This is a genomic window from Klebsiella sp. P1CD1 (assembly GCF_003790505.1).
GTDB classification, from domain to species: domain Bacteria; phylum Pseudomonadota; class Gammaproteobacteria; order Enterobacterales; family Enterobacteriaceae; genus Klebsiella; species Klebsiella variicola.
Genome location: NZ_CP033631.1, coordinates 2,510,103 through 2,565,115, shown reverse-complemented (window position 1 = coordinate 2,565,115; position 55,013 = coordinate 2,510,103). Strand labels below are relative to the sequence as shown.

59 protein-coding genes and 1 pseudogene (2 of these 60 cut by a window edge) are annotated in these 55,013 nt (G+C 57.3%); 29 read left to right on the top strand and 31 right to left on the bottom strand.

Annotated elements, in window-relative coordinates:
- The 3 genes from DTA24_RS12785 to DTA24_RS12775 all read right to left on the bottom strand — a co-directional run.
- Positions 1–456 carry the beginning of an amidohydrolase family protein gene (locus DTA24_RS12785; protein WP_123836860.1) on the bottom strand. The gene continues 963 nt to the left of window position 1, outside the view, so only the first 456 of its 1,419 coding nucleotides appear in the window; it begins with the start codon at positions 454–456; the stop codon falls past the left edge of the window.
- Positions 457–467: 11 nt separating this feature from the next.
- Entirely contained in the window at positions 468–1,457 is a 990-nt protein-coding gene (locus DTA24_RS12780; protein WP_012541484.1) for an ABC transporter substrate-binding protein, read from the bottom strand.
- 296 nt (positions 1,458–1,753) lie between these two features.
- The gene (locus DTA24_RS12775) at positions 1,754–2,653 is read right to left on the bottom strand and encodes a LysR family transcriptional regulator (protein ID WP_004202952.1); all 900 of its coding nucleotides are present in this window, start codon (positions 2,651–2,653) and stop codon (positions 1,754–1,756) included.
- A 208-nt stretch (positions 2,654–2,861) separates the two neighbouring features.
- On the opposite strand from DTA24_RS12775, the gene DTA24_RS12765 reads away from it, so the two are divergent.
- The 11 genes from DTA24_RS12765 to DTA24_RS12715 all read left to right on the top strand — a co-directional run bounded on the left by DTA24_RS12765 (position 2,862) and on the right by DTA24_RS12715 (position 12,173).
- Complete coding sequence (locus tag DTA24_RS12765; protein WP_123836859.1) at positions 2,862–3,830, top strand: PDR/VanB family oxidoreductase; 969 nt, start codon at positions 2,862–2,864, stop codon at positions 3,828–3,830.
- 11 nt (positions 3,831–3,841) lie between these two features.
- Entirely contained in the window at positions 3,842–5,125 is a 1,284-nt protein-coding gene (locus DTA24_RS12760; protein ID WP_123836858.1) for an amidohydrolase family protein, read from the top strand.
- Complete coding sequence (locus DTA24_RS12755; protein ID WP_044613186.1) at positions 5,115–5,594, top strand: RidA family protein; 480 nt, start codon at positions 5,115–5,117, stop codon at positions 5,592–5,594. Before DTA24_RS12760 ends, DTA24_RS12755 begins: the two co-directional genes overlap by 11 nt.
- The gene (locus DTA24_RS12750) at positions 5,591–6,472 is read left to right on the top strand and encodes a creatininase family protein (protein ID WP_123836857.1); all 882 of its coding nucleotides are present in this window, start codon (positions 5,591–5,593) and stop codon (positions 6,470–6,472) included. Before DTA24_RS12755 ends, DTA24_RS12750 begins: the two co-directional genes overlap by 4 nt.
- Positions 6,472–7,455 (top strand): ABC transporter substrate-binding protein, encoded by a 984-nt coding sequence (locus tag DTA24_RS12745; RefSeq protein ID WP_016161232.1) that lies wholly within the window; start codon positions 6,472–6,474, stop codon positions 7,453–7,455. The genes DTA24_RS12750 and DTA24_RS12745 overlap by 1 nt, the downstream gene beginning before the upstream one ends.
- A complete protein-coding gene (locus DTA24_RS12740) occupies positions 7,452–8,282 on the top strand; it encodes an ABC transporter ATP-binding protein (protein ID WP_004175785.1) in 831 nt (276 codons plus the stop codon). The genes DTA24_RS12745 and DTA24_RS12740 overlap by 4 nt, the downstream gene beginning before the upstream one ends.
- Position 8,283: 1 nt before the next feature.
- A complete protein-coding gene (locus DTA24_RS12735; RefSeq protein ID WP_004175779.1) occupies positions 8,284–9,099 on the top strand; it encodes an ABC transporter permease in 816 nt (271 codons plus the stop codon).
- 26 nt (positions 9,100–9,125) lie between these two features.
- Positions 9,126–10,547 carry an FAD-binding oxidoreductase gene (locus DTA24_RS12730; protein WP_032733161.1) on the top strand — a complete coding sequence of 474 codons (1,422 nt, stop codon included), beginning with the start codon at positions 9,126–9,128 and terminating at the stop codon, positions 10,545–10,547.
- A gap of 384 nt (positions 10,548–10,931) precedes the next feature.
- Positions 10,932–11,408 carry a hypothetical protein gene (locus tag DTA24_RS12725; protein ID WP_123836856.1) on the top strand — a complete coding sequence of 159 codons (477 nt, stop codon included), beginning with the start codon at positions 10,932–10,934 and terminating at the stop codon, positions 11,406–11,408.
- Between the two features lies 1 nt (position 11,409).
- Positions 11,410–11,838: a hypothetical protein gene (locus tag DTA24_RS12720; protein ID WP_123836855.1), complete on the top strand. Its 429-nt coding sequence runs from the start codon at positions 11,410–11,412 to the stop codon at positions 11,836–11,838.
- A 32-nt stretch (positions 11,839–11,870) separates the two neighbouring features.
- Positions 11,871–12,173: a hypothetical protein gene (locus tag DTA24_RS12715; RefSeq protein ID WP_051975541.1), complete on the top strand. Its 303-nt coding sequence runs from the start codon at positions 11,871–11,873 to the stop codon at positions 12,171–12,173.
- Positions 12,174–12,263: 90 nt separating this feature from the next.
- Here the strand turns inward: DTA24_RS12715 and chrA are convergent, their stop codons facing one another.
- From chrA to DTA24_RS12695, 4 genes are all read right to left on the bottom strand, one after another.
- Positions 12,264–13,631, bottom strand: coding sequence for a chromate efflux transporter (gene chrA, locus DTA24_RS12710; protein WP_012967989.1), 1,368 nt, complete (start codon positions 13,629–13,631; stop codon positions 12,264–12,266).
- Positions 13,600–14,559 (bottom strand): chromate resistance protein ChrB domain-containing protein, encoded by a 960-nt coding sequence (locus DTA24_RS12705; RefSeq protein ID WP_077254917.1) that lies wholly within the window; start codon positions 14,557–14,559, stop codon positions 13,600–13,602. Before DTA24_RS12705 ends, chrA begins: the two co-directional genes overlap by 32 nt.
- A 128-nt stretch (positions 14,560–14,687) precedes the next feature.
- Positions 14,688–15,881 carry an MFS transporter gene (locus tag DTA24_RS12700; RefSeq protein ID WP_223168491.1) on the bottom strand — a complete coding sequence of 398 codons (1,194 nt, stop codon included), beginning with the start codon at positions 15,879–15,881 and terminating at the stop codon, positions 14,688–14,690.
- 186 nt (positions 15,882–16,067) lie between these two features.
- Positions 16,068–16,316: a tautomerase family protein gene (locus tag DTA24_RS12695; protein ID WP_004175772.1), complete on the bottom strand. Its 249-nt coding sequence runs from the start codon at positions 16,314–16,316 to the stop codon at positions 16,068–16,070.
- A 60-nt stretch (positions 16,317–16,376) separates the two neighbouring features.
- On the opposite strand from DTA24_RS12695, the gene DTA24_RS12690 reads away from it, so the two are divergent.
- Together DTA24_RS12690 and DTA24_RS12685 are read left to right on the top strand one after the other, a co-directional pair.
- Positions 16,377–16,838 carry a winged helix-turn-helix transcriptional regulator gene (locus DTA24_RS12690; RefSeq protein ID WP_115656007.1) on the top strand — a complete coding sequence of 154 codons (462 nt, stop codon included), beginning with the start codon at positions 16,377–16,379 and terminating at the stop codon, positions 16,836–16,838.
- Positions 16,839–17,015: 177 nt separating this feature from the next.
- The gene (locus tag DTA24_RS12685) at positions 17,016–18,233 is read left to right on the top strand and encodes an MFS transporter (protein WP_123836854.1); all 1,218 of its coding nucleotides are present in this window, start codon (positions 17,016–17,018) and stop codon (positions 18,231–18,233) included.
- An 82-nt stretch (positions 18,234–18,315) separates the two neighbouring features.
- On the opposite strand, the gene DTA24_RS12680 is transcribed toward DTA24_RS12685, so the two are convergent.
- Positions 18,316–19,224, bottom strand: a complete 909-nt coding sequence (locus tag DTA24_RS12680; RefSeq protein ID WP_016161239.1) for a DUF535 family protein — start codon at positions 19,222–19,224, stop codon at positions 18,316–18,318.
- 290 nt (positions 19,225–19,514) lie between these two features.
- Here DTA24_RS12680 and DTA24_RS12675 point away from each other — a divergent pair, with 290 nt between their 5' ends.
- Complete coding sequence (locus DTA24_RS12675; RefSeq protein WP_002908189.1) at positions 19,515–19,655, top strand: hypothetical protein; 141 nt, start codon at positions 19,515–19,517, stop codon at positions 19,653–19,655.
- A 48-nt stretch (positions 19,656–19,703) separates the two neighbouring features.
- On the opposite strand, the gene DTA24_RS12670 is transcribed toward DTA24_RS12675, so the two are convergent.
- Positions 19,704–20,594, bottom strand: a complete 891-nt coding sequence (locus DTA24_RS12670; RefSeq protein WP_012541468.1) for a LysR family transcriptional regulator — start codon at positions 20,592–20,594, stop codon at positions 19,704–19,706.
- Positions 20,595–20,734: 140 nt separating this feature from the next.
- On the opposite strand from DTA24_RS12670, the gene DTA24_RS12665 reads away from it, so the two are divergent.
- The 6 genes from DTA24_RS12665 to DTA24_RS12640 are packed head-to-tail and all read left to right on the top strand — an operon-like array spanning position 20,735 to position 26,459.
- Positions 20,735–21,442 carry a CoA transferase subunit A gene (locus DTA24_RS12665; protein ID WP_110196263.1) on the top strand — a complete coding sequence of 236 codons (708 nt, stop codon included), beginning with the start codon at positions 20,735–20,737 and terminating at the stop codon, positions 21,440–21,442.
- A 1-nt stretch (position 21,443) separates the two neighbouring features.
- Entirely contained in the window at positions 21,444–22,100 is a 657-nt protein-coding gene (locus tag DTA24_RS12660) for a CoA transferase subunit B (RefSeq protein WP_012541466.1), read from the top strand.
- Positions 22,101–22,109: 9 nt separating this feature from the next.
- Positions 22,110–23,291 (top strand): acetyl-CoA C-acetyltransferase, encoded by a 1,182-nt coding sequence (locus DTA24_RS12655; protein ID WP_123836853.1) that lies wholly within the window; start codon positions 22,110–22,112, stop codon positions 23,289–23,291.
- 11 nt (positions 23,292–23,302) lie between these two features.
- Complete coding sequence (locus tag DTA24_RS12650; RefSeq protein WP_012967978.1) at positions 23,303–24,226, top strand: 3-hydroxyacyl-CoA dehydrogenase family protein; 924 nt, start codon at positions 23,303–23,305, stop codon at positions 24,224–24,226.
- 44 nt (positions 24,227–24,270) lie between these two features.
- Positions 24,271–25,665: a GntP family permease gene (locus DTA24_RS12645; protein ID WP_008804551.1), complete on the top strand. Its 1,395-nt coding sequence runs from the start codon at positions 24,271–24,273 to the stop codon at positions 25,663–25,665.
- 23 nt (positions 25,666–25,688) lie between these two features.
- Positions 25,689–26,459, top strand: coding sequence for a 3-hydroxybutyrate dehydrogenase (locus DTA24_RS12640; RefSeq protein ID WP_110196264.1), 771 nt, complete (start codon positions 25,689–25,691; stop codon positions 26,457–26,459).
- Positions 26,460–27,064: 605 nt separating this feature from the next.
- On the opposite strand, the gene DTA24_RS12630 is transcribed toward DTA24_RS12640, so the two are convergent.
- Both DTA24_RS12630 and DTA24_RS12625 read right to left on the bottom strand, forming a co-directional pair.
- The gene (locus tag DTA24_RS12630; RefSeq protein ID WP_023322775.1) at positions 27,065–27,457 is read right to left on the bottom strand and encodes a cell envelope integrity TolA C-terminal domain-containing protein; all 393 of its coding nucleotides are present in this window, start codon (positions 27,455–27,457) and stop codon (positions 27,065–27,067) included.
- Positions 27,458–27,547: 90 nt separating this feature from the next.
- Positions 27,548–28,420, bottom strand: a complete 873-nt coding sequence (locus DTA24_RS12625; RefSeq protein WP_008804549.1) for a LysR family transcriptional regulator — start codon at positions 28,418–28,420, stop codon at positions 27,548–27,550.
- 106 nt (positions 28,421–28,526) lie between these two features.
- On the opposite strand from DTA24_RS12625, the gene budA reads away from it, so the two are divergent.
- From budA to DTA24_RS28835, 4 genes are all read left to right on the top strand, one after another.
- Positions 28,527–29,306: an acetolactate decarboxylase gene (gene budA, locus DTA24_RS12620; RefSeq protein ID WP_008804548.1), complete on the top strand. Its 780-nt coding sequence runs from the start codon at positions 28,527–28,529 to the stop codon at positions 29,304–29,306.
- A gap of 9 nt (positions 29,307–29,315) precedes the next feature.
- Complete coding sequence (gene alsS, locus DTA24_RS12615) at positions 29,316–30,995, top strand: acetolactate synthase AlsS (RefSeq protein ID WP_110196266.1); 1,680 nt, start codon at positions 29,316–29,318, stop codon at positions 30,993–30,995.
- 23 nt (positions 30,996–31,018) lie between these two features.
- Positions 31,019–31,789 carry a (S)-acetoin forming diacetyl reductase gene (locus tag DTA24_RS12610; protein WP_008804546.1) on the top strand — a complete coding sequence of 257 codons (771 nt, stop codon included), beginning with the start codon at positions 31,019–31,021 and terminating at the stop codon, positions 31,787–31,789.
- 398 nt (positions 31,790–32,187) lie between these two features.
- On the top strand, positions 32,188–32,829 hold the full coding sequence (locus DTA24_RS28835) for a hypothetical protein (RefSeq protein ID WP_023322776.1): 642 nt from the start codon (positions 32,188–32,190) through the stop codon (positions 32,827–32,829).
- A 128-nt stretch (positions 32,830–32,957) separates the two neighbouring features.
- On the opposite strand, the gene DTA24_RS12600 is transcribed toward DTA24_RS28835, so the two are convergent.
- The 4 genes from DTA24_RS12600 to DTA24_RS12580 all read right to left on the bottom strand — a co-directional run bounded on the left by DTA24_RS12600 (position 32,958) and on the right by DTA24_RS12580 (position 38,227).
- Positions 32,958–33,494: a GNAT family N-acetyltransferase gene (locus tag DTA24_RS12600; RefSeq protein ID WP_004151178.1), complete on the bottom strand. Its 537-nt coding sequence runs from the start codon at positions 33,492–33,494 to the stop codon at positions 32,958–32,960.
- Positions 33,495–33,569: 75 nt separating this feature from the next.
- Entirely contained in the window at positions 33,570–36,686 is a 3,117-nt protein-coding gene (gene kexD, locus DTA24_RS12595) for a multidrug efflux RND transporter permease subunit KexD (protein WP_110196701.1), read from the bottom strand.
- A 37-nt stretch (positions 36,687–36,723) separates the two neighbouring features.
- Positions 36,724–37,608, bottom strand: coding sequence for an ABC transporter six-transmembrane domain-containing protein (locus tag DTA24_RS12590; protein WP_110210776.1), 885 nt, complete (start codon positions 37,606–37,608; stop codon positions 36,724–36,726).
- A gap of 229 nt (positions 37,609–37,837) precedes the next feature.
- The gene (locus tag DTA24_RS12580) at positions 37,838–38,227 is read right to left on the bottom strand and encodes a hypothetical protein (RefSeq protein ID WP_046620353.1); all 390 of its coding nucleotides are present in this window, start codon (positions 38,225–38,227) and stop codon (positions 37,838–37,840) included.
- A 282-nt stretch (positions 38,228–38,509) separates the two neighbouring features.
- Between DTA24_RS12580 and DTA24_RS12575 the strand changes: the two genes are divergently transcribed.
- Together DTA24_RS12575 and ccrB are read left to right on the top strand one after the other, a co-directional pair.
- Positions 38,510–39,214: a response regulator gene (locus tag DTA24_RS12575; RefSeq protein WP_004151175.1), complete on the top strand. Its 705-nt coding sequence runs from the start codon at positions 38,510–38,512 to the stop codon at positions 39,212–39,214.
- A complete protein-coding gene (gene ccrB, locus DTA24_RS12570; protein WP_123836852.1) occupies positions 39,211–40,272 on the top strand; it encodes a HAMP domain-containing histidine kinase CrrB in 1,062 nt (353 codons plus the stop codon). The genes DTA24_RS12575 and ccrB overlap by 4 nt, the downstream gene beginning before the upstream one ends.
- Here the strand turns inward: ccrB and DTA24_RS12565 are convergent.
- The 5 genes and pseudogenes from DTA24_RS12565 to DTA24_RS12545 all read right to left on the bottom strand — a co-directional run bounded on the left by DTA24_RS12565 (position 40,269) and on the right by DTA24_RS12545 (position 44,458).
- A complete protein-coding gene (locus DTA24_RS12565) occupies positions 40,269–41,204 on the bottom strand; it encodes an ATP-grasp fold amidoligase family protein (protein ID WP_004148636.1) in 936 nt (311 codons plus the stop codon). The two genes, ccrB and DTA24_RS12565, sit on opposite strands and share 4 nt — an antisense overlap.
- Before the next feature lie 236 nt (positions 41,205–41,440).
- Positions 41,441–42,478 carry a S66 peptidase family protein gene (locus DTA24_RS12560; protein ID WP_123836851.1) on the bottom strand — a complete coding sequence of 346 codons (1,038 nt, stop codon included), beginning with the start codon at positions 42,476–42,478 and terminating at the stop codon, positions 41,441–41,443.
- A gap of 178 nt (positions 42,479–42,656) precedes the next feature.
- Positions 42,657–43,019, bottom strand: a complete 363-nt coding sequence (locus tag DTA24_RS12555) for a TonB family protein (RefSeq protein WP_038422683.1) — start codon at positions 43,017–43,019, stop codon at positions 42,657–42,659.
- A 195-nt stretch (positions 43,020–43,214) separates the two neighbouring features.
- Positions 43,215–43,715, bottom strand: a pseudogene (locus DTA24_RS12550) (dihydrodipicolinate synthase family protein); the annotation flags it as partial.
- A 47-nt stretch (positions 43,716–43,762) separates the two neighbouring features.
- Positions 43,763–44,458 carry a B3/4 domain-containing protein gene (locus DTA24_RS12545; RefSeq protein WP_012967971.1) on the bottom strand — a complete coding sequence of 232 codons (696 nt, stop codon included), beginning with the start codon at positions 44,456–44,458 and terminating at the stop codon, positions 43,763–43,765.
- 43 nt (positions 44,459–44,501) lie between these two features.
- Here DTA24_RS12545 and DTA24_RS12540 point away from each other — a divergent pair, with 43 nt between their 5' ends.
- The 3 genes from DTA24_RS12540 to DTA24_RS12530 all read left to right on the top strand — a co-directional run bounded on the left by DTA24_RS12540 (position 44,502) and on the right by DTA24_RS12530 (position 46,172).
- Positions 44,502–45,104, top strand: a complete 603-nt coding sequence (locus tag DTA24_RS12540; protein ID WP_022066437.1) for a helix-turn-helix domain-containing protein — start codon at positions 44,502–44,504, stop codon at positions 45,102–45,104.
- A 62-nt stretch (positions 45,105–45,166) separates the two neighbouring features.
- Entirely contained in the window at positions 45,167–45,628 is a 462-nt protein-coding gene (locus DTA24_RS12535) for a GNAT family N-acetyltransferase (RefSeq protein WP_023322784.1), read from the top strand.
- A gap of 25 nt (positions 45,629–45,653) precedes the next feature.
- Entirely contained in the window at positions 45,654–46,172 is a 519-nt protein-coding gene (locus DTA24_RS12530) for a GNAT family N-acetyltransferase (protein ID WP_023297784.1), read from the top strand.
- Between the two features lie 263 nt (positions 46,173–46,435).
- On the opposite strand, the gene ccmI is transcribed toward DTA24_RS12530, so the two are convergent.
- The 11 genes from ccmI to DTA24_RS12470 all read right to left on the bottom strand — a co-directional run.
- Positions 46,436–47,278 carry a c-type cytochrome biogenesis protein CcmI gene (ccmI, locus tag DTA24_RS28620; RefSeq protein WP_046879013.1) on the bottom strand — a complete coding sequence of 281 codons (843 nt, stop codon included), beginning with the start codon at positions 47,276–47,278 and terminating at the stop codon, positions 46,436–46,438.
- Positions 47,275–47,721, bottom strand: coding sequence for a cytochrome c-type biogenesis protein (locus tag DTA24_RS12515; RefSeq protein ID WP_014599186.1), 447 nt, complete (start codon positions 47,719–47,721; stop codon positions 47,275–47,277). The genes ccmI and DTA24_RS12515 overlap by 4 nt, the downstream gene beginning before the upstream one ends.
- 11 nt (positions 47,722–47,732) lie before the next feature.
- Complete coding sequence (locus tag DTA24_RS12510) at positions 47,733–48,287, bottom strand: DsbE family thiol:disulfide interchange protein (protein ID WP_008804532.1); 555 nt, start codon at positions 48,285–48,287, stop codon at positions 47,733–47,735.
- Complete coding sequence (locus DTA24_RS12505; protein WP_110196270.1) at positions 48,284–50,236, bottom strand: heme lyase CcmF/NrfE family subunit; 1,953 nt, start codon at positions 50,234–50,236, stop codon at positions 48,284–48,286. The genes DTA24_RS12510 and DTA24_RS12505 overlap by 4 nt, the downstream gene beginning before the upstream one ends.
- Positions 50,233–50,691: a cytochrome c maturation protein CcmE gene (gene ccmE, locus DTA24_RS12500; protein WP_008804530.1), complete on the bottom strand. Its 459-nt coding sequence runs from the start codon at positions 50,689–50,691 to the stop codon at positions 50,233–50,235. Before ccmE ends, DTA24_RS12505 begins: the two co-directional genes overlap by 4 nt.
- Positions 50,675–50,905, bottom strand: a complete 231-nt coding sequence (gene ccmD, locus DTA24_RS12495) for a heme exporter protein CcmD (protein ID WP_002908220.1) — start codon at positions 50,903–50,905, stop codon at positions 50,675–50,677. The genes ccmE and ccmD overlap by 17 nt, the downstream gene beginning before the upstream one ends.
- Entirely contained in the window at positions 50,902–51,639 is a 738-nt protein-coding gene (locus tag DTA24_RS12490) for a heme ABC transporter permease (protein WP_008804529.1), read from the bottom strand. The genes ccmD and DTA24_RS12490 overlap by 4 nt, the downstream gene beginning before the upstream one ends.
- Before the next feature lie 49 nt (positions 51,640–51,688).
- Positions 51,689–52,348, bottom strand: coding sequence for a heme exporter protein CcmB (gene ccmB, locus DTA24_RS12485; RefSeq protein WP_012967964.1), 660 nt, complete (start codon positions 52,346–52,348; stop codon positions 51,689–51,691).
- A complete protein-coding gene (ccmA, locus tag DTA24_RS12480) occupies positions 52,345–52,968 on the bottom strand; it encodes a cytochrome c biogenesis heme-transporting ATPase CcmA (protein WP_012967963.1) in 624 nt (207 codons plus the stop codon). The genes ccmB and ccmA overlap by 4 nt, the downstream gene beginning before the upstream one ends.
- An 83-nt stretch (positions 52,969–53,051) precedes the next feature.
- The gene (locus tag DTA24_RS12475; RefSeq protein ID WP_164481330.1) at positions 53,052–54,392 is read right to left on the bottom strand and encodes a c-type cytochrome; all 1,341 of its coding nucleotides are present in this window, start codon (positions 54,390–54,392) and stop codon (positions 53,052–53,054) included.
- 10 nt (positions 54,393–54,402) lie between these two features.
- Positions 54,403–55,013 carry the end of a GMC family oxidoreductase gene (locus tag DTA24_RS12470; RefSeq protein WP_002908285.1) on the bottom strand. 1,174 nt of this gene lie beyond the right edge of the window, so 611 of the gene's 1,785 nt are visible here — the last part of the coding sequence; the start codon falls outside the window, past its right edge; it ends in the stop codon at positions 54,403–54,405.

Genomic DNA, 55,013 nt, shown 5'->3' with positions numbered 1-55,013 from the left:
GATGCGCATCCCCAGCGCTTCCCCTTCGCTGAAGACAATCTCCGAGGTATCGAAAGGCATATCCGGCCAGTAAAGGTAGTTGTGATCCGCCACGCTGGCGCAGCCCGAGCGCAGAAGCTCCACCAGGCCGATGCGCACCGCCAGACGAAAGGTATGTTCATCGAAAGCCGCGCGAAAGCGGTACGGCGTAGCGCTCAGCCAGGCCGTCAGGCTCTGGTTCAGCCCCTGCGGCTCGCCCTTCAGCAGCGACTGAAAAAGATGGTGGTGTGTGTTCACCCATGCCGGATAGATCACGCAGTCGCGCGCATCGATCTGTCGCTCTTCCGGCAGCGGCGTCAGGCTGCCGATGGCGGCAATCTTGCCGTCGCGGATGCGAATATCCGGCCCGGCCAGCCGCGCCGCCTCTCCGGGCAGACCGCTGAGGATGGCATGGGCATTTTTAATCATTAATGACATGGCGTCGCTCCTCAGGGTTTAACCTGCATGGCCTGAACAAATTCGGTGGTGTAGGCCTGTTTCCAGTCGGTGGCCGCCGCCAGCAGACCGGCGCTGACCATAAAGTCGCGGGTCTTCTGCCAGCGCGCGTCGGTCATCGTCCCCCAGCCCTGGCTGGCGGCATCCCCGCCGTCGATCAGGTGATGCTCACGGATCTGGGTCACGCCCCAGGCGAGCAGATCGTCGGTCATTTTCGGGTTGTCCTGCTTAATCAACGCATTTCCCGGCGCCGGATCCTTGAGATAGCTCACCCAACCCTCCATTGAGGCGCGGACGAACTTCGCCATCGCCGCTTTCCGCTCGGCGATGGTGTCCGGGCGGGCGATAAGGATGCCGCCGTACGGGGGATAACCATGCTCAGAAAAGAGGAAGAAGTTCGCCTTCACCCCGGCCTTCTGCACCTGGAACACCTCGGAGCTGACATAGGCCTGCTGGGCGACAGCGTCATCGACGACAAAGGGTTGAATATTGAAGGTATAGGGGCGAACCTGAGCGTCGCTCAGCTGGTATTGCGCCTTCAGCCACGGCCACCACGTCGCCTGACCGGAGCTGGAGACCAGAAGCGTTTTGTCTTTCAGCCCCTGCAGGGAGGTGACATCGGCGTGGGTCAGCAGCCCCTGGGGATCGTACTGAAAGGGCGCGGCAATGGCCTTTGCCTGGAAGCCGCGCTGAATGCCTTCCAGCAGTTGCAGATCGTAGCCGATGATCACATCGGCCCGCTTCGACAACAGCAACTGCATGCCGTTGACCTGGGGTCCGCCGGAGCGGATCTCGACGTCGAGACCATATTTTTTGTACAGCCCAGTGGCCTGGGCCTGATAATAACCCCCCTGCTCAGCCTGAGCGTACCAGGAGGTCAGCAGAACGATTTTCTCCTCGGCCTGAACGGCCAGCGAGACACCGCCGAGAGCCATCAGGCCCAGCCAGCGAAAGCCCCGGGGAAGGCGTGCACGACTTTTCATTATCCCTCTCCTCTTCATGCCGGGAGAGGGGCGAGCAAACCACGGCTCAGCCTCCCATCCCGGTCAACATTGAACCGCGACATGGTGACTGAGCAATGTCCCGTATGGATAACCCGTACTGACCGCTTCTACTCACACTCAGCTATACAAAAACAATGCCAGATTTGATTGTCCCGCGAGCAGCCGCGATAAATCGCCTGCGCCGCCGCCCACGGGCATGCAACCTTTGATTCATGCACACAAAAAACGCACCATTATGGTGCACTAATGAATGATTTTAGTGCCTGCCCGGTCGCTCACAGCTGACTGAAGAGCATCTCCAGCTGGTTCAACATCATCGAGGCGGCGAGGGAAAGCTGGCGGGCGGGCGAGACGCACAGCGCCAGCGTGAAAGGCTTAAGCTGCGGATCGGTTAGCGGTACAAACGCCAGCTGGCCTGACTCGATCTCATCGAGAATATCCAGCCGGCACAGGATGCCGATGCCCATCTGCTCTTTGATCAGGGTGCGGATCATGTGAATGTTATTCGACACCGCCACCTCCTTCACCTCGTTGCCGCTGATATTCACCAGCGCCTCCACCGGCTCGCTGATCATCAACGGGGCGGACGGCAGGATAAACGGGTAGTCGATGCACTGACTAAAGCGCACCGCGCTGCGGCTGGCCAGCGGATGGCCGGTCGGCACCACGATACCCATATTCATCTCGGCAAACGCCCGCACCTGCAGTTCGCGGGAGGTCTGGGGATTGAGCATGATGCCGAAATCCGCCTCGCCAGAGATCAGCGCCTGCTGAATGTGGATATTGTTGATGGTGGTCAATGTAAAAGAGATGTTGGGATAATGTTTATGCACCTCTTTGAGCATCGTCGAAAAAAAATGCCGGTTAATGGCATCGATGGTAGCGATACGCACATGCCCCCGCCGCAACCCGCGCAGGTCATCCAGCTGTTCGCAGACCCGGGTAAAGTCCTTTTTCCAGTTATTGGCCGCGTGCAGGAGCAGCTCCCCGGCGGCGGTCAGCCGCAGCCCGGTGGGATGGCGCTCGAAGAGCGGCATCGCCAGCTCCTGTTCCACGCGCAAAATCTGGCGGTCGATGGAAGACGCCGACACATGCAGCGCCTCTGACGCTTTACGAAACGATCCCTGACGGGCCACTTCGGTGAAATAGAGCAGAAATCGGGAGAAGGCAAACATGGTTTGGGTGCTCTCTTTTTTGCAACGGGTTGTGCGAATCAAAGCTCTGGACGCAACAGTTTTATCACAATACCGTAGCATTCATAGCGGAGAAACGATCGTTTCACCCATTTTCTTGCACGCCGGACAGTTTACCGCGAAGGGGGAGTTATCTCTTCGCCGACCCTGGCCGCCCTGCAGACAGCGGAATGAGGGAGAGTAAACGGTAATGCACAGCCACGATCTTATTTCGGTCTCGGTCCGGGAAATACGCCCCAATGGAGAGGGAAATCTATCATTAATATTGCAGGCGGCGGCCGGGGAAATATTACCGGCCTACTCTGCCGGGGCGCATATCGATATTATTATTCCCGGCGTTGGCCCCCGGCAGTATTCCCTGTGCGGCATGCCTGACCGCGGCAAAGACTATGAAGTTTGCGTCAGGCTGGCTGACACCTCCACCGGCGGCTCACGCTATATGCACCAGCAGCTCAAAGCCGGCGATCGGCTCGCCATTTCGCCTCCGCGTAACCATTTTCCCCTGCCGGAGGCCGGGCGCTACCTGCTGTTTGCCGGCGGTATCGGCATCACGCCGTTGCTGGCGATGGCTGAAGCGATTGCCGCCAGAAAGGGGGCACTGGAGCTGCATTATTATGTCGCCAGCGCGCGCCAGACGGCCTTCTCCCCGCGCCTGACCCAGCTGGCTGCGGGCGGCACGGTGGCGATCCACTGTAGCGAGGAAGGCGCGTCGTTTCGCCAGCGGATCCCCGCCTGCTTAACCACACCCGATCCTGATACCGCAGTGGTCGCCTGCGGCCCGGAGGGTTTTATTCAGCGACTGCAGTCGGTCATGGAGGAATATCGCTGGTCGCCGTCGCAATTCGTCTTCGAGCGTTTTACTCCCGCGGCGGAAAATAATACTGCGGCGAAAAATGCGTTTTATATTGAACTGGCCTCCAGCGGGCAGCGCCTGCAGGTCGCCGCGGATCAAACCATTGCTCAGGTATTACAGCACGCCGGCGTGGAGGTGATGCTCTCCTGCGAACAGGGAATGTGCGGGTCGTGTATTACCGGGGTCCTCGACGGGATCCCCGAACACCGGGACAGCGTGCTGACGGCGGAAGAGAAAGCGGGCAACGACCAGATCACGCTCTGCTGTTCGCGGGCGAAATCGCCGGTTCTGGTTTTGGATCTGTGAGGAGACTGACGATGACGTTCCCCTCCTCTTCCGCGCCGCTCGCCGGTATCAGCCGCGCCCGACTCCCGGCCTGGGCGCTGCCCGACGGCTGGCCGACGCAGGCCAACGGTGAACCGCAGCTGGCGGACCTGGCCTTTCGCGATGGACGGATCACCGCCGTGACGCCGTCCGTCGAGCCGGCTCCCGGCCTGTTGGACCTGGCGGGGGCGTTGACGATCCCCGGCCTGGTGGAACCCCATGCCCATCTGGACAAGACCTTTACCATTGAACGCTGCCGTCCGGCGCAGGCCGGGCTGCTGGCGGCGATCCACGCCATGCACGAGGATCGCCGACACTGGACCAGGGCGGATATTCAACGTCGGGCGTCCGCCGCGCTGGCCCGGGCGGCAGCAAATGGTGTGACCCATTTGCGTAGCCATATCGACTGGTTTACCGCCGACGCACCGGACGCCTGGCAGGAGATCGCCCGCCTCGATACCGTCGGCATCACCCTGGAGCGGGTGGCGCTGGTCCCGCTGACCCTGTTTCGCGATCCGGCGGACGCCGGGGCCATTGCCCGAACGGTCGCCACCAGCGGGGAGGGCTGCCTGCTGGGCGGCTTCATCCACTCCTCCAACTGGGACGCCGCCGCCATGGCAAACCTGCTGGATAGCGCGGCCCGCTGGGAGCTGGATCTGGATTTGCATATTGATGAGGAGCTCAGCGAAGTGTCTCAGGGGCTGACCTGGCTGGCGGACCATCTCTCCCGCCACCCTTTTCCCGGGCATATCTGCTGCAGCCACGGCTGCGCGCTGGCCGCTGGCAGCGACGAACAGGCGGCGCCGATCCTGCGCCAGCTGGCGGCGCACGGCGTCACCCTTATCGCTCTGCCGATGACCAACCTGCTGCTGCAGGATGCGACGTTCGGTCGCACGCCTCGCCAGCGGGGGATCACGCTGCTGCACGAGGCGCAGGCCGCCGGCGTGGCCACCCTGCTCGGCTGCGACAACGTGCAGGACGCTTTTTGTCCGGCGGGAAGCTACGACCCGCTGGACACCCTGGCCTGCGGCCTGTTCAGCGCCCAGCTCAGCGACCTGTTCGACCGGCAGTCGCGGCTGATCTGCGATCGCGCGGCGCTAACCGGTTCGCCGGCAGACGCGGCGCCCTTTGCCATCGGCGCGGCGGCCAGCGTGGTGATTTTCCCGGGTAGCGACCGTTTTACCTGGCCTTTAAACAGCGCCGCCCGTCTGGTGGTTAACCACGGCAGGTTAACGCACCGGCGCGTGTGGCAAGAGGAGATGGCACATGAGTCTTGAAGCAGGCGCGGGGGCGCCGCTGGCGCGGTATGCCGCCTGGCGCAGAGCCGGCGATTTTATCTTTCTCTCCGGCATTATTCCGGTCAATCCCCTGACCGGCACCATCGTCAACGGCTTTCAGGATGTGCCTGAGCCGGTGCGAGAGCTGCTGGGGGCGACCGGTGAATTTTCGACCGATGCGAAACAGGGCCCGATCCTCGCCCAGAGCTGGTACGTCCTGGAAAGCATCCGCCGCACCGTGGAGTCCGCGGGAGGTCAGATGAGCGACGTTATCAAGCTGGTGCAGTACTTTCGCAACCTTGACCATTTTCCCTATTACAGCCGGGTCAGGAAGCTGTTTTATCCCGACCAGCCGCCCGTTTCCACCGTGGTCCAGGTCAGCGAAATGCTGCCCGACGCCACGGTATTGATTGAAGTCGAAGCAACCGTCTGGTTACCCCAGCCAATTCACTCCGAGGCACCGCGATGATTAACGGTTACATTCCTGCAGCGCGCTTTCTCCCTTTTCTGAGCTGGACGGACGTTGCCGCCCTGCCGGATAAAAGCAATACGGTTATCGTCCTCCCTACCGGGGCGGTCGAACAGCACGGCCCGCATCTGCCCTGCTCGGTGGACAGCGTGATCTCTTCCGGCGTGGCGGGTCATGCCCTCGCCCGGCTGCCGGCGGCGATCCCGGCCTACGCCATCCCGCCGATCGTCTACGGTAAGTCCGAGGAGCATCTGCATTTTCCCGGCACCCTGACCCTCAGCGGCGATACGCTGCTGCATACCGTGCTGGAGATCGCCGAATCCCTCTATCGGGCCGGTTTTCGCAAGCTGCTGATGATCAACGGCCACGGCGGCCAGCCGCAGATCCTGCAAATCGCCTGCCGGGAAATGCGCCTGCGCCACGGGGATTTCATCGCCATCCCCCACGACGTGTTCAACGTGCCCAACTGTGAAAAACAGTTTCTCAGTCCGCATGAACAGCGGATGGCGATGCACGCCGGACATAGCGAAACGGCGCTGATGCTGGCGCTGGCGCCGGAGTGCGTTCATATGGAGCGGGCGGTCGCTAATTTCCCCCCGGAGTTCCCCTGCCCGACCCTGTCGAAAGGCCGCCCGGCGGCGGCGTGGGCGTCCTATGACTTTGGCCCCAGCGGGGTGATTGGCGACCCGACCCCGGCGACGCGGGAGCAAGGCGAAGGGCTTCTCGACTCCCTCGCCGCCAGCTGGGCGCAAGCGATCATCGAGATCCACCGCATGGCCTGGGTCGAACGTCACGAACCGACCTGGGGCAAACAGCACTGGCACGGCTTTGTGCAGTCCCTACCCCCCTCTTTCGCTGCTGAATCCAAGGAGCCATGATGAATACCAGACCGACGCTCGTTTTTACCCTGCTGACCGTGGCCGCCCTCGCGACCTCAGCCTCCTGCTTCGCGGCGGAGAAGTTTACGTTTCTCACCAACTGGTATGCCCAGGCCGAGCACGGCGGGTTTTACCAGGCCCAGGCCACCGGGCTGTATCAGCACGCCGGTCTCGATGTCGAGATTAAAATGGGCGGCCCGCAGATCAACGTCATGCAGTTGATGGCTGCCGGTCAGGCCGATTGTACCCTTGGCGACAACGGTCAGGCGCTGGAGACCTGGCAGGCCGGGGTGCATGCGGTGACCGTCGCTACCGTGTTCCAGCACTCGCCGACGGTGTTTATCACTCATAACAAAGTGGAGAACCCGGCGGAGCTTAAAGACAAAACCTTCCTGCTCGCTACCGAGGCCTATACCTCTTTCTGGCCGTGGGCGAAGAGCGAGCTGGGTCTGGCTGGCAGCAAAGTGCGCCCCTATACCTTTAACGTTCAGCCGTTCCTCGCCGATAAAAACCTGGTGCAGCAGGGCTACGTGACCTCCGAGCCGTTCTCCGTCGCCAAAGGCGGGCAGCCGTTCTATGTCTATCCGCTCAGCGACTGGGGATATCCGCCCTACGGCAACTCGATTATCTGTATGGCCGACACCATCCGCAAACGTCCGGCGGCGGTGGCGGCCTTCGTCAAAGCCTCCATGGAGGGCTGGAAAAGCTACCTGCAGGATCCCACCCCCGGCAACAGTCTGATCGCTAAAGCAAATCCGCAAATGAGCGCCGAGCAGATCGCCTTTGGTATTGCCCAGATGAAGCAGTACCAGCTGGTGACCGGCGGCGATGCCAAGACCGGCGGCATCGGCATCATCACCGAGCCGCGGCTGAAGAAAACCTGGGACATGCTGGTGAAAAACAAGCTGATCGACGCCAGCAAGGTGCCGTTTGAGCAGACTTACACCCTGGAGATGGTCAAAGACGCCGGAGTGATGCCATGAATACCGCCCCGAAACTGACCGTGATGAGCGACACCCGCTTTACGCCCGCCTCTGCCACCCCGGCCATCGAGGTGCTGTCGGCGGAGAAGATCTACAGCAACGGTACCCGGGCGCTGCTGCCCGTTAACCTGACCATCAATCAGGGGGAGTTTATTACCCTGCTCGGCCCGTCCGGCTGCGGGAAGAGTACGCTGCTGAAGATGGTCGCCGGCCTGGTGGAGCCCAGCGACGGCAAGCTGATGCTGTGGCGGCGCGATAGCCGGGAGAAAGCCCAGCATCCGCTCTCGTTCGTCTTCCAGGAAGCCACCCTGATGCCGTGGAGCAGCGTGCGCAATAACGTCAGGCTGCCGCTGGATCTGGCCGGCGTGCCGCGCGCGGAAGGTAATACCCGGGTGAGTGAAGTCCTTGAACTGGTGGGGCTGGGCAAATTCGCCGACGTCCTGCCGCGCGAACTCTCCGGCGGCATGCAAATGCGCGTCTCCATCGCCCGCGGCCTGGTCACCCGGCCAAAGCTGCTGCTGATGGATGAGCCCTTCGGCGCGCTCGATGAAATTACGCGTAACAAACTCGACAGCGACCTGTTGCGTCTCTGGCAGGAGCAGAACCTGACGGTGGTGTTCGTCACCCACTCGATCCACGAAGCGGTGTTTCTCTCACAGCGGGTGATCATGATGGCGGCCCGTCCCGGACGGGTGGTCGAAGATATCGCCATCCGGGAGCCGTTCCCGCGCAGCGAGGCGTTCCGCGTCAGTCCGGCCTTTTCCCTGTATGCCCGTCAGCTGCAGGACAGTCTGTTGCAGGCCAGCCAGTCCGGTATGGAGTCATAATATGAAAAACACAACCTCAACGCCGTGGGTCCAGCATCCGCGTTTTCTCAAAATTCTCTATCCGACCCTCGTCGCGGTGGCGGTGGTGCTCCTGTGGCAGGGCGCGGTGAGCTATTTTCGCATCCCGGCCTTTCTGGTGCCGTCGCCGCTGGTGATGCTGGAAAGCCTGTGGACGCATCTCACGCCGCTGCTGCTGGCGCTGCTGTTCACCCTCAAGATCACCCTGATCTCGTTTCTGCTGTCGATTGTCATTGGCGCCGCGGTGGCGTTTATCCTGGTGCAGAACCGCTTTGTGGAAACCGCCCTGTTTCCCTACATCGTGTTTTTGCAGGTGACGCCGATTGTCGCCATCGCCCCACTGATCATCATCTGGGTGAAGGATGCCACGCTCTCGCTGGTGGTATGCGCCACCCTGATGGCGGTGTTTCCCATCATCTCCAATACCACTCAGGGACTGCGCAGCGTCTCCCCCGGCCTGCTGAGCTATTTTCGCCTCAATCACGCCAGCCGCTGGCAAACGCTGGTGCGGCTGCGTATCCCCTCGGCGCTGCCCTATTTCTTCGGCGCGCTGCGTATTTCCAGTGGGCTGTCGCTGATTGGCGCGGTGGTGGCGGAGTTTGTCGCCGGGACCGGCGGGACCAATACCGGTCTGGCCTATCAGATCCTGCAGGCTGGCTACCAGCTGGATATCCCGCTGATGTTTGCCGCGCTGCTGCTGATCTCTCTCGCCGGGATCGCGCTGTTTGGCGTGATGTCCTGGGTTTCGCGCCGGGCGCTCAGCGCCTGGCATGAAAGCGAAGCCGTGCAATCTCATTAATATTTTGCTGACGAACAGGAAGAAAAATGATGACTGATGAGCAGCGTCAACACGCGGTCGCGGCGATCCAGCAGGCACTCCCAACGCTGGAGTGGACCTTACAGCCGGCGAAGATCAAACGGCTTTCCCGCGATTTTCACTGGTTCAGTCCGGTACTCACTGAGCAACTGGCGGGGAAACAGGCGGACGCGGTGGTTCGCCCACGCGACGAAGAGGAGCTGCGCCAGCTGGTCGCCGCCTGCGCGCAGCACCAGCTGCCGCTGACGCTGCGCGGCAGCGCCACCGGCAACTATGGCCAACTGGTCCCCCTCGAAGGCGGGCTGCTGGTCGATATGACCGGACTCAACCAGATCGTCGCCCTCGGCAACGGCACGGTGCGCGCCCAGGCCGGCATTCGTCTGGCAGACATCGAAACCGCCGCCCGCCCAACGGGATGGGAGCTGCGCTGCATGCCGTCGACCTACCGACTGGCGAGCCTGGGCGGCCTCTACGGCGGCGGGTTCGGCGGCATCGGCTCCATCAACTATGGGCCGCTGGCGGCGCCCGGCAATGTGCTCAGCGTCAAAGTGATGACCGTCGAGCCGGTCCCCCGCGTGCTGACCGTCCCGGCTCCCGAAGCGCTGCTGCTGCATCACGCCTACGGCACCAACGGCATCATTCTGGAGGTTGAGCTGGCGCTGGCGCCCGTGCACCAGTGGATAGAGCGCCTGGACGTGTTTGACGATTTCGCTGATGCGCTGAACTATGCCAACGCCTGCGTCCGCTCGCCGGGGCTGGTAAAACGTCAGGTCGCGCTGCTGGCCACGCCGATTGCCGATTATTTTAGCCACCTCAACGATCGTTATCGCACCGGGCAGCATGCGGTTATCAGCCTGATCGCCGAGGAGAGCGAAGGACTCTGCGCCAGCCTGTTACAGCGCCATCGCGGGAGCAACGCCATCCGTCAGGCCAGCGACGAGGCCCGGACGCAAAACGCCTCGTTAATGGAATACTGCTGGAACCATACCACCCTGCATGCGCTCAAGGTGGACAATACGCTGACTTATCTCCAGACGGCGTTTGATCCGCTGCGCTATCCGCAGCAAATTTTACAGATGGAGCAGCACTTCGCCGGAGAGGTGATTTCCCATATTGAATTCCTGCGCGATATCGAGGGCAATCTCACCGCCAGCGGTCTGCAGCTGGTGCGCTATACCACGCCCGCGCGGCTCAACGCCATCATGCAGATATTTCGCGATAACGACGTCAAAATTAACAATCCCCACGTGCTGCAGGTCGAGGACGGCAAACAGGGCGTGATTCGCCCCGACGTCGTGGCGGTGAAACAGTCTCTCGACCCGGCGGGATTGCTTAACCCCGGCAAGCTGCGCGGCTGGGCGCTGCGCGACCAGCTGGAGCTTGACAGCAACCCGCTGGCGCTGGCCACCCGCGAAACCCCCACGACCTGAGCGTCCCATTCCGGGGCGCGCTAACCGGTCGCTGGCCCGTTTCTCTTCCTCCTGCCCGCGCGGCGAGTTTTTTTACGCCACTCATTCATATGAATGAGTGGCGTCTCTGTTTCCTCCGTTATACTCATCAAAAAAGCGACGATAAATTTATTATCGCGGGTTAATTCCGCGGTTCAGTTTTCGTGTCGAATTAAATAGTTATTCCGAACACGCTCTGGCGGATTATTTATTACGCGCTGTCATTTTATTACAACTTGCCGATTACCGGCCTGAGCGACAAAAATGACCGTAAAATGAGTCGACATAAATTTTCCCCTATGAATTAAGCACATGATAAAAACGTTGTAAATTATTTTTATTCAACACAGCAATAGTGAGGATAATATGAGCGATGCCATTTCTTCGCAACTTGAAAACATCATTACGATGCTGATCGCCATCAGTATCGCCTCGGAAAGACTGGTAGAGATAATCAAAGGGTATTTTCCCTGGCTTAATCTGGAAAATCAGGATCCGGTCATCGAAGGACGACGCAAATCAGCCCTGCAGATATTAGCGGTGGTTGTCGGTATTCTGACGGCGTTTTTGACCCAACCTTTCGTCGCCGGCAGTTTCTCGGCCATTAAACATCCGGACCTGATGACATTATGTATTGGCCTGATGGCAAGCGGCGGATCGGCGTTCTGGAACGTCATTCTTAATTATCTGTTGCAAGTGAAAAACCTGAAAAAGCAACAAGTCAGCAGCGTGAAAGCGGATCCAGTAGCCGATCCTGCCCCCCCTTCTCCGGTTTATCATGACGTGGTTCCTGGCGCAGAGCCGGTCAGCTCAAACCCCTGTTTCAATCCGGAGGGTAAATAACATGGTATGGCGTGTCGCAAAGAGTCTGCTGATACTCAGAGATCAGATTAATCAATATGCTCCGCATCGCAACAAGGACAGCGATGGCACCATTGGTGATGAACATCATGCCCACACCAACTCGGATCATAATCCGCAGGTGATAGATGGAAATATTGGTGTGGTAACGGCTATCGATATTACCCACGATCCTCTACATAAATGTGATGCTCAGGCGATTGTCGATGCGTTGGTCGCCAGCAAAGACAAACGAATTAAATATATTATCTGGCACAAACGGATCATTAGCGCTTCTGTCCAGCCTTGGGTATGGCGGGATTACCATGGGCCCAGCCCGCACGATAAACATTTCCACTTATCCGTGGTGCCGGTGAAAGCGCTGTACGATTACACCTTACCGTGGCTGTTATTTAATCCACATAAAGAATGATCCAGTTTTTTTCCGATTACCGTGAGGCGAATATGACTCAACAAATCGACATTGAGAAAATAAAAGCGGCACTCAACGCCATTGAAGAACTCGAACAGATTGCCCGTTCAACGCAGCCGGCCGATATTAAAAATTTTTGTGTGGAATATAACAAAACATGGAAAAAGAAAGTGGATACCCTGCTGGCACTGATTATTGATGAACCCATCAGTTCGCTGTTAGTTAAACTGGTGCCTTACTTACCCACACTGCTGGTGATTATTAACATGCTAAAGGCGGGCGTTGAGCAATATTGTCAACTGCATCTCGCGGAGGAGCCTCCCGTAGATAAATAATTGCCACCCATCCGGCCAGGGCCTGCTCAGGCACTGGCCTCCCTCCCCAATCCCCCATCTGTCCACGTTTCTCTCAACCCAACGCCGACCTTATCCTGCGCCGGACAGTCCTGCCATATGGACGATAAGCCCCACCGCGGCGGCGGCGGCCAGTACCCAGGTCAGCTTCCACTTATAACGAAACAGCAGCCCGGCGGCGCCCAGGGCAATGGCCGCAGACCACGGGTCGAAACCGGATGGTCCCCAGACGCTATGCCAGATAAAAAACAGCGCCAGATTCAGGATAACGCCCACCACCGCGGCGGTGATGGCGGTCAACGGCGCGGTAAATCCCACCTTATTATGGGTCGTTTCAATAAACGGCCCGCCGGTGAGAATAAAGATGAACGAGGGCAAAAAGGTAAACCATGTCACCAGGCACGCCGCCGCGATGCCCCCCAGCAGCACATCATCGACGCCCAACACCGCTTTGGTGTAGCCGCCGACAAACCCGACAAAGGTCACCACCATGATCAACGGTCCGGGGGTCGACTCCCCAAGAGCGAGGCCGTCCATCATCTGCCCTGCCGTCAGCCAGCCATAGTGGGTCACCGCCCCCTGGTAAACATAAGGTAAGACGGCATATGCCCCGCCAAAGGTCATCAGCGCGGCTTTGGTAAAGAACCAGCTCATCTGGGTCAGCGGATGCGCCCAGCCCAGCATTAGCGTCAGAGCGGCCATCGGCACCAGCCACAGCAGCATCCCGGCGATCAGCACCCGTGAGGTGCGCCGCCAGCTGAAAATGGCATGGGCCGGGATCGGCGTCGTGTCATCAATGATGGCGGCTCCGCCAGGGTGACTCTGCGCACGGTGGGCGTCCGCTTTGCCGAATGTCGTCGGCGCCAGCCGTCCGCCGATAAAACCCACCAGTGCCGCGGCGAGGACGATCAGCGGAAAAGGAACGTTCAGCGCAAAAATAGCGACAAAGGCAGCGGCAGCGATAGCCCAGTAGGCACCATTTTTCAGCGCCCGCGAGCCGATGCGGTGCGCCGCCTGCAATACTATCGCCGCTACGGCGGGTTTGATGCCATAAAAGATCCCCGCCACCACGGCGACATCCCCCCAGACGAGGTAGATCCACGCCAGGGCGATGAGTAACACCAGCGAGGGCAAAATAAACAGCACCCCGGCGATGACGCCTCCCCAGGTTTTATGCATCAGCCAGCCGATATAGGTCGCCAGCTGCTGGGCCTCCGGGCCGGGCAGGACCATACAAAAATTGAGCGCATGCAGGAATCGCCCTTCCGAGATCCAGCGTCGGTTATCCACCAGCTCCTGGTGCATCATGGCGATCTGTCCGGCAGGCCCGCCGAAGCTGATGAAGCCAAGCTTGAGCCAAAAGCGAAATGCCTGCCAGAAGGAGACGGAAGCGACGACGGAAGGACTGTCACTCTGCGGAAGAACGACCGTTTTGCTCATGATTGCCAGACCTCATTTCACAGGACCTCAGTAAGCCGTCGAACAGCGAGCAAGCTGTCGCCAGCAGTTGGTCATCGTCCGTAATGGTTTCCCGCAGCCCTGCAAGAATGCTTTCTACCCCCGCCGCCTCCGGGGTCGGTACCCCACCGACGTCCAGGAAGTGGATCAACCGCCCCAGACTGTCGGGGATCACCGCGTCCAGCGCAAAGCGCCGGACCAGTACTTCGAAGGTCACCAGCGTGCCGACGTGGCTGAATGGCGCGCCGTCAAAATCAAAACCGACCGCTGTCGCCGGACAGTCCTCAGGCGCGGCCAGCCACAGGAATAGCGCCTCGTCGTCAATAAAGCGCCGGATAAGCCAGGCGCTGGCCAGACGATCGACCCACGGGCGTCGGCGGGTGGCCCACAGCCGGCCGCGAAAGGCGCCTCTGTCCAGCAGGCTCAGTTCGCCCGCCACCGACTGCGGCTCGTTCGGCGATAGCCGCTGATTAATGACCTGCTCGATAGTGGCCAGTCGCTCAGCGGCTTGCTCCCGGGCGGCCCCCGGAAAGAAATCAATGGCCTCGATCCGCCGGTAGTCACGCTGAATTTTACGCAGTTGTTTGAGCTGAGCCGCCAGTTCGTCGTTGGATAACGTCCCCTGCAGCGCCTGCAGATCCTGCAACAGCGCGTCGTACTGTTCACGACGATCGAATAGCGGCCTGAGCGCCTCTTCTTCCGCCGCCTCAATCGTGAAAACATACCCGGTCCCCCCTTCCGCGCGGATCGCCTGGCAGGTGCTGAGGAAAGTGTCATAGCCCTGGCGCACGTCGGGCAGCAGATAGACCCCATCGCGCAGGACCGCTGCCCCGCTCTGCTTCAGGGTTCGCCAGACACGCATGCGCAGCGTGGCTTGAGACGTTGTCAGGTTAAGGATCAAGAGATGCATTGTCATGTTGTAGAGATTACTACAGCATGTAGCGTCTGTGACGTTTTTACGCGCAAGGAGTCAGATGAATTTCAGCAATGCATAGCTGAAAAAAGCAAAAGACGGCCTGCGCAGCGGCAGGCCAGGCGCTAAGCGCGGGGTGGGGATAAGGGGCGCAGCAGCAGGGTCAACAACGCCACCGCAACCGGGACCAGGGAGCCCCACAGCACGGCGTTCCAGCCGAAGGCGTTGAGCAGAACCCCGGACGAAAACGACCCCACGATCATCACGCCGAAGACCAGAAAATCGTTGAGCGACTGAACCTGGGTCTTCTCTTCCGGGCGGTGGAAATCGATGATTTTCGCCGAGGCGCCGGTGAAGCCAAAGTTCCAGCCGATGCCGAGCAAAATCAGCGACAGCCAGTAATGATACACGCCGAGACCGCTCAGGCCGACCGCCACCGACGCGGCGGTGATCAGCAATCCCGCCGCCGCCATTCGCACTGCGCCGAAGCGCTGGATCAGCCGGCCGGTGAAAAATCCCGGGCCGTACATCGCCATCACATGCCACTGGATCCCAAGGTTGGCGGCCTGCTGGGAAAGACCGTGCATATGCATGGAGAGCGGCGCGGCGGTCATCAGAAAATTCATCACCATATAGGCCACCGCGCCGCTGAATACCGTGGTGGCAAAACCCGGCTGGCGGACAATCTCGCGCAGCGGCCGCCCTCCGCGCACGCTGGCCGCGGTGGGCTCCGCCGGCGTCACCCCTCTCAACAAAAAGGCGGCCAGCACTGCAACCAGCGCCTGAGCGAGGAAGGTGACGGCGAAGATATGTGCCGGCCAGAGGTGCATGGTGCCGGTGACCAGCATCGGGCCAATGATCCCGGCGGCCACACCGCCGCCCATCACCAGCGACAGCGCACGGGCGCGACGCGCCGGGGCGACGCCGTCGGTGGCGGCAAAACGAAAACTGAGCGCCACGGCGGCATAGGCGCCGCCAAGCATCGCGGCGAGACAAAACAGCAGAAAAGAATTCAGCACTACCGCCAGGGCGGCCGCCAGTCCGGTCACCATCCCGGCGCCGGTGCCGAGCCTGAACGCCGCTTTGCGGCCCCGCGTTCGCGCCAGCGCGCCGAAAGGCAGAATGGAGGCCGCCATCCCCAGCACAAACAGGGTGATCGGCAGCGTGGCCAGCGACGGGCTGGGGGCAATCGCGTTACCCACTATCGCGCCGGTAGCGTAGAAGACCACCGAGTTGGCGCCGGCCAGCGCCTGAGCGGCAGCCAGGCGAAAGATGTTTTTGTTCTGCACCGCCAGCGGCAGCATGTGTTCTGTAGACATCCGTTGTTTTCACCGGTTTGAGAGTGGCGCCAGGCTGGCCGTCTGGCATCGCGCCCTGTTTGTTGGGTTCCCTGACCGTTACCTTAGCCGCAAAATACGCTTTTGCACCATAGCGAATCGCAATATTACCCGGCGATCTGGCCCCTCTTCTGCGTCAGATCGCCGGGCCGGGCTTCGCCGCCCGTTTTATTCCGGGGATCCGTCGCGCCGCGCGGCGGCAAATTTCGCCGCGATCATTGCGGCCGTCGGCTGGACGCCGCCCAGACTCCACTGCTCCGGGTCATGTTCGTCAATGCGGATCCAGACGGACTGACGGAACTGCGGATCGCCCTGCCCCTCAATCTCCACCAGCAGATCGGTCATCCGTCGCAGCAGCTCACTTTTCTGTTCCGCGGTCATGATCCCTTTAATGGTTTGCACGTTAACAAATGGCACGCTATTCTCCTTAGCATCTAGGTCTAAAATTAAAACTCAGAGTAGAAGGTCAATCTCGCGATGTCAAAAAATAAATCACTGCCCTACCTCGACCCGGCGCTGTGCGGCCTGGCGGAAGGGGCGAAAATCCTCGGCGACCGCTGGGTGCTGTTGATCCTTCGCGAGGCGTTTTACGGCGTGACGCGCTTTGAAACGATGCTGTCGCACACCCATATTACCCGCCAGACGCTCACCACCCGGTTAAAAACCATGACCGAAACGGGATTGCTCAACAAAGTGCCCTACCGGGAAGCCGGCTCCCGCGAACGGTATGAATATGTTCTGACCGATAAAAGCCGTAGCCTGGCGCTGGTGCTGTTCGCCCTGATGGAATGGGGCCATCAGCACGTGCTGCACAGTGCGCCGCATATAGCATTGGTGGACAGCGCCAGCGGCGAGGCTGTCCATCCGGGGTTTATTACTGCCAGCGGCACCGTGGCGAGCCCCGCCGCCCTGCAGATCGTCAAGGCAGACGAACGCTAATAGCGCCGCTACAGAACTTTCGTACGCCTCTGGCGAAAGCCGCCGCAAGCGGGTATGTTGCATAGCCACGGTACCCGACGAGCGCGGGACATTTTTGTTTCATCGAACGGTGCGATAAAGGATGAAGGTATCCGGTGACCATTCCGACGCGCAGATCGCGCATGCTAAAGGTAGAAAATGTCGCTTCGTTCTCTGCGGGCTTTATGCCTGACCAGCTTTTTTATTGCCGACGTGCGCGACGGCCTCGGCCCGTTTCTGGGGATCTTTCTCACCCAGCGTCACTGGCAGGCGGAGGACATTGGCCTGCTGATGTCCGTCGGCGGTATCGCCGGCCTGCTGGCGACCCTGCCCGCCGGCTTCATCACCGACAGCTCGCGGCATAAGCGCTTGCTGCTGGCCGGGGTCTGCCTGGTGATCACCCTCACCACCCTGCTGCTCTGGTTTAGTCAGAAGACCAGCGTGGTCGCCCTCTCGCAAGTCGCCAGCGGCATCTGCGCGGCCTTTGTCGGACCGCTGATCGCCGGGATTACCCTCGGTCTTGCCAGACAGCGCGGCTTTAGCGCCCAGATGGGGAAAAACGAAGCCTTCAACCACGCGGGAAATTTCTTCACCGCGCTAATGGCCGGGGCTATCGCCTGGTACTGGGGCATCGGCGGCATTTTCATTCTGATGGCCTGTACCACGCTGCTTACCCTGGTCGCCCTGCTGGCGATCCGCGGCGGCGATATCGACGATGACACCGCCCGCGGCATCGAAGCGGCATCCACTCCCTCCCTGCCGGGGTTTGCCATCCTGTTCCGCCATACGCCGCTGCTGATCGCCGGCGTAACCCTGATGCTGTTCCATCTCGCCAATGCCGCACTGTTGCCGATGCTGAGCATGCGGATCGCCGCCGCGCCGGGACACCTCAATCCCGGACTGTTTGCCGCCGCCACGGTGATTATTTCGCAGGTGGTGATGATCCCGGTGGCCATCCGGGTCGCCGGCAGCATCGACAAATACGGTTACTGGCGATGCATCCTGCTGGCGCTGCTGATCATGCCCATCCGGGCGGCGCTGGCGGCGTCCAGCGACGCCCCGGCGATGATGGTCCCGGTGCAAATTCTTGATGGCCTGGCGGCAGGGATTTTGGGGGTGGCGGTGCCCAGCTTTATCGTCTCGCTGCTGCGCGGCAGCGGGCACGTTAACGCTGGACAGAGCGTGGTGATGCTGATGCAGGGCGCCGGGGCGGCAATGAGTCCGGCGTTAACCGGATCTATCGCCGGGCACTACTCCTATGCCACCGCCTTCGGCGTGCTGAGCGTTATCGCGATTGTCGCCCTGATGGTATGGTGGCGCAGCGCTCCGCTGCTCACCGTCTCCGCGTCACCGCCAATCGGCGAGAGCGGGCAGTAACCTACGGCACAGCGACCTGGGGAGAGAGGAAATCGCCAACCGGGTAGCAGCCCCCTGCAGCCCGGCTGGCGTATGAGAGGCGTTAATTCACCCGTGCTTGCAACGTAATGTGCTGCAGGGCGTTCGCCATATCTATCTGAATCAGATCCTTGACACCTTCGCGCTTAATAAACTGGCTCCGGTGCTTACTTTTCACCTCTTCAATACTTTTTTTGATCTCTTGCGCCGGTAATTTATACCAGCCGCGAGCCTGTTTCTCACCACCCATTTCCAGCCACAGCGATGAATAACTGGCTTTCACCAGATCGCTTTTCACGTGGTAATCGGAATCGATCGCGTAGACCGTGGTGATGCTGAAATAACGCAGGAAACCATACAGCACGCTCATGATGATATTTTTCGGCCGCGCGCCATGCAGCTCTTTAGTCAGCACCTTCACTTCGTCATTGGTGATATCTTTCCCGCCCTGGATGCCGCCAATATAGGCGCGGCCATCGTCGGTACAGGAAAAACAGACGCTATAGACGCGCCGGTCGCCGAGAAACAGCTGCAGCATCAGCTCGCCCTCCTCCTGAAACGGCGACGCCAACAGTTTAACGTCAAGATTATCGCCATTTTTCAAAGGAATAGAGAACATCGCGCGACCAAAATCCGCCACATTGTACAGCTGCGGCAGGACATCAGGGTGAAACGTTTTCTCAATAAAATTCAGTGAACCGTGGGCAATATCCAGCTTGCGTCGTTTTGACAGCCGTTTATTGAGATACGCTTTAAACGGTTTATCCTCAAAAGGCACCAGCCCTTTGGTCACGGCGGTCAACCGCGCACACTGATATTTTGCACAAAGTTCTTGATATTCTCTGTATTTACCTCCTGCGAGCGAGAGCTCTCTGCATTTTCGTAAAACTTTTTTATAGTTTATTTTGACCTGACCGATCACTTTATTATGTTTACGCCATTCTTTGATGGCGCCTGCAACAGTATGTTCCATTGATTAAGATCCATAGATTCATCCATAATCGCGGCCATATTAACATAAAAGCTTTTCGTCAACGCTTAATTACTCCTTCGTTGTCCTTTCATTTAATATATACACAGGAAATCATTCTGTATGGTGATTAATAAAGCCAACTCCCGCCTGTCAACGGTTATTTATGGTAGGGAAAGCCTGCCGCCCCGCGACTTAACGCTCTGTGCGTTCGGCGCGCAGAGCGGCTACATCCGCTGGCGGTTTTGCCCTATACTTGACGCTGATTAAAAACCAGCGACGATAGGTAACTTATGGAAATTGATCTCGACAACCTGGTCTTCAGCGGCCTGGATGAAGCAGAAGAACGCAACGCGGAGCGTCTGGAAGAAGCGGACAAAAAAGCGCAGGCGATCGTTGCCGATGACGATTGCGGCGACGCCTGCAAAATCTGATTGTCAAACCGGCCAGCAGGCCGGTTTTTTTTTGCCCCTCCCGCCTGCTCAGGTCGGCAAGAACCCTTTCAGCGTATCCAGCAGCGCCTGCGCGGCCTTCGACAAGGGCATATGCCCGGCATGGATCGCGCCGACGCACTTCTCAATCGGCGGATCGCTGAGCGGGATGCAGACGGCCCCCAGGGAGGTCATCTGCGTTTTACACAGCGCCGGTACCGCGCTGCCCCCCAGGCCGCTGGCCACCATTCTTCCCACCGTCACCAGCTGGTGACTCTCCAGCGCTACGTCCAGCTGGCGACCGCTGCGCGCCAGCGCCTCCTCCAGCATCAGGCGTACCGCCGAGGGACGCTGCAGGGTAATAAAATCGAGGGTCAACAGCTCCTGCCAGGTGAGCTGCTTTTTCTTCGCCAGCGGGGATTGCCGGGGAACGATCGCCACGAAGCGGTCCACCGCCAGCGGGGTAAACAGCAGGTTGTGGGTGGGCGATGGCTCGAAGGCAATACCCATCTCCACTCGCCCCTCGCGCACCATCTCGATCACCTGCTCATTAATCACGTCATGCACCGTGACGTTCACGCCGGCATAGCGGTCGCGAAAGGCCTTCAGCGCCTCCGGCAGGACGTTGGCCGCAAACGACGGCATCGCGGCCACCGAAATTTTACCCCGTTGCAGGGTAAAGCTCTGACGCATGGCCTCCTCGACGTTATCCCAGTCGGCCAGCAGCTGACGGGCCATCGGCAGAAAGAGTTCCCCCTCCTGGGTAAGGGTCACTTTGCGGGTGCTGCGCTGCAGCAGCGCGCCGCCCAGCGCCTCCTCTAACCCTTTGATGGTCAAACTGAGGGCTGGCTGCGACAAATTGAGCCTTTCGCTGGCGTGGGCGAAATTCAGAGTGTGAGCTACCGCTAAAAACGCGCGTAACTGTTTGACACTCATTCTCATTTTTCTTCCTGTTAACTAATTGAAAAAAATTAGTTAACAGGAAATTAATTAAAATTCCAAATGAGTGGGTCACAAATTCAAAATTATCAAATCAGTCTCCAGCGCCAATGATAAGGCTATCGCAAGGCAGGAGAGACAAGATGGCAGGACTGGATAAACGCGTCGCCAGCTATGAAGCGGCGCTGGAAGGGTTAACGGACGGCATGACGCTGCTCGCCGGCGGTTTCGGCCTGTGCGGCATTCCCGAGAACTTGATCGCCGAGGTGCAGCGTCGCCAGGTGCAGGGGCTGACGGTGGTCTCCAATAACTGCGGCGTCGACGGCTTCGGTCTCGGTATGCTGCTGGAGTCACGCCAGATCAGCAAGGTGGTGGCCTCTTACGTCGGGGAGAACGCGCTGTTTGAACAGCTGGTGCTGAGCGGCGAGCTGGCGGTTGAGCTCACTCCTCAGGGAACGCTGGCCGAAAAAATTCGCGCCGGCGGCGCCGGGATCCCCGGTTTTTACACCGCCACCGGGTATGGCACCCCGGTCGCCGAAGGCAAAGAGGTGCGCCAGTTCTCCGGCAGGCACTACATCCTTGAAGAGGCGATCCGCGGCGATTTCGCGCTGGTCAAAGGCTGGAAAGCCGACTGGTACGGCAATGTGGTATATCGCCATACCGCGCAGAATTTCAACCCGCTGATGGCCACCGCCGGACGCATTACGGTGGTGGAGGTGGAAGAGATTGTACCGCCGGGCGAACTGCCGCCCTCCGCCATCCACACCCCGGGGATCTATGTCGACCGGCTGATCGTCGGGCAATTTGAAAAACGTATTGAGCAGCGCACCCTGCGCGCCGGAGGGAAGTGAGATGCTGACCCGTGAACAAATGGCGATGCGCGTCGCCCAGGAGCTGCGCGACGGCGACTACGTCAACCTCGGGATCGGTATCCCGACGCTGGTGGCCAATTACATTCCCGCCGGTATTGAGGTGATGCTCCAGTCGGAGAACGGCCTGCTGGGGATGGGCGAATTTCCAGACGAAGCCACGATCGACGCCGACATGATTAACGCCGGCAAGCAGACCGTCACCGCGCAAACCGGGGCGGCCATCTTCGACTCCGCTCAGTCGTTCGCCATGATCCGCGGCGGCCACGTTGACCTGACCGTTCTTGGCGCCTTTGAGGTCGACGTCGCGGGCAACATCGCCTCATGGATGATCCCTGGAAAAATGGTCAAGGGGATGGGCGGCGCCATGGACCTGGTAGCCGGCGCGCAGAACATCATCGTGGTGATGACCCACGCCTCAAAAAACGGCGAATCCAAACTGCTGCCGCAGTGCACCCTGCCGCTCACCGGCGTGGGCTGTATTCGCCGGGTGCTCACCGATCTGGCTCTGCTGGACATTGTCGACGGCGCGTTTGTCCTGCGCGAAGTGGCCCCGGGAGTGAGCCCCGACGAGGTGATGCGTAAAACGGCGGGACGACTGATCGTGGCCGACGATGTGCGCGAAATGCGCTTCAGCTAAGGAGAGACCATGACCGATATTGCCATTGTTGCTGCAGTACGCACCCCGGTCGGCAGCTTTCGCGGCGCCTTCGCCCCTCTTTCCGCCGTCGACCTCGGCGCCGCGGTGGTACGCAGCCTGCTTGAACGCGGCCAGTTGCCCGCCGCGGCGGTGGACGAACTGATTTTCGGCCAGGTGCTCACCGCCGGCTGCGGGCAGAACCCGGCGCGCCAGACCGCGCTGCGGGCCGGCCTGCCGGTGGACACCCCGGCGGTGACCGTCAATCTGGTGTGCGGCTCCGGGCTGAAAGCGGTTCAGCAGGCGATGCAGGCGATCCGCTGCGGCGACGCCGAGATCGTCATCGCCGGCGGCCAGGAGAGCATGAGCAATGCCCCCTATCTGATGCACGGCGCCCGCGACGGCCTGCGTTTCGGCCACGCCAGCCTGCAGGACAGCATGATTCTGGACGGCCTGTGGGACGCCTTTAACGACTACCACATGGGCATTACCGCCGAGAATCTGGCTGATGCCTTCGACATCAGCCGTGAGCGCCAGGATGCCTTTGCCGCCGGGTCCCAGCGCAAAGCGGCGGCCGCCATCGCCGCCGGACGCTTTCGCGAGGAGATCGTCCCGGTCAGCGTCCCGCAGGGCAAAAAGCCGCCGCATGTCGTGACTGACGACGAGCAACCGCGCCCGGAGACCAGCGAGCAGCAGCTGGCCCAGCTGCGCCCGGCGTTTCGTCCCGCTGACGGCAGCGTCACTGCCGGAAACGCCTCGTCGCTGAACGACGGCGCCGCGGCGGTCCTGCTGATGCGCGTCGATAAAGCGCGCGAGCTTGGGCTGCCGGTGCTGGCGCGTATTGTCAGCTCAGCGGTCGCCGGGGTCGACCCATCGGTGATGGGCATCGGCCCGGTGAGCGCCTGCCGCAAAGCGCTGCAGCGCGCCGGCTGGACGCTGGACGAGGTGGATCTTATCGAAGCTAACGAGGCCTTTGCCGTCCAGGCGCTGGCCGTCGGTCAGCTGCTTGAGTGGGATAGCGAGAAGGTCAACGTCAACGGCGGCGCCATCGCCCTTGGCCATCCTATCGGCGCCTCCGGCTGCCGGATCCTCGTCAGCCTGGTGCATGAGATGCAGCGCCGGGGCGCCAGCAAAGGGCTGGCAACCCTGTGCGTCGGCGGCGGCCAGGGCATCGCCATGACTCTACAACGTTAACAGGAGCCACTATGTTTACACCACGCCTGGCGGTACTCGGCGCGGGACTGATGGGCGTCGGCATCGCCTGCCATTTCGCCCGTCACGGTCACGTCGTCCGCCTGTATGACACCGACCCGCAACGTCTCGCCGAGGTTCCGGCGGTGGCCAGCGCTATCCTGCGCGAGCTGGAGGCGAGCGGCCAGCAGGATCCCGCCGACCGCGACGCTGTGCTGGCCCGTCTGACCCCCACCCCGGCGCTGAATGCCCTGGCCGATGCCACGCTGCTGATAGAAGCGATCCCCGAGCGGCTGGCGCTGAAGCACGCCCTGTATGCTGAACTGGAAACGCTGATCGCCGACGAGGCGATTATCGCCAGCAACACCAGCGGCCTGCCGCCGGACTCGCTGGCGCAGGGCATGCGCCACCCTGAACGGCTGCTGATCGCCCACTTCTGGCATCCGCCGCACCTGATCCCGCTGGTGGAAGTGGTGCCCGGGAGCGCCACACTGCCCCATCTGGCGCGCCAGGTGAGCGACTTTTGCGCCGCCTGCGCGCTGGAAGCGGTGGTGCTCAATCGCGCCGCGCCGGGCTTTGTCGGCAACCGGCTGCAGTTCGCCCTGCTGCGCGAAGCGCTGCATATCGTCCACAGCGGCATTGCCTCTGCCGAGGTGGTGGACCAGGTGATGCGCGCCTCGCTGGGCCGCCGCTATGCGATGGTCGGCCCGCTGGAGGCAGCGGACATGACCGGGCTGGCGACGGTCCAGGATATCTGCCAGCACCTGCTGCCGGAGCTGGCCAGCGGGAGCGAGATGATGTCGCTGGTGGCGGAGAAGGTGGCGCGAGGCGACACCGGCGCCCGCAGTGGACAAGGCTTTTACCGCTGGGATGAGGCGCGGCAACAGCGCATCCAGTCGCGCCGGGAACATCAGCTTCGCTACGCCCTGAAGCCCTAGTATCGCGTTCTGTACCCCTACAATAACAATGAGAGTGAGACGTCGTGATGAGTGTGATAATTGCCCTGGCCGCGCTGGCGTTACTGATGCTGGCGGCCTACCGTGGATACAGCGTGATCCTCTTTGCGCCGATCGCCGCCCTCGGCGCGGTGCTGGTCACCGACCCGGGCGCGGTCGGCCCGGCCTTTACCGGCCTGTTTATGGAAAAAATGGTCGGCTTTGTGAAGCTCTATTTCCCGGTGTTTCTGCTGGGCGCCGTGTTCGGCAAGCTGATTGAGCTGTCGGGATTCTCGCGGTCGATTGTCGCCGCCGCCATCCGCATCCTCGGACGCCGCCACGCGATCCCGGTGATCGTGCTGGTGTGCGCCCTGCTAACCTACGGCGGGGTGTCTCTGTTTGTGGTGGCTTTTGCCGTCTACCCCTTCGCCGCCGAACTGTTTCGCCAGAGCGGGATCCCCAAACGGCTGATTCCGGCCACCGTCGCCCTCGGGGCATTCTCGTTTACCATGGACGCCCTGCCCGGCACGCCGCAGATCCAGAATATTATCCCCACCAGTTTCTTCGGCACCAACGCCTGGGCGGCCCCCTGGCTGGGGCTTATCGGCTCGCTGTTCATTATCATTTTTGGCTTGCTGTGGCTGGAGCGTCAGCGCCGCAAAGCGCAGGCCCGCGGCGAAGGCTATGGGACCGACCTGCAAAATGAGCCGGAGACCCCGGATGACATCGATCTGCCGCATCCGCTGATCGCTATCGCCCCGTTGCTGTTAGTGGGGGTGCTGAATCTGCTGTTTACCCACTGGATCCCGCAGTGGTACGGCGCCAGCCATGAGCTCACCCTGCCGGGTCTGGCGAAGCCTGTCGTCACCGAAGTAGGGAAAATCACCGCTATCTGGGCGGTGCAGGCGGCGCTGCTCTCCGGCATTGTGCTGGTGCTGGTCTGCGGCTATCGCAATATCCGCGGCCGGCTGGCGGAGGGGAGCCGAACGGCGGTGGGCGGGGCTATTCTCGCGGCGATGAACACCGCCTCTGAGTACGGATTCGGCGCGGTTATCGCCGCCCTGCCGGGTTTCCTGGTGCTGTCGAAAGCCCTCGCGGCCATTCCCAATCCGCTGTTAAACGAGGCGATCAGCGTCACGGTGCTGGCCGGGATCACCGGCTCGGCCTCCGGGGGGATGAGCATCGCGCTGGCGGCGATGTCCGAGACCTTTGTCGCCGCCGCCCACGCCGCCAATATTCCGCTCGAGGTCCTGCACCGTGTCGCCGCCATGGCCAGCGGCGGCATGGACACCCTGCCGCATAACGGGGCGGTGATCACTCTGCTGGCGATCACCGGCCTGAGCCATCGCCAGGCCTACGGCGGTATTTTCGCCATCACGGTGATCAAAAGCCTCGCGGTACTGTTTGTCATTGCCACGTTCTATGTGACCGGCATTGTCTGATACCCGATTGAAGGAGTAATAAAATGAATTTGCACGGTAAAACAGCGCTGGTCACCGGCTCCACCAGCGGCATCGGTTTAGGGATCGCCAAAGTGCTGGCTCAGGCGGGCGCGCAGGTGATCCTCAATGGCTTCGGCGACAGCAGCCACGCCCGGGCTGAAGTCGCCGCGCTGGGTAAGATCCCCGGCTATCACGACGCCGACCTGCGCGACGTCGGGCAGATCGAGGCGATGATGCACTATGTCGAAAGCACCTTCGGCGGCGTCGATATCGTGATCAATAACGCCGGCATCCAGCACGTCGCCCCGGTGGAGCAGTTCCCGGTGGACAAATGGAACGACATCATCGCGATCAATCTCTCCAGCGTCTTCCACACCACCCGCCTGGCGCTGCCGGGCATGCGCCAGCGCAACTGGGGGCGCATCATCAACATAGCCTCAGTGCATGGCCTGGTGGCGTCGAAAGAGAAATCGGCCTACGTCGCTGCCAAGCACGCGGTGGTCGGGCTGACCAAAACCGTGGCCCTGGAAACCGCGCGCAGCGGCATCACCTGCAACGCCATCTGCCCGGGCTGGGTGCTGACCCCGCTGGTGCAGCAGCAGATCGATAAGCGCATCGCCGAGGGGGTCGACCCGGAGCAGGCCAGCGCCCAGCTGCTGGCGGAAAAACAGCCCTCCGGGGAGTTTGTCACCCCGCAGCAGCTGGGCGAAATGGCGCTGTTTCTGTGCAGCGATGCCGCTGCCCAGGTGCGCGGCGCCGCATGGAATATGGATGGCGGCTGGGTGGCGCAGTAGACGAACTCGGGGAGTCAGGTAATGGCTCCCCTGTTACTGCAGCGCCAGGCTGACTAACCGCTAATTGACTTCAAGGTGGCAGCTGCAGTGATCAACACGCCAATCACCACAGGATAAAAAACAGCATAAATGATATAACACTCAATTTTCCGGTCTCTGGTATAGAAATAGATGGTGTTACCAATACTAATGAGAGACCCCAGGAAACCAACGGTGGCTAAAACAGCTATAAACGTTAATAGCCAGTAATATGCCCCACCCACACCACGGTTGCTGAGACAACCCAACATTGCCAGCGCTTGCAACAAACACAGTGCCATTGCGCCGGAGCAATTTTCGCAAATTTTGCCGTAAAGTCTGAATGTTGATCACACCTGTAAATTAATTTTATTCACTGACCACTCCTTGTTTAAGGCAGCAAATGATTTAACCCTGTGAAATTCAATTTCTATTTCCTGAAATGCTTAAAAGCATTAATTTAATCAACGAATACAATAACCTACTATTGAAAACAATAAAAAGCACAATACAGTTATATATTAATATTATCCCTCCTTTCTCTCGGAAAATTATGAGTTAGTTAACCAAAAAAGACTTTTCTCAATCTAGTCTCCCTGCATATTAAAACGTGACCGGGCAAAAGCATCATAGACTTGCTGACTGGTAAATGCCGGGAAGGTCGCCCGCGCTGCCGCTTCGCGTAGCGCGGCGCAGTATGCTTTATTTCCCTCGACGGCGTCGATTTTTTTCAGTTTACCATCGCGGGCAAACTCAAGATGCAGACGGCACTTTTTCCCGTGCCACGCATATCGATCGGCAAGCTGGGCCTCCAGCGCGTTTTTAATCGCCCTAGCCTGCTGCCCATATTCATCCTCGTCGCTAAAACGTCCGGAGCTACAGCTGCCGAGGGCCGAGGTTTTATGGCAATCGGACGGGTGCAGCGGTGCGCAGCCGCTAAGCACCGCAAGCAACATCACCGGCATCACTCTTTTTTTCATAACTCTCCCTGTTTGTACAAGCACTGAAAGACCGCCTAACTGTAACGTGAAAGCGAAAGCATGCGGCCTGCCAATTATCAGGTGCGACAATTAAAACATCGCCAGAAAGCGTTTCACCGTGCGCGAGCGCTCAAAGCGCCGCCAGGCGATAGCGATATCGGTCTTCAGCGGCGCCCCGCTGAGCGGGTGATAGCTGACGTTCGGCTGCTGGATGCAGGTCATCGACTGCGGGACCAGCGCGAAGCCGAACCCGGCATTGACCATACTCAGCGACGACGAAATCTGCGACGACTGCCAGGCTCGCTCCATGTCGATCCCGGCGCGCAGGCAGCTGTTGTACACCAGCTCATACAGCCCGGGGGCCACCTCCCGCGGGAAGAGGATCGGCGCCACGTCGCACAGCTGTTCCAGGGCCAGGGTCGGCTGCGTCGCCAGCGGGTTATCGCGCGGCAGCGCGATGACCATCGGCTCCTCATCAATAATCCGCAGATTAAAGGCTTTACTGCTCTCGCACGGCAGACGGACGAAGGCGATATCCAGCTCGGCCTCGCTCAGGGCGGTCATCAGATTGGCCATATTGTCTTCCATCTGGTGCAGGGTCACCCCGGGGTGGTCGAGCTGAAAGCGGTGCAGCAACGTGAAGATTTGCGGATGGAAAGCATCAGAACTGGTAATGCCTAGCGACAGGCTGCCGTTCATCCCGCGCGCAATGCCCTTGGCCTTCTCCAGCGCCGCATCGCTCATGGCGAGGATCTGGCGGGCATCCTCATAGAACGACTCTCCCGCTTCCGTCAGCTCCACCCCGCGGGTTAAACGCCGAAACAGCGGGGTCCCTACCTCTCGCTCAAGTCTCTGAATTTGCTGACTTAACGGAGGTTGTGAAATACCCAGTTCCTTGGCGGCCTGGGTGAAGTGCCGCGTCCTGGCGACGGCGACAAAATAACGAAGATAACGAAGTTCCATATCGAAAACGTCTCAAACCAGCATGGTTTCTATATTGGAACTGTGAGCTGAATCGGGTCAACATTTATTTAACCTTTCTTATATTTGTTGAACGAGGAAGTGGTATATGAATCACTCTGCTGAATGCACCTGCGAAGAGAGTCTGTGCGAAACCCTACGGGCGTTTTCCGCGCAGCATCCCGAAAGCGTGCTCTATCAGACATCGCTAATGAGCGCCCTGCTGAGCGGGGTTTACGAAGGCAGCACCACCATCGCGGACCTGCTGAAACATGGCGATTTCGGCCTCGGCACCTTTAATGAGCTGGACGGGGAGCTGATCGCCTTCAGCAGTCAGGTCTATCAGCTGCGCGCCGACGGCAGCGCGCGCAAAGCCCAGCCGGAGCAAAAAACGCCGTTCGCGGTGATGACCTGGTTCCAGCCGCAGTACCGGAAAACTTTCGACCATCCGGTGAGCCGCCAGCAACTGCACGACGTTATTGACCAGCAAATTCCCTCTGACAACCTGTTCTGCGCCCTGCGCATCGACGGCCATTTCCGCCATGCCCATACCCGCACCGTGCCGCGCCAGACACCGCCGTACCGGGCGATGACCGACGTCCTCGACGATCAGCCGGTGTTCCGCTTTAACCAGCGCGAAGGGGTGCTGGTCGGCTTCCGTACCCCGCAGCATATGCAGGGGATCAATGTCGCCGGGTATCACGAGCACTTTATTACCGATGACCGCAAAGGCGGCGGTCACCTGCTGGATTACCAGCTCGATCACGGGGTGCTGACCTTCGGCGAAATTCACAAGCTGATGATCGACCTGCCCGCCGACAGCGCGTTCCTGCAGGCCAATCTGCATCCCGATAATCTCGATGCCGCCATCCGTTCCGTAGAAAGTTAAGGGGTTCACATGGACAAACAGTATCCGGTACGCCAGTGGGCGCACGGCGCCGATCTCGTCGTCAGCCAGCTGGAAGCGCAAGGCGTACGTCAGATCTTCGGTATCCCCGGCGCCAAAATCGACAAGGTGTTCGACTCACTGCTGGATTCCTCGATTCGCATTATTCCGGTACGCCACGAAGCCAACGCCGCGTTTATGGCCGCCGCGGTCGGACGCATTACCGGCAAAGCGGGCGTAGCGCTGGTCACCTCCGGTCCGGGTTGTTCCAACCTGATCACCGGCATGGCCACCGCGAACAGCGAAGGCGACCCGGTGGTCGCCCTGGGCGGGGCGGTGAAACGCGCCGATAAGGCGAAGCAGGTCCATCAGAGTATGGATACGGTGGCAATGTTCAGCCCGGTCACCAAATACGCCGTTGAGGTGACGGCGCCGGATGCGCTGGCGGAAGTGGTCTCCAACGCCTTCCGCGCCGCCGAGCAGGGCCGCCCGGGCAGCGCGTTCGTCAGCCTGCCGCAGGATGTGGTCGATGGCCCGGTCAGCGGTAAAGTGCTGCCGGCCAGCCGGGCACCGCAGATGGGCGCCGCGCCGGATGATGCCATCGATCAGGTGGCGAAGCTTATCGCTCAGGCGAAGAACCCGATCTTCCTGCTCGGCCTGATGGCCAGCCAGCCGGAAAACAGCGCGGCGCTGCGCCGTTTGCTGGAGGCCAGCCATATTCCGGTCACCAGCACCTATCAGGCCGCCGGGGCGGTGAATCAGGATAACTTCTCTCGTTTCGCCGGTCGGGTCGGGCTGTTCAACAACCAGGCCGGGGATCGTCTGCTGCAGCTCGCCGACCTGGTGATCTGCATCGGCTATAGCCCGGTGGAATATGAACCGGCGATGTGGAACAGCGGCAACGCGACGCTGGTGCATATCGACGTGCTGCCCGCTTATGAAGAGCGCAACTACACCCCGGATGTCGAGCTGGTGGGCGATATCGCCGGCACCCTCAACAAGCTGGCGCAAAATATCGGTCACCGGCTGGTGCTCTCCCCGCAGGCGGCGGAGATCCTCCGCGACCGCCAGCACCAGCGCGAGCTGCTGGACCGCCGCGGCGCGCAGCTGAATCAGTTTGCCCTGCATCCGCTGCGCATCGTTCGCGCCATGCAGGATATCGTCAACAGCGACGTCACGCTGACCGTGGACATGGGCAGCTTCCATATCTGGATCGCCCGCTACCTGTACAGCTTCCGCGCCCGCCAGGTGATGATCTCCAACGGCCAGCAGACCATGGGCGTCGCCCTGCCCTGGGCCATCGGCGCCTGGCTGGTCAATCCTGAGCGCAAAGTGGTCTCCGTCTCCGGCGACGGCGGCTTCCTGCAGTCGAGCATGGAGCTGGAGACCGCCGTCCGCCTGAAAGCCAATGTGCTGCATCTCATCTGGGTCGATAACGGCTACAACATGGTGGCTATTCAGGAAGAGAAAAAATATCAGCGCCTGTCCGGCGTCGAGTTCGGGCCGATGGATTTTAAAGCCTATGCCGAATCCTTCGGCGCCAAAGGGTTTGCCGTGGAAAGCGCCGAGGCGCTGGAACCGACGCTGCGCGCGGCGATGGACGTCGACGGCCCGGCGGTGGTGGCCATCCCGGTGGATTATCGCGATAACCCGCTGCTGATGGGCCAGCTGCATCTGAGTCAGATTCTGTAAGTCATCACAATAAGGAAAGGAAAATGAAAAAAGTCGCACTTGTTACCGGCGCCGGCCAGGGGATTGGTAAAGCTATCGCCCTTCGTCTGGTGAAGGATGGATTTGCCGTGGCCATTGCCGATTATAACGATGCCACAGCCAAAGCGGTCGCCTCGGAAATCAACCAGGCCGGCGGACACGCCGTGGCGGTGAAAGTGGATGTTTCTGACCGCGACCAGGTATTTGCCGCCGTTGAACAGGCGCGCAAAACGCTGGGCGGCTTCGACGTCATCGTCAATAACGCCGGCGTGGCGCCGTCCACGCCGATCGAGTCCATTACCCCGGAGATTGTCGACAAAGTCTACAACATCAACGTCAAAGGGGTGATCTGGGGTATTCAGGCGGCGGTCGAGGCCTTTAAGAAAGAGGGTCACGGCGGGAAAATCATCAACGCCTGTTCCCAGGCCGGCCACGTCGGCAACCCGGAACTGGCGGTGTATAGCTCCAGTAAATTCGCGGTACGCGGCTTAACCCAGACCGCCGCTCGCGACCTCGCGCCGCTGGGCATCACGGTCAACGGCTACTGCCCGGGGATTGTCAAAACGCCAATGTGGGCCGAAATTGACCGCCAGGTGTCCGAAGCCGCCGGTAAACCGCTGGGCTACGGTACCGCCGAGTTCGCCAAACGCATCACTCTCGGTCGTCTGTCCGAGCCGGAAGATGTCGCCGCCTGCGTCTCCTATCTTGCCAGCCCGGATTCTGATTACATGACCGGTCAGTCGTTGCTGATCGACGGCGGGATGGTATTTAACTAATAAAAAATAAGCTCTGACATGGCTTGCCCCTGCTTTCGCGCAGGGGCTTTTTTTTGGTTTGAGTGTAAGTGTAAGCATCCCGGGGAAACGAAGCATCAATACTTGAGGGCTTCTGGCGTTCCTACTTGCGCTTCTGGCACGACGTGGGCAATCTGACTGGGATGAAGGTCTGATTTGAGCGAGGAGCGGAAGTTCGGGAACGGGATAGCTCCATTGATGACTTTATGCTACGTGTTAAACCACAGGTAATGGAGTTGCTGCCGGAGAAAGTAGTATTCTTTAGACTGAGATCTTTTGAAAGGAACTGTAGTTGCTATAAAATTGAGGAACCAAATTTTTTAGCTTTTAAAAAATAAAATATTATCTCTTTTAGAAATTAGATAAGCAGGAGAAAAGCTATGATATCGGTAATAAAGGACCTATTTAGTAACCAAGTGGTTTCCGCAGTCATTCTTACTATCATTGGAGCGATTACAAAAAAGTATATTCAGTTTCATCGCAGAGACTTTTTTTCACGCTCACCCTCCGAGCAGATAAAAGCAGTCGAATGGCTTAGAACCTCTTCTGTACCCATCTCCGATCCGTTAGCAAAGGCGGAACAGCAGTTCCGCCTACAGTCGTTCGGACTGCATAGAGATTGGCATTTATCTTATAAAATCATATGCTTGAGTTCCGATTATGCACAGTCATTAATTCCGTCCTTGAAGGCAGTCTTGCGTTATCAGGGCATGTACACAATTACTAACGGGAATATATACCCTCATAAATTCCATAAGTGGATAATACCTTTTGTGTTAATATCGTTGCTATTATATATCGGTGCTGAGATATACAGAGGTTCTTCACAGAGTGATGGTATAGAGATTTTGAAATCTCTATACGTCGTTATTGTGGCTTTTATAGTATGGTGTTGGGTCGCTGCTTGTGCTCTGAGAGTATCAAGCATCAGTAAAAAGCTCAATGCCTATATCCCACCCGCAAACGATTTTAAATCCAAGACATACGATTTCAGTTCAATACTCAATAATAGATATCCCTAGCCTGGCTGATCTGCTTCCCGTAAATACTGATACCTGGCAGTAAGCGAGATCCGCTTCTGGCACGGCGCGAACTGTTAACTGAGCCAAAGGTCCGCCATGAGCGAGGAGCGGACATTTTTCTTCGTCCTCTACTTCGTCCATTCTTTATGCAGTAACGCATAGATGTATGTGTCGTCATACCTTGCCTTACCCTCCTCGTTTTCAAAGGAGACAAATTCTTTAAAACATCCTTCACGTCGCATAAGTAGTCGCTCGCATAGTTTTTGAGAGGAGTAATTATAATCTTCCACCCAGGCATACAAACGTCTGGCGCCTTTTACTTTAAATAAATAATCAAACAGTGCAGCAACTGACTCGCTTGCATATCCCTGATGTTCAAAACGTTGATTAAAATGCCAGCCTACTGACCAGGTATTGCTGTCTGGCTCGTTGCTATTGTCCGCAAAAAGATGTCCGATTAACGTATCGGTTTCATTTAGACAAACGGCAAACTGTGTTGGGTCAGAGGCTCGTTTAGCCACGTCGACCTCTGCCTCAGCGAGTGAATGTAACTTTTCATCCTTAAAGCAAGGAGTACGTGGTGAAGAGAGGTAATCGAAAAGAGCTGCCGCATCCTCTTCCTTAAAATGGCGAATGATTAATCTTTGAGTGGTAATGATGGTCATAATGTCCTTGATAATGTAATGCCAGCCAGTTCAGCAAGAAGTCTGCTTTAAACTGGCCGGAACACAGGGCAGAGATTAGCCGTTTCGGCTATTCCCCAGTCTGTATTTTCGCATGCCTGTAAATCGTGTGATCGTCACGAAAAATACCGGAACAAATAAAATGGCCAGTAGCGTTCCGCTAATCATCCCGCCGAATACACCGGTACCAATCGCATGCTGCGTGCTGGCGCTGGCTCCACTGGCAAGCATCAGCGGAACAACACCTAATGTGAAAGCCAGAGAAGTCATCAGAATTGGCCGTAAGCGTAGCTTTGCAGCCGTCAATGTCGCGTCAATAAGGCTCTTTCCTTCTTTCATCAATTGTCTCGCGAACTCGATAATCAGAATCGCATTCTTGGCGGAAAGTCCAATCAGGGTTATCAGACCCACTTTGAAAAAGACGTCATTCGTCATATTTGTAACGGATACGGCCAGCACAGCGCCGAGCAGCCCCAGAGGAACAACGAGCATGACCGCGAAGGGAATGGACCAGCTTTCGTAAAGAGCAGCCAGCACCATGAATACCACCAGTACCGAGAGCACAATAAGACCCGGAAGCTGTGATGCAGACTCTTTTTCCTGTAACGAACTTCCCGCCCACTCACCGGCGAACCCCGGTGGTAAGTGCTTAGCCAGATTGTCCATTGCCGCCATTGCGGTACCTGACGATTTTCCCTGTGCGGAACTCCCGGTTATGCGTATGGCAGGATATCCCTGATAGCGTATCAGTTGCTGCGGTGCAACATTCCACGAAAGCGTCACAAAAGTGGATAATGGAAGCATCTGCCCCAGACGGTTTTTAACAGACATAGCCAAAAGTTGTTCAGGCTGCATCCGGTATGGCGCATCCGCCTGGACGATAACCTGCTGAACCCGACCATTATTGGTATAGTCATTAACATAATTGGAACCTGCTGCAACGGAAATGGTTTGATTTATTTCATCAAACGAAACCCCCATGGCTTCCGCTTTTTCCCTGTCGACATGCAGGGAAAGACTTGTTCCCTCACCAAGTCCATCAATATAGACATCGGCAAGGTGAGGATTATGATTTGCCTGTACAATAAGCTCATCGGCCGCCTTTTTGAGTGCCTGATAGCCTTTCCCCCCTCTGTCCTGTAAATAATAAGTGAACCCGGATGAGGTTCCCATATCAGAAATAGCCGGAGGCAGCAGACTCATTGTTACGGCGTCCGGTACGTTTGCCATTTGGGACCGAATATGGTCAGCTTCTTCCTGTGCCGTGGTTCCTTTGCGTTGTCTCCAGTCCTTGAGGGTGGTGAATGCCATGGCCGAATTTTGGCCTGACCCTGAAAAACCAAATCCCAGAATCATAATGTTACTTTCTACCGCCTGCCGATGGGCGATCTCCTCTTCAAATGTATCGACGACCTTAAGCGTCCGCTGCATCGTGGCATCAGAAGGAAGCTGGATTGAGGACATAAAATAACCCTGATCTTCATCGGGTAAAAATGATGATGGTAAGGTGGACAGCCCGGCAAACAATGCCAAACATAATGCAGCGTAGATCATCATCATACGGCCAGTACGCTTCAGTACAAATCCCAGACCAGTGGCGTAAAACGAAGTCAGGCGATGAAAGTGAGCGTTAAACCACGCTGAAAATACGCTGCTTTTACCCTGATGAATACCATGTGGTTTGAGCAGGGTTGCACAAAGCGCAGGCGTTAACGTCAGCGCCAGGAATGCCGACAGTAAAATGGATATCGCCATCGAAATGCTGAACTGTCGATAAATAATACCCACAGAACCGCTGGCAAAGGCCATTGGTATAAACACCGCAGTGAGCACCAGCGTAATACCAATGATTGCCGGCGTAATTTCACGCATCGCTTCTCGCGTTGCATCCTGTGGAGACATTTTTTTGTCTTCCATCAGTCGTTCGACGTTCTCCACCACAACAATAGCATCGTCAACAATAATCCCGATGGCCAGTATCATTCCAAACATGGTTAAAATATTGATGGAATAACCGCTTAATAGCATTACGGTAAATGTGCCGAGCAGCGCCACGGGTGCCACAATCGCAGGAATAAGCGTACAGCGTATCTTGTGAAGGAAAAGCAGCATCACGAAAAAGACCAGAACCATGGCTTCAACAAATGTCTCAACTACCTTCAATATCGATAGCTTTACAAATGGAGCCGTATCGAAAGGCACGGTGAATGTCATTCCCTCGGGAAGCACACCGGACAGTTCTGTTAACCGCGCGCGGATACCCGACGCAGTACTAATCGCATTTGCACCAGGAGACAACTGAATGGCGGCTGCCGTTGCAGGCACGCCATTTTCACGGATGCCAAATGCGTAACTTTGCAACCCGGATTCCACGCGGGCAACGTCTGCCAGTGTCACCCGGGCGGCTGAGACCTGTGATTTAATCGTGATATTGCGAAATTCTTCAACCGAAGAGAGCTGCCCTTTTACCGTTATTGGATAGGTCACCTCTTGACTGCTCGTCGCGGGTTCATCTCCGGTTCTGCCCGGTGAAACAATCACGTTTTGTTGACTGATGGCGCTTAATACATCCGTAACAGAGAGCCCATAGCTGTGTAATTTCATCGGGTCCAGCCATATGCGGAGTGCCTTTTCTCCGCCAAAAAGCTGGACTTTACCTACACCAGGTACGCGACGGAGTTCATCAGTAACATTCCTTGCAAAATAATCGCTTAAGTCAGCTTCCTGATAGGCTCCGCTTGGCGATTTTAACCCCACCATCATTAAAAAACCGGAATTAGCTGCCTCAACATTTATCCCATTCTGTCTTACCGACTGCGGCAGGCGGGATTCTACAATTTTAATTTGGTTTTGCAGATCCATCTGGGCGAGTTTGATGTCGGTGCCGGGTTTGAAAGTTACCGTAATTGACGCCATCCCTGTCGTGTCACTGGAAGATTCAAAATAGAGTAAATTGTCAACACTCGCAATTTCACGCTCGATCAGAGACACGACGGATGTGTTCATCACTTCCGGGCTGGCTCCAGGGTAACTCACTGAAATGATAATACCGGGTGGCGCAACTTCAGGGTATTGCGCAACCGGTAAACGAGGTATGGACAACAGTCCCGTCAGAACAATAAACAGGGCAATAACCCATGCGAAGATGGGGCGCTCAATGAAAAAGTGCGGCATCAGGTGTACTTCCAGTCAACATACAAAGGGTAAAAGTTCAGCATGGTTTTCCTGATAAAGAGGTCTCATCGTCAGTCGAAACCCGTTTACCGATATCCCTGAGCTGGGAAAATTTCTCAAGAAGTTGTGGTGCGTCATCCAGGCTTGTTGCAAACATCCACATATAGGTCATGACGGAATAAATATGTCCGGCATTAATTCCGGATTCCATGCTCATCCTGATAATGGTCATGGAAAAGAGAGCAGAAACCAGAAGGCCTATTGATAAATATCCCCATGCCTCTCTGTCGGATAACACCACGCGCAGACGGGCAAGTGTGTCATAATGTCGCTTAAGAGCACCAAAAGACGCCTTATTAACATAATCGACCTCTTTCTCAAGGCGATTATTCAGCCGTCTGTAGAATGTCTCATTTTTGCTGGCATAGCTTGAGACAAAACACATCAGTATTGCCACGATGATCAAACAGGCTATACCTGTCCAGAATTCAATCCATAACAGCATAATTGCTGCGCCGAAAAGGGAAATGATCGAGGTGATCAATACGGGCAGGTGCAACTCGAAGAAATCTACAAATTCACGTGATAGAGTGACTCTCGCAGCAATAGTCGAGTGATTAAGTGAATATTTTCGCTGGGATAATACTACAGTCACAGCAAGACTTGCGTAGATACGTGCAAACGTTCGCGTATCGACACTACGTCTGGCGGCTCCCATGCACCACATGAACAGAACCATCAGGCCATAAAGGACCGCATGTGACGTCTGTCCGCCCAGGATGGCATTTATCGCCATGCCTGCCAGAACGGGGTAGAGCAGGAATGCAACGTTTTCAGCAATAACCAGCATGAAAGTAATACACAATTTCTTTCTGTGCCGCCAGGCAAGTCTCTTAAGTGAGATAGCAACCCCGGGGGCCATAGGTTTGTCGTTGCCTTTATAAATCATGATAAATTATATTAAACATCTGTGTGTAAAGGGTTCTGCAGTTGGTTTATTATGTCAGCTAAGTGAAACGAGACAGCAGAAAAGAGCAGTCATAAATCCATGTGCTAAGTGTAACGTGATGATGTCAATCGTGAATGGATGTTTTATGGAGGATATGTGTACTCACTCCTGAGGTTATGTATCATGTTGACATTGCATAATATCAAACCATTCTTATACATAAACATAAAGGTAGTCCGCAAAAGAAAACCATTAAAAAAAATTCATAATAAAAAACAAAATCATAGATATCTGGAAAAGTATTCAAAAGCAGATGCAATACAATGATGGTGTGTATAAAAAGTAAAATCAGACCGAATGTTATTACGATGAAATTTTTAAAAACTCCAGGTTTTTTCTGAATAATAAATGATAATGCTGTAATGATTATCAAAACACGAATCAGTAATGATGAGGGTAATGTGGATTCTACTTTTTCATTAATTGAATGCACAAGGTAAAGCCAGGTAGATAACAACCCATATGAAACGATGCAAAATAAAAGTGAGGCCATCAAATTCTCGCGCCGGAAAAAACATTTAGTCAACACCATAAAACTCCTAAGACAAAGTACATATTGCATGAAACACTTAACTTGGTTGTAGATTATCACTTAGCGATGTTGATTAATTATTTATAAAATGTGTAGTGAATATGGAGAGCATGGCTGGTAAAATTTAAGGATAATTTCCCGATGAACTTTTCCAAAAAATACCTGTCAAAACACATTAAATTGAAAATTAATGTTTGTAATTGAGTTAAAGAACTTTAAGCATGACGATAAAAGTGCTTTCAGGGTAAAATGCATGTTGTCATCAGCACTGTGGAAGAAAATATGAACAACAACAATCTGATTATCGTCGCAGAAGACGATGATGACATCGCTGCCATACTGACAGGCTATTTACGTAAGGCAGGTATGAAAACCTTAAGAGCCGAAGACGGTGAGCAGGCAATCAATCTTACCCGTCTGAACAAGCCTGATCTACTGCTATTGGACATCCACCTGCCCGTGTACGATGGCTGGAATGTTCTCACCACGTTAAGAAAGGAAACGAATGTACCGGTCATCATGGTGACAGCACTGGATCAAGACGTAGATAAACTGATGGGGCTACGACTCGGGGCTGACGATTATGTGATAAAACCCTTTAATCCATCTGAGGTTATTGCCCGGGTTGAAGCTGTGCTTCGCAGAACCAGACCGGTTGCAGAGTCTACACATTCACGGCCTTTAAGAACGCCTTTTTTAACGATTTATCCTGATGAGTTTTACGTTGAAATCACTGCACAAGGTGAGGTTTCCACGCCAGTATTAACCACCACTGAGTTTAAGCTTTTAACCTATCTGGCGAGAAACCCGAGAAAAGTCTGTTCACGTGAAGAGTTACTCGATGCGTGTTTACCTGAGGGAGACTCGCTGGATCGTACTGTAGACAGTCATATGAGTAAACTTCGGAAAAAACTTGAACATGCCGGATTGAAGGGCATTCCGGAAAGCATCCGAGGATTAGGCTACCGGTTGGGTGACAAAAAATGAACAAAGAAACGATTCTGAGCCGTCAGATTTTGACATATATGTTGTTGTTAACGTTTGTTATTATTGCCATTGCAATACTCGGTTCCTACTTATTTTATAGTTTCCTGATTTATTACCTGCCGGGTGGAATGAACGAAGGCAGTGAAGATGCTATGACATTCCTTGACTGGATGTGGATTCTGATGGCGTCCGTTACCAGTCTAGTCGTTGCACTTTTCTTTACCGTAAAGCTGTCTGCAAGAATATTCAACCCTCTGAATGACGTTGCATACAGCCTGAAACAAATCTCTCGGGGGAACCTTAGTGCCAGAGCATTTAACAGCAGTTCTAAGTTGGGAGAGATGAATAGGCTCGTCAATGACTTTAATGAGATGGCTGAAAAGTTACAGACGCTGGATGCGCAGCGAAATTTATGGAATGCTGCAATTGCTCATGAACTCCGGACGCCGGTGACTATCTTACGTGGGAGGCTTCAGGGACTGGTTGACGGCGTGTTCGAACCAGAACCGTCGTTATTCAGGAACCTTCTTAAACAAACTGAAGGTCTGACCAACTTAATTGAGGATCTCCGCGTCGTGAGTTCGTCAGGAGGCGCTGGGTACTCCTTGATGCTGAGTGAAGTCGATCTCAAGGCCACGATTTCAAATGCGCTTGATACCTTTTGGCCGGACTTTGATAAAAAGCATTTCAAAATTGTCACTGAGATTAACCATCAGTATTGCGTTTGCGATCCCTTACGCATTATTCAGTGCCTCACCGTTCTTTTTGACAATGCCTTAAAATATTCCACATCACAAACGCTGTTAATAAAGAATGGTATTGCAGGAAACGATAATTTTATTATCGTTCAGGACAAAGGACCTGGAATTCCTGAAGAACTCCAGAAGTCCTTATTCCAGCCTTTTCAGCGAGGAGAATACGCCAAAAATATTAATCCAGAGGGTTGTGGTTTAGGGTTGTCGGTAGTTAAAGCCATTATGTGCGCCCACGGCGGAGACGTTAGCTATAGTTTAACACCAGAAAATGGCTCACTTTTCAAACTCTCATGGCCTGTTTAAGGGCATGAATACACAGGCTCGATCGAACCTGTTTTAGCAAGAGACAGATCCCACATACTGCCGAGTTTTGCGTCCCAAATTGATGGGGTGATTTTAAGTTTTCCTCTTTTGGGGCTTAATGTTATTTCGCTGAAATAGATGTCATCTCCTTTTAGCATAAGATCGACGCGGCAGTAGTCTATTTCTTTTGCTAAGTCCTGGGCGGCAATAACGGATTTATGAAATGATTCGGGTTCATCAACCGGCAATGGCGTGTTTGGGTACTCCATCTGAAAGGGTTGTAAATTCCACGCTCTGTCATAAACGTTAATGAATTCGTTTCCATCGCTGTCAGTAAAGTCGGCCTCGATAAAACATGCCACACCGTGAAAGCAATGTATTCTTATCATTTCCGGAGTTATATTTCGGTGTTTACTGGAAAATAGATCCAGATACATTTCGCATAGGATCACGGGTGGTATGTTTTTATACTGCCATTCTCGGGTCGTATAATACATATTCTTTTTAAGAGATAGTTTTAATTTGCTTTTAACCTTAGCGGGATCAATATTCGTTTTATCCGTGCATATGACCGCGCTACCACTATCATGATTGCATTTCAAAACAAATTTTGAGGGAAGTTTGTCGAAATCAATATCATCAACTCTGTTATAAACACCTACTAAAGGAATAAGCTTAATTAAATTAGTCCGTTTCTCAACATACTGCCTGACCAGAAGTTTATCAGCAAGCAATGTATAAAATGGGTTGTGGATAAATAAAATGCGATGGCAAATTTTCTCATTAAGCGTTACAGGGTTGAGTAAATCCGGATATGTGCCAGATATTTCTCTTAACCTGTCTGCATGAAATGAAATGTCATTAGTCAAAATTGTTCTGCATTTTCTCAACAAATATTCAATGTATTTGATTTGATAGTTTATTTTGTTCATAACGCCTCCGGTTCAGAAAGGAAATTCTGACAGAGGTTTGTTGATTTATTTTTTGCAAATTATGGAGAGTATATGGACCGACTTGCTTCTTTATTAACAGAAATTAATCCGGACCATTGTCCGCGCCTTGCACGAATCGGAAAAGTTAACTGCACTGAAGATCCGCTCTGAACGAAGAGCGGATCTTCAGTGCAAAAGAACAGCAAGGCCCGCCTTTATTATTAATAATGCCTTATCTACAACTGCTGAGTTACCCAGCTACCATTTTCAGCGAAAAATACCGTCGCATCGGCTCCATTGACCAGGGATATTTGAGGAGGTATGTGGCCAATATCAACATCATAGAGTACGGGCACGGCAATATTCTCAAAAGCGGCTTTAAGGGCATCCAGATAATTATGTTTAGTCGGGTCGCTTACGTCGGGTGCAGCACTTCTGCCGATAAGAACACCATTTAAGTTATCAAACCAACCCTGTAATCGTAAGCTAAATAATGCGCGTGTTAATTCACAGGGAGCCATTTCCACATTTTCAAAATAGAGGATTATTCCTTGAGGGCTATTGCTCGCCTTGAACAAGGGCACATTCCCGAATGGTGTACCTGCTAACCTGGATATTATTTCGAGGCAGCCGTCGATCAGTTTCCCGCTAAATGTCAGAGAAGATGTAACACCATCAAGGCGTTTCCACTGTGTTTTTTGGGTCAGATTGAAACCTCCGTCTGACGCTGTTCCCCATTGATTTTCATCCGCTTGAAATGCTGTTGAAGAGTACTGTTTGATTACAGTTCCCCGATTCGATTCCAGAATTTCCCATACGGCCTGAGTGGTGGCATCTAACTTTTGAGCGCCAAGATCCATGAGGTTCGGCCCATGCAAAGTAGCCCAGCCCGATATCGTCGTCAGTGGGAAATGAAGTGTACTAAGATCTGAAAAGCCCACAAACCATTTTGGTTTAGACCGGGACAACAGATCAAAATCAATCAAATCAAGTAATTCCATCGCCAGATCACCGCCCCAAGGTGGCATAACAGCTTTTATATCTGGGTCAGTAAGATAAGACATTAATTCTTCAACGCGAGAAAATTTAGTGGCGCTTTTATTTTTGTGCTGCGAGCGTAAGCAGCGTCCTTCGCGGACCTGGTAACCTCTTTTCTTTAGGTTTTTTATGGCGAGTTCCAGTCTGGGATGCAGATGTTCAGGTACGCCAGAAGAGGGAGCGGTTACACCAATAACATCTCCTGGAGCCAGCCTGGGTGGAAAGAGGACACTCATGGATAAATCCTTTTCAGAACATATAGAATTCCATAATCCATAATTAAAGCCAGGATGTAAAATTAACAGGCGAACACTCCGCTTGTTTTTTCTATGAGCCTTTAAAAGGTCTGCTCATGGCACCCAAGGGACTTTACCGGCGTAGATGATGCGTCAGGCAACTAATCCTCAAAAGTGCTTACTGCTTATTCGCGGGACCGCCGGCTGATTTGGGTTGGATCATGACGACTACTCTTTTAGCTATTCCCGGTTTCCCCTTTTCAAAGCGCCATTTACTCATCATTTTCTCGATGATTTTATGTTCAAACTCCGGAGTCGTTGTCGATTCCAGTATCTTAACATTCTGAACTCTGCCATCTGAATCAACATCATACTGAATCCGCAGAGCATTCGGCAGGAGGTTTCCGTTCTTATCATGAGTGGTAATTGCTGCATTTGCAGAGGAAATGCTGCCTGAAGGTGTGCTGGCGCTGGCCGGTATACCGGCGCAGAGTGCCAGGAACAATGGCAGAATCAGGGTGAATAGTCTGATAGCTTGCATAAATCGTCCGAATTCCAAAATTAACCATGAATCTTCACGTTACCAACGGCGCGAGTGACAGGCTACCAGATGAAATGATCAGTGAATACCGCGTCTTCAGCGGCAATCCCTTTGACCTCCTTACCAGGCGCTTCGTACCACATCCATTCCCGGGGTCGTTTCGCTATCAGGACTAGTGGGAGCTGAGCGAGTGTATCAATGATTCCTTTGCCAGCTGTCAGCTACGCTGTCCGGCTCGTCAGGGAACATGACCGAGCTAACACCCTTAAGTGATGAGAGACGACCATGGAGTTCGTCCGTAAAGGTAAAATGCGTCGTGCCCGGATTATCAGAGATACACACTGATACAGACAGGTGCCGGGTAACGGCCTCGAAGCGTGAGAAGACTTCTTCGTCACGGAGTGACTGGTAGCTGACCGCCGGGAGTAACAGGACATTCGCGACAGCTGCTTGGGCATCATCAGCCAGATGCAGAATGGCGTAGATACGGACCGATCCCACACAGACCATAACCGGGATGTCCCCGGCATGCTGTTTTGCCAGAGTGGCTACGCGCTTGCGCTGCTCCCAGGTCAGATAGGCGTAGCGTGCGGTTGACCCCAGGATGCCCATAGAATCAACCCGAGCATCTGTACGGCGGGAAAGCATATGGCTGAACTCCTTTTCATCCACGCCGCTGGCGGCTATTGGGGTTAATGTAAACGCCGATAACCGCTAAACATACCTGTTTCTCCTGAAGGATATTACTGCTGTTGTTCTTCGATGAGAGCAACGTCAAACCACAGGCCGGGCATCATTTTTTCCAGGCCGTCGGTCAGCATCTTCCCGGCTTCGTGCAGTTTCTCCAGCGGCATCTGCGGCAGGCTTTCCAGAATGAACCACATTTGCTGAGCGTCCACGCCCAGACGGGTTCTGATCCCCTGTCGCCAGTTCCAGCGGCGGCAGGTCACGCCGGTGTCATCACACCAGATAACCTCTCCTTGTGAAGGATATTCAACGGCCGTTTCACCCTCTTTGACGGTATCAAAAGGCTCTGTTCCGTTTGCCACAGCCAGACGTGGTGAACCCTGATAGGCAGAGATATTCTCCCCACCAACCGGTACGGCGTAGCGGAGACTCACGGCGTTATAAAGATCAACGATGGGATCGAGCGCGGGCATCGTTCCGTCACGTAATACGCGCTTACGTAACGCATCAGCTGAGCAAGGGGTGCGTTTAGGTTTAGCACCAAACTTTTGAAAAACGTCGGCCCAGGCTGCCAGATGAGATCCCGCCCATTCCGGTTCGCCGGCCAGAACGGCTTCACAGGCTTCCCGCAGCGCGATTTCTCCAGCGTCGGGATGAAGCACTGGCGCAGCTTTTACGCAGATACTGAGTGCCCGAAAACCTGGGGCAATACGATAAATTTCAGGGGCAATTGACGGAGAGACGGTTAACACGTGATAATCCTTTAATGACTAATTTATTCCATGATAATGACCGATGACCAAAAAAGTCAATTTAATGACCGATGCAAATGCTATCGTCAACACGGTGAATGAAGCCGTATCTCAGCGAATTAAACAGTATCGTAAGCAAAAGAAAATCTCCCTCGATGAACTCTCCCGTCGAGCCGGCGTCAGCAAGGGAGCGCTGGTTGAGATAGAAGGATGCCGGGCCAATCCCAGCATTGCTCTGTTATGCCGCCTGGCTACCGCGATGGGGGTTTCGGTGGCTGATTTTGTGGATGTCAGTTCCAAACCGACTGTGCATCTCATTGCTGAAGATGAGATCCCAGAATTGTGGGAAGGTGAAAAAGGCGGGAGAGCAAGACTGCTCGCAGGGTCGGGTGGGCCTGATATGACCGAGCTCTGGATGTGGGAAATGCAGCCGGGGGAAAAGTTTGCTTCACCGGGCCACACGGAAGGAACGCTTGAACTGTTTTATGTTCAGTCGGGCATGCTCACATTGGGGGTAAAGGACCATTTGTATCGGGTAAAAACCGGCTGTTCGGCAACGGCCAGAACGGACGTTCCTCATTTCTACGAAAACCAGGGGGAGAGCCCGCTGGTATTTATCATGACAGTACATGAGAAAACATCCTGAGTGGTTGCCCGGTATGCCTGTAGGGCTTGTCTCATCAAAGCAAGTTTGCAAGGAGTCGTTTAGTGGATAATCAGCATCTGCGTTTTACCCAAGGCCAGTTTACTGTCACAACCGATCCCGCCTTTTTTCAGCAGGAAGCCATTCACGATTACCTCTCGCAATCGTCCTGGGCGCCTGGCATTGATGCTGAAACGGTCAGAATATCAATCCAGAACAGCCTTTGTTTTGCGCTTCTGGATGGAACAAGACAAATCGGCTTCGCCCGTCTGGTCACCGACTATGCCACTTTTGGTTATTTGTGCGACGTCTACGTGCTGAACGAGTATCAGAAAAGTGGTCTTGGTCGTTGGCTGATTGAATGCTGTCACGCCCATCCCGTGATGTCACGCCTGCGACGGATAATGCTGGTAACCTCTAGCGCGCCCTGGCTCTACCAGAAGCTGGGGTATAACCCATTGAACCAACCAGATTTTGTCTGGCAAATCAATCGACCCGATATTTATCGTAAACCCGGGCAAAAGTAAGACTATTTTTTGAGAGTAATGATAAATGTTAATCCGTAGGGCCCGTCCCTCTGATGCAGAAGAGCTTGCCATTTTAGCCGAACGCACCTTTAGAAAAACGTTTGAGGCGGGTAATACTCAGAAGGATATGGAGCTTCACTGCCAGGCAAGTTATTCAACAGATACTCAGTTGCAAGAAATCCTCAGAGAAGACTGGATTACATTAGTCTGCGAATACGAAAGCAAACTGATAGGGTATGCCCAACTGAGGTGGGAAGCATTTCCTCCCTGTGTAAATAGCATTCACGCCGGGGAAATCCTGTGTCTGTATATCGATGAACCTTATCATGGCAAAGGTTTTGCACAAGCGCTGATACACAAGTGCTTTGCTGAATTTGCGGCACAGGGATCGGATATTGTCTGGTTAGGTGTCTGGGAACATAACCCAAGGGCAATCTCTTTTTACCGTAAGCTTGGGTTTACCGAGGTGGGTGAACATATCTTCCAGGTTGGGACAGATCCCCAGAGAGATATCATTATGAAACGCTCAACGGGTGTTAGCTGAACAAACATTACGACGTCCGCTCTGGCACACAGCAGGCTTGATCGACACCAGGAGACGTCACGCGCTAGCGGCTAAGCGTAGTGCCGGCAGGGAAACTCCCGGATGGCGGCGCGTGGCGCCTTATCCGGCTACGCGGTTACACCACTCTTGTGCCGTAATTTTGCCGGGTGGCGGCTGCGCCTGACCCGGCCTACAAAAACAGGGTCGCCCGTACTCTTCTGGTGGCATGCCCAGGCCCGCGCCTGCGCAGCGCCGCCGGGCTGTTACTGCGCCTGCTGCTGCGCTTGCGCCAGCTGGCGGACGATCGCCTCGCGCCGCGCATCCCCTTCCGGCAGCCGGGCCAGTAACGCCTGCAAGGCTGCCACGGCTTCGGGGTAATCTTCATTACGCACCGCGCTCAGGGCCAGCATCTCCAGCACCGGCAGGCTGTTCGGCTGCCGCTGATGCAGGTCACGCAGCAGCAACTCGCCCATCCGAACCTGACCGTTATCCCCCGCCCGCACCAGCGCGCTGGCGTAATCGAAAACCGCCGCAGGGTCATCCGCCGCCAGATCATGCGCCCGGCCAAAGGCGCCGATCGCCGTCTCGCCATCGTTCAACAACAGGCCAAGACGCCCAAGCAGCTGCCAGCCGGCGAGGTCGTTCGGCGTAGTCTGCAGGTGGCTGCGCAGGCCAAGCCGCAGCTCCGCCAGCTCATCCATACGCAGCTGCGCCGCCGTCGGGTCCTTAACCTGCTGCAACAGCGCAGGATAATGCCGTTCAGCCTGCTGCCAGAGCAGCACCTGGCCAATATCGCTGGTTTTCAGATACAGGCCCAGACTCAGAACCACCAGCAGCAGCGCGCCCGGAAGCAGCGCCCAGCGGCTTAGCGGCCGTTCGCCAGGCTGTGCCTGGGGCGGAATATCCGTCAGCAGCGTGCGCTGCAGCTCGACGACCAGCGCCGGGTTGTCCTCGCCGCGCTCCTGCGCCAGCTCCTGCAGACGCGACTGGTACAGGACGCGGTTGAGGGCATCGCGGTCCACCGCCCCTTTGCCCGGCCACGGGTAATAAAGCAGCCCCAGCGCGCCAGCCAGCAGCAGCGCGACGATAACCACCAACAGGCTCATCGTTCTTTTCCTTCTTTCAATAATGCCGCCAGACGCTGGCGCTCTTCGGCGCTGAGCGCCGCGTCAGGAATGTCGCGACGACGCGCGCGGGCGATAATCACCCCCGCGCCCGCCAGCACGAACAGCCCCGGCCCCAGCCACAGCAGCACCGTGCCCGCGGTTAGGGGCGGCTCGTAGCTGACAAAATGACCGTAGCGGGCCACCATATAGTCAACGATCTGCCCTTTCGTTTTCCCCTGCTGCATCAGCTCGTACACCTTCTGCCGCATATCAGCGGCAATCATCGCGTTTGAGTCGGCGATGCTGTTGTTCTGGCATTTCGGGCAGCGCAGCTGGGAGGTGATCTCGCGGAAGGCCTGCTCCTGGGCCTCATCCTTAAACTGCCAGGTGTCGATGGCGGCCCACGCCTGGCCGGTCAGCATCAGCGCCAGCAGGATGACCATTGCACATCTCATCAGCCCGCCCTCCGGTTGTATTGATCCCACAGCGGCTGGAGCTCCTCGCGCCACACCCGTTCGTTCAGGTCGCCGGCGTGCCGCCAGCGGATGATGCCCTGACCGTCGATGAGAAACGTCTCCGGCGCGCCATAGACCCCGAGATCCAGGCCAAGCATGCCGTTGCCATCGTACAGGCTCAGCATGTACGGGTTCCCCAGGCGCTGCAGCCAGCTCATCGCCTTCTGCCGATCGTCTTTGTAGTTCATCCCCACCACCCGCACGCCCTGCTGCGCCAGGCCGTTGAGAAACTGATGCTCGGCGCGACAGGTTGGACACCAGGTGGCCCAGACGTTAAGCAGCAGCGGCTTGCCGTCAATCAGCGTGCGCCGGTCCAGCGTCTGGCCGGGGGTATTCAGCGCTTCAAGGCGAAATTCCGGCAGCGGTTTGCCAATCAGCGCCGACTCGAGGGTCGTCGGGTCATCGCCATCGGCGTTGCGCATCAGTTGCCAGAACAGCGCGGCGGCCAGCGCCAGAAACAGCACCAGCGGGATAAACAGTAGCTTCCGGTTCATGAGACCTCCTGCAGCTTCTTACGCATCCGGTAGCGCGGGTCGAGCATGCAGCACAGACCGCCGAGGGCCATCAGTACCCCGCCGTACCAGATCCAGCGAACGAACGGTTTATAGTACAGACGCACCGCCCAGCTGCCGTCGCTCAGCTCTTCCCCCAGCGCGGCGTACAGATCGCGGGTCAGCCCGCCGCTGATCGCCGCCTCGGTCATCATCATCCGGCTGGCGGTGTAAAAGCGCTTCTCGGCATACAGCGTCGCTTCCGGGCGGCCGTTGCGGGTCACGGCAATAATGCCTTCGCCGCCGGTCCAGTTGGGGCCGACGATATTGCGCACGCCGTTAAACACAAAGTGATAGCGGTGGATATCGATACTGTCGCCGGGGCGCATCCGTACATCGCGTTCCACGCTGTAGTTCTGGCTGAAGGTGATGCCGATAACGGTCACCGCCACGCCGACGTGGCCGAGCACCATCCCCCACTGGCTGCGGGTCAGAGTGCGCAGGCCGCGCCAGAAGCCGTGGCGATGGGTGGCCCGTTCGTGAACCTCCAGCAGGGCGAAGATCAGCACCCACAGGGCCATCATCAGGCCGATGACCGCCATGGCGGTGATACGGTCCTGCAGCAGCCACGGCAGCGCCAGAGAAAGTGACAACGTCACCACCAGGGCAATAATCAGGCGTTTAATCTGCCTGGCGACGTCATCGCGCCGCCAGCGGATCAGCGGTCCCAGCCCCAGCAGCAGCGCAAAAGGCGCCATCAGGGCGGTGAACATGGTATTGAAGAACGGCTCGCCAATGGAGATGCTGCCGAGGCCCAGCTCTTTATGCACCAGCGGCAACAACGTCCCGAGGAGCACCACCAGCATCGCGGCCATCAGCAAGATATTGTTGCCAAGCAGGAACGACTCGCGCGACCACAGCGTATGTTCCACCCGCGCCCGCACCCGGCCGCCCTTCAGGGCGTACAGCAGCAGCGATCCGCCGATGGCGACAATCAGCAGTACCAGAATAAACAGCCCGCGTGACGGATCCGAGGCGAAGGCATGCACCGAGACCAGCACCCCGGAGCGCACCAGGAAGGTGCCCAGCAGACACAGAGAGAAGGCGGCGATGGCCAGCAGCACCGTCCAGGCGCGGAAGCTGCCGCGCTTCTCGGTCACCGCCAGGGAGTGCAGCAGCGCGGTCCCCACCAGCCACGGCATAAACGAGGCGTTTTCCACCGGGTCCCAGAACCACCACCCGCCCCAGCCCAGTTCGTAGTAAGCCCACGCCGAGCCCAGCACGATGCCGAGGGTGAGGAACATCCATGCCGCCTGGGTCCAGGGACGCGACCAGCGCGCCCAGGCAGTATCCAGCCGCCCCGCCAGCAGCGAGGCGATGGCAAAGGCGAAAGCCACCGAGAAGCCGACGTAACCCATATAGAGGATCGGCGGATGGAAAATCATGCCGATATCCTGCAACAGCGGATTGAGGTCGCGGCCATCAATGGGGTACTGCGGCAGGCCGCGGCTGAACGGGTTGGAGGTAAAGAGGATAAACAGCAGGAACCCAAAGGCGATCATCCCCATCACCGCCAGCACCCGGGCGACGGCGTCGAGCGGCATCCGGCGGCTGAAGAGGGCGACGGCGAAGGTCCAGACGCTGAGCAGCAGGACCCACAGCAGCAGCGAGCCCTCGTGCGCCCCCCAGGTCGCCGCCACCCGATACCACACCGGCAGCGCGCTGTTGGAGTTTTCCGCCACGTAGCGGACGGTAAAGTCATTGACCACGAAGGCGTGCACCAGCAGCAGGAAGGCGCCGCCGATACAGGCGAACAGCCCACAGGCCAGCGGCCGGGCCAGGGCCATCAGCCGCCGGTCCTGCCGCGCCGCGCCCCACAGGGGATAGACGCTCAGGAGCAGCGCCAGCCCCGCCGCCAGACACAATAAAAAGTTGCCCAGCTCCGGCATCATGGCTGCGCCCCCGTTTTCTCCGGCGTCATGGCGTTTTTCACCTCTGGCGGCGTGTAATTTTCATCATGTTTGGCCAGCACCTGCTGGGCGGTAATATGCCGCTCGCCGTCCAGTACGCCCTGGGCCACCACGCCCTGACCTTCACGGAACAGGTCCGGCAGAATGCCCTTATAGCTGACGTCCACGACCCCGAGGGCGTCATACAGCTTAAAGCGCACGTCGAGGGTTTGCGGGTCGCGCTGCAGGGAGCCCGGCTGAACGTAGCCCCCCACCCGCAGCCGCTGCCCGGTATGGGGCAGCGCCCGGGTTTCCGTTTTGCCGTAGATAATTTCCCCCGGGGTGTAGAACAGATCGATATTGCTGCTCAGGGCGTACAGCGTCAGGCTGACGGTCAGCCCGAGGCCGGCGAGCACCGCCAGCACGATATACAGCCGGGTTTTACGACGCGCTTGCATCCGCGGCCTCCTTGTCGTGTTCGCGGGCGGCAGCGATCCGCCGCTCGCGCGCCTGCTGGCGTCGTACCTCATGGAACAGCGCCCGCCGCGCCCACAGGGTATGCACCGTCAGCAGGCCAAAGGCGGCGACCGCCACGGCCACCGCCAGCCAGACGTACACGGCATAGCCGCCCATATTCAGGAAGGCGGCGAAAGACGAAAAGGCGGGGCTCATCGGGCAGCTCCTTTATTCACCAGCGCCACCACCCACGGTCGACGGCGCTCCAGCTGCAGGATCAGGTTACGCAGGCGCATCAGGGTCAGCGTGACCGACAGCATGAGGAAGGCAAAGATGCAGATCCGCAGCGGCAGACGCATGCTTGGGTCGATGGTTTGCTGCAGGTTGGTCGAGCCCTGGTGCAGGGTGTTCCACCAGTAGACCGAGTAATGAATGATGGGCAGATTGACCACCCCGACCAGGACGAGGATCCCGGCCGCGCGCCCGGCCAGCCGCCGGTCGTCAAAGGCGTGCCACAGGGCGATGACTCCGGCGTAAAGAAACAGCAGCACCAGCTCTGAGGTCAGGCGGGCGTCCCAGATCCACCAGGTTCCCCACATCGGCTTACCCCATGCCGCGCCGCTGACCAGTGCCACCAGGGTGCAGACCGCCCCCACCGGCGCCAGGGCGGCGATCGCCAGGTCGGCCATTTTGATCTGCCAGACCACCCCGACGAAGGCCGCGACGGCCATCGCCAGGTACAGCCCCATCGACCACATCGCCGCCGGGACGTGAAGGTACATGATCCGATAGCTTTCCCCCTGCTGATAGTCCGCGGGGGCGAAGCCAAAGCCCCACCCCAGGCCGATGACCAGCAACAGCGCGCTCAACGCCGCCAGCCAGGGGATCCAGCATCCGCACAGACGGTACAGCCGCTCGGGGATCGCCAGTTGATGTAACGCTTTCCACATAGACGCTTACTCACACGGTTATGATGGCCGCGCCCGCAGGCGCAGCGAATTATTGCACGGTCAGCCGCAGCGCGGCGGCGGTGGCGAACGGGCACAGGGTGGCGCTGGCGGTTAAGAACGCCGCCAGCATCGCCAGATAGCCGCTGACCGGGAGCCCAGCGGCCGCCGCCTGGCAGGCCGCGGTGGCGAAAATCAGCAGCGGCACCGCCAGCGGCAGCACCAGCAGGCTCAGCAGGACGCCGCCGCGCTTCAGGCCGACCGTCAGGCCAACCCCCACCGCGCCGAGAAAACTGAGCGTCGGGGTGCCGAGCAACAAGGTCAGCGCCAGCACGCCGGCATCGTGCAGACTCATCCCCAGCAGCAGCGCCGCCAGCGGCGAGACGATCAGCAGCGGCAGGCCGCTCATCATCCAGTGGGCAACCACCTTCACCAGCACAACCGCCACCAGCGGCGTCGGCAGGAGCATCAGTTGCTCCAGGGAACCGTCCTGCCAGTCGTCGCGAAACAACCGATCCATCACCAGCAGCGCCGCCAGCAGCGCGGCGACCCACACCACGCCCGGCGCAATCTGCGCCAGCAGCTGTGGCGCGGCGCCGACGCCGAACGGAAACAGGGTGATGACGATCAGAAAGAACCAGAGCGGATTGAGGATCTCCGCCCCGCTGCGCCACGCCAGGCGCAGTTCCCGGGCCAACAGCGCTCGCATCATTGCCCGCCTCCCGCGTCGCCGCCGAGGCGCAGGGTGCGCAACGGACAGCGCAGCGGCCGCAGCGGCTGATGAGTGGTGAGGATCGCGCTTCCCCCCTGCCGGGCGTGCTGCTCCAGGCGGCGGGTCAGGGTTTCCATCGCCGTGGCGTCGAGCGCGGTGAACGGCTCATCGAGGATCCACAGCGGCGCGTCGGTTAACCACAGGCGGGTCAGCGCCACCCGCCGCTGCTGCCCGGCGGAGAGCTGGCTCAAGGGGAGGTCTTCATAGCCCGCCAGGCCGACGGCGGCGAGGGCGCTTTCCCGCTGCTGAAGGCGGCTGGATGGAAAGAAGAAACGCAGGTTTTCATCGGCGGTCAGCGCCGCGTTGACGCCGGGTTTATGGCCCAGCCACAGCAGCTGACGATGAAATGACTCCCGGACCTTCGCCAGCGGCTGCCCCTGCCAGCTCACCACCCCGCTTTCCGGGCGCACCAGGCCGCAAAGGATCCGCAGCAGCGAGGTTTTCCCCGCGCCGTTATCACCGGCGACCTGCAGCAGCTCGCCGGCAGCGAGGGACAGCGTCAGCGCCGCAAATAGCGGTCGATCGTCAACGATGCAGGTCAGTCGCTCTGCATGCAGCATGAAGGCAAACTCCTTGATTCAGACAGTATTTTACGTCGTGGCTAAGTATGGGTTGCGCCGCGCGGGCGACGCAACCCTGACGATTACTGTCCGGCCCCCGGCAGCTTCGAGATATCGGCGTTGCCTAACGCCTTCTCATCGTGCGCTGCGGTCTCCTTACGCACCTTCGCCACATCGCTGGCGCTGACCGCCGGCGCATTGTTGCCCCAACTGGTGCGGATGAAGTTGACCACATCCGCCACCTGCTGTTCGTCCAGACGCCAGCCGAACGACGGCATGGTCAGGTTGGAGACCGCATCTTTCACCGCCGGCGTGGTGCTCCCGGTCAGAACGATATGGATAAGCGAAGTGGCATCTTCGGTCTGTACCACCGGGTTGCCCTTCAGCGACGGGAAGGCGCGTTTATAGCCCGCGCCGTCGGTGCGGTGGCAGGCGGCGCAGTTATCAACGTACAGCGCGGCGCCGGTTTTGCTGTCGTTACCCTTCCACAGATCTTTCGCCACGCTGTCTTCCACCGGGGCTGGGGTCTGTTTGCCGCCGCGCGGCGGGAGCGACTTCAGATAGCGGGCGATGGCGGTGATGTCGTCATCAGAAAGATACTGCAGACTGTGCTCCACCACATCGCTCATGCCGCCGAAGACCACCGATTTATCGTTGCGTCCGGTTTTCAGGAACTCGGCCAGCTCAGCCTCGCTCCAGGTCCCCAGACCGTCGCGGTTTTCGCCGCGCAGGCTGGAGGCGACCCAGCCGTCAATCGGCGCATTGCTGCCCGCCAGGTAATCATCGCCTTCGCTTTCGCTGAGCGCTTTTTCCTGCATCGTCAGACTGCGCGGGGTATGGCAGGCACCGCAGTGGCCCAGGCCTTCCACCAGATAGCGGCCGCGCTCCAGCACCGGGTCAACCTGCGGGTTGGCGACAAAGTCGCTCGGCGTCGGGGCGAAGATGCCGCGCCAGAACGCCAGCGGCCAGCGCATCGACAGCGGCCACGGGATGTCGGTGTCCTTGTTGGCGGCATTCACCGGTTCCACGCCATGCATGAAGTAGGCGTACATGGCGCGCATGTCCGCTTCACTGATCCGCGCGAACGAGGGATACGGCATCGCCGGATAGAGCGTGGAACCGTCTTTCCGCACGCCCTTGCGCACCGCGTCGTCGAACTCTTCGAAGGTGTACCCGCCGATGCCGTGTTCTTTATCCGGCGTGATATTGGTGGAGTAGATGGTGCCGATCGGCGTCTCCATCGGCAGACCGCCGGCGAAAGGTTTCCCCGCTTTGCCGTTGGTGTGGCAGGCGACACAATCCCCCGCCCGCGCCAGATACTCCCCCTGCTTAATCAGATTGCTGTCCGCAGGCGCCTCTTCGGCAAAAGCCGCGCAGCTCAATGCCCCAAGCACCAGGGCCGATAACCATTGCATTTTCATCATCTGCCTTCCTTTATGCCTGCACCAGGGGTCCCGGATTTTTCAGATACTGCTCGCGGATCGCCTTCGCTGACCAGTAGGCCAGCGCGGCCACCGTGCCGGTTGGGTTGTAGCCCAGCCCCTGCGGGAACGCGGAGGCGCCGATGACGAAGACATTATGCACGTCCCAGCTTTGCAGATAACGGTTAACGGCGCTGGTTTTCGGATCTTCCCCCATCACCGCCCCGCCGTTCATATGGGTGGTCTGGTAGGTGGTGGTATCAAAGTGGCTGTTGGCGTTTTTCGGGCTGCCGAGGATATATTTCGGCTTCATCGCTTTGGCGATCGGCGCCATCTTATCGAACATAAACTGCGCCATCTTGATGTCGTTTTCCTGCCAGTCGAAGGTCATGCGCAGCAGCGGCTGGCCGAAGACGTTTTTGTAGTTCGGATCAAGATCGAGGTAGTTCTGCCGATAGGACTGGTGCGCGCCGTGGGCATCCATCGACAGGTGATGGGTGTAGGTATCGGCAACCGCCGCTTTCCACTTGCTGCCCCACGCCGGGGTGCCCGGCGGTACCGGGAAACCGGAGATGGGCTTGGTCCCGGCCTGGTTGACCCAGAATGGCGAACCGCCCACAAAGC

What these genes read in the sequence shown, in the direction of transcription:
- budA (WP_008804548.1), top strand. Translation starts at nt 28,527, where the DNA reads ATGAATCACTCTGCTGAATGCACCTGCGAAGAGAGTCTGTGCGAAACC.
- DTA24_RS12575 (WP_004151175.1), top strand. Translation starts at nt 38,510, where the DNA reads ATGAACAACAACAATCTGATTATCGTCGCAGAAGACGATGATGACATC.
- DTA24_RS12610 (WP_008804546.1), top strand. Translation starts at nt 31,019, where the DNA reads ATGAAAAAAGTCGCACTTGTTACCGGCGCCGGCCAGGGGATTGGTAAA.
- DTA24_RS12760 (WP_123836858.1), top strand. Translation starts at nt 3,842, where the DNA reads ATGACGTTCCCCTCCTCTTCCGCGCCGCTCGCCGGTATCAGCCGCGCC.
- DTA24_RS12715 (WP_051975541.1), top strand. Translation starts at nt 11,871, where the DNA reads ATGACTCAACAAATCGACATTGAGAAAATAAAAGCGGCACTCAACGCC.
- alsS (WP_110196266.1), top strand. Translation starts at nt 29,316, where the DNA reads ATGGACAAACAGTATCCGGTACGCCAGTGGGCGCACGGCGCCGATCTC.
- chrA (WP_012967989.1), bottom strand. Translation starts at nt 13,631, where the DNA reads ATGAGCAAAACGGTCGTTCTTCCGCAGAGTGACAGTCCTTCCGTCGTC.
- DTA24_RS12675 (WP_002908189.1), top strand. Translation starts at nt 19,515, where the DNA reads ATGGAAATTGATCTCGACAACCTGGTCTTCAGCGGCCTGGATGAAGCA.
- DTA24_RS12755 (WP_044613186.1), top strand. Translation starts at nt 5,115, where the DNA reads ATGAGTCTTGAAGCAGGCGCGGGGGCGCCGCTGGCGCGGTATGCCGCC.
- DTA24_RS12505 (WP_110196270.1), bottom strand. Translation starts at nt 50,236, where the DNA reads ATGATGCCGGAGCTGGGCAACTTTTTATTGTGTCTGGCGGCGGGGCTG.
- kexD (WP_110196701.1), bottom strand. Translation starts at nt 36,686, where the DNA reads ATGCCGCACTTTTTCATTGAGCGCCCCATCTTCGCATGGGTTATTGCC.
- DTA24_RS12515 (WP_014599186.1), bottom strand. Translation starts at nt 47,721, where the DNA reads ATGGTCATCCTGCTGGCGCTGATGCTGACCGGCCAGGCGTGGGCCGCC.
- DTA24_RS28835 (WP_023322776.1), top strand. Translation starts at nt 32,188, where the DNA reads ATGATATCGGTAATAAAGGACCTATTTAGTAACCAAGTGGTTTCCGCA.
- ccrB (WP_123836852.1), top strand. Translation starts at nt 39,211, where the DNA reads ATGAACAAAGAAACGATTCTGAGCCGTCAGATTTTGACATATATGTTG.
- DTA24_RS12540 (WP_022066437.1), top strand. Translation starts at nt 44,502, where the DNA reads ATGACCAAAAAAGTCAATTTAATGACCGATGCAAATGCTATCGTCAAC.
- DTA24_RS12590 (WP_110210776.1), bottom strand. Translation starts at nt 37,608, where the DNA reads ATGGCCCCCGGGGTTGCTATCTCACTTAAGAGACTTGCCTGGCGGCAC.
- DTA24_RS12780 (WP_012541484.1), bottom strand. Translation starts at nt 1,457, where the DNA reads ATGAAAAGTCGTGCACGCCTTCCCCGGGGCTTTCGCTGGCTGGGCCTG.
- ccmA (WP_012967963.1), bottom strand. Translation starts at nt 52,968, where the DNA reads ATGCTGCATGCAGAGCGACTGACCTGCATCGTTGACGATCGACCGCTA.
- DTA24_RS12685 (WP_123836854.1), top strand. Translation starts at nt 17,016, where the DNA reads ATGTCGCTTCGTTCTCTGCGGGCTTTATGCCTGACCAGCTTTTTTATT.
- DTA24_RS12660 (WP_012541466.1), top strand. Translation starts at nt 21,444, where the DNA reads ATGCTGACCCGTGAACAAATGGCGATGCGCGTCGCCCAGGAGCTGCGC.
- DTA24_RS12530 (WP_023297784.1), top strand. Translation starts at nt 45,654, where the DNA reads ATGTTAATCCGTAGGGCCCGTCCCTCTGATGCAGAAGAGCTTGCCATT.
- DTA24_RS12765 (WP_123836859.1), top strand. Translation starts at nt 2,862, where the DNA reads ATGCACAGCCACGATCTTATTTCGGTCTCGGTCCGGGAAATACGCCCC.
- DTA24_RS12700 (WP_223168491.1), bottom strand. Translation starts at nt 15,881, where the DNA reads ATGTCTACAGAACACATGCTGCCGCTGGCGGTGCAGAACAAAAACATC.
- DTA24_RS12725 (WP_123836856.1), top strand. Translation starts at nt 10,932, where the DNA reads ATGAGCGATGCCATTTCTTCGCAACTTGAAAACATCATTACGATGCTG.
- DTA24_RS12650 (WP_012967978.1), top strand. Translation starts at nt 23,303, where the DNA reads ATGTTTACACCACGCCTGGCGGTACTCGGCGCGGGACTGATGGGCGTC.
- DTA24_RS12670 (WP_012541468.1), bottom strand. Translation starts at nt 20,594, where the DNA reads ATGAGAATGAGTGTCAAACAGTTACGCGCGTTTTTAGCGGTAGCTCAC.
- DTA24_RS12720 (WP_123836855.1), top strand. Translation starts at nt 11,410, where the DNA reads ATGGTATGGCGTGTCGCAAAGAGTCTGCTGATACTCAGAGATCAGATT.
- DTA24_RS12580 (WP_046620353.1), bottom strand. Translation starts at nt 38,227, where the DNA reads ATGGTGTTGACTAAATGTTTTTTCCGGCGCGAGAATTTGATGGCCTCA.
- DTA24_RS12625 (WP_008804549.1), bottom strand. Translation starts at nt 28,420, where the DNA reads ATGGAACTTCGTTATCTTCGTTATTTTGTCGCCGTCGCCAGGACGCGG.
- DTA24_RS12475 (WP_164481330.1), bottom strand. Translation starts at nt 54,392, where the DNA reads ATGATGAAAATGCAATGGTTATCGGCCCTGGTGCTTGGGGCATTGAGC.
- DTA24_RS12705 (WP_077254917.1), bottom strand. Translation starts at nt 14,559, where the DNA reads ATGCATCTCTTGATCCTTAACCTGACAACGTCTCAAGCCACGCTGCGC.
- DTA24_RS12740 (WP_004175785.1), top strand. Translation starts at nt 7,452, where the DNA reads ATGAATACCGCCCCGAAACTGACCGTGATGAGCGACACCCGCTTTACG.
- DTA24_RS12665 (WP_110196263.1), top strand. Translation starts at nt 20,735, where the DNA reads ATGGCAGGACTGGATAAACGCGTCGCCAGCTATGAAGCGGCGCTGGAA.
- DTA24_RS12750 (WP_123836857.1), top strand. Translation starts at nt 5,591, where the DNA reads ATGATTAACGGTTACATTCCTGCAGCGCGCTTTCTCCCTTTTCTGAGC.
- DTA24_RS12490 (WP_008804529.1), bottom strand. Translation starts at nt 51,639, where the DNA reads ATGTGGAAAGCGTTACATCAACTGGCGATCCCCGAGCGGCTGTACCGT.
- DTA24_RS12640 (WP_110196264.1), top strand. Translation starts at nt 25,689, where the DNA reads ATGAATTTGCACGGTAAAACAGCGCTGGTCACCGGCTCCACCAGCGGC.
- ccmB (WP_012967964.1), bottom strand. Translation starts at nt 52,348, where the DNA reads ATGATGCGAGCGCTGTTGGCCCGGGAACTGCGCCTGGCGTGGCGCAGC.
- DTA24_RS12745 (WP_016161232.1), top strand. Translation starts at nt 6,472, where the DNA reads ATGAATACCAGACCGACGCTCGTTTTTACCCTGCTGACCGTGGCCGCC.
- DTA24_RS12730 (WP_032733161.1), top strand. Translation starts at nt 9,126, where the DNA reads ATGATGACTGATGAGCAGCGTCAACACGCGGTCGCGGCGATCCAGCAG.
- DTA24_RS12560 (WP_123836851.1), bottom strand. Translation starts at nt 42,478, where the DNA reads ATGAGTGTCCTCTTTCCACCCAGGCTGGCTCCAGGAGATGTTATTGGT.
- DTA24_RS12690 (WP_115656007.1), top strand. Translation starts at nt 16,377, where the DNA reads ATGTCAAAAAATAAATCACTGCCCTACCTCGACCCGGCGCTGTGCGGC.
- DTA24_RS12735 (WP_004175779.1), top strand. Translation starts at nt 8,284, where the DNA reads ATGAAAAACACAACCTCAACGCCGTGGGTCCAGCATCCGCGTTTTCTC.
- ccmI (WP_046879013.1), bottom strand. Translation starts at nt 47,278, where the DNA reads ATGAGCCTGTTGGTGGTTATCGTCGCGCTGCTGCTGGCTGGCGCGCTG.
- DTA24_RS12555 (WP_038422683.1), bottom strand. Translation starts at nt 43,019, where the DNA reads ATGCAAGCTATCAGACTATTCACCCTGATTCTGCCATTGTTCCTGGCA.
- DTA24_RS12655 (WP_123836853.1), top strand. Translation starts at nt 22,110, where the DNA reads ATGACCGATATTGCCATTGTTGCTGCAGTACGCACCCCGGTCGGCAGC.
- DTA24_RS12630 (WP_023322775.1), bottom strand. Translation starts at nt 27,457, where the DNA reads ATGAAAAAAAGAGTGATGCCGGTGATGTTGCTTGCGGTGCTTAGCGGC.
- ccmE (WP_008804530.1), bottom strand. Translation starts at nt 50,691, where the DNA reads ATGCAAGCGCGTCGTAAAACCCGGCTGTATATCGTGCTGGCGGTGCTC.
- DTA24_RS12680 (WP_016161239.1), bottom strand. Translation starts at nt 19,224, where the DNA reads ATGGAACATACTGTTGCAGGCGCCATCAAAGAATGGCGTAAACATAAT.
- DTA24_RS12600 (WP_004151178.1), bottom strand. Translation starts at nt 33,494, where the DNA reads ATGACCATCATTACCACTCAAAGATTAATCATTCGCCATTTTAAGGAA.
- DTA24_RS12775 (WP_004202952.1), bottom strand. Translation starts at nt 2,653, where the DNA reads ATGTTTGCCTTCTCCCGATTTCTGCTCTATTTCACCGAAGTGGCCCGT.
- ccmD (WP_002908220.1), bottom strand. Translation starts at nt 50,905, where the DNA reads ATGAGCCCCGCCTTTTCGTCTTTCGCCGCCTTCCTGAATATGGGCGGC.
- DTA24_RS12510 (WP_008804532.1), bottom strand. Translation starts at nt 48,287, where the DNA reads ATGAACCGGAAGCTACTGTTTATCCCGCTGGTGCTGTTTCTGGCGCTG.
- DTA24_RS12565 (WP_004148636.1), bottom strand. Translation starts at nt 41,204, where the DNA reads ATGAACAAAATAAACTATCAAATCAAATACATTGAATATTTGTTGAGA.